Below are 57,134 nucleotides of genomic sequence, written 5' to 3' on the forward strand. Positions count from 1 at the left end.
TTATCTACCAGATGAGCCAGAATCAGTTCTCCGTTAAAGGGCATTTCTTTTAAATATTGCTTTATTGCTTCTTCTACAGGTTTGCCTCCCAAGGCAATACTACTTCCATCGGCATCCAGTAATAGGGGATCGCGGTAAATCCGCATCTTTAAATAAAGCTTGTCTGGTAAAAAGTTGATTACGGAGGTTCGTACTCCAGCATCCCTGATCTCTGCCAGGTAGCTTTCGAAACTTCCTTTTTGTGCAGCAGTAATTGGTTTTAAACTTCCGGCAATTTCAGTGGCGATTTTTACAATCAGGCGGCTGTCTGCTTCTGCTTCAGTTACTGCAGCATATTTAATAATTTTACTATTTTCAATTAAATCTGCAGGCATACCGGTATTGTTATAATAATCAGTATCCTTAACCAGTGGAGAACCATATTGAAAAGCCAGTGTTTTTTCTCGGTACCAACGTGCGGTATGTGGTTTTAATAACGATATTTTGGTATCTGTTTCTGCTTTGTGAAGGTCAAACAGTTTTTCGAGTGTGTAGATGGCATAAGCAATAACAAATGTTATCAACCGCCAGATGGCTACACTACTTGTACTGTTGAGTACATCCAATTCGGAATTGGTCTCTTTTGCCCGAATAATTTCTGCTTGTATTTGTTCTATGTCTCTTGCCATAATTAGCTTACTATAAAATCGTAACTGATTGCCCAATAGTCTATACCCTCGGGTCTGTTAATTGTTCCTTCTCCGGTCTTGCTGAATCCGGTAGAGGGGATGTTTTTCATGCTGATCAATACCAGCCTGTCGGGGTTGTAATCTGGCAGGGAAATCAGCGTGCCAGCCTGCAGATCCTCCGTATGACTGGAGTTATTAAATACAGCCAGGTCAATAGCATAAATGGCAGTACCATATACATGTACAGAAATATCCCACCAGGTCTGCTGTTCGTAAATTTTATACTGTTTCATATGCTCCGTTTAGATTTACTCCATCTTCATTGATATCCAGTTCTTTGACTGAAAATCCGTCAGCCTCAAGCTGTACACGGATGTCACGGTATAAAGAGCGGTCTATAGCTCCGTTTTGCGCCCTGCTGATATCGATTCCTACCTGCGGAGCTTCTTTCCATTCTCCCTGTTTGCTTTTTAAAATCAACTCTACCTGCTGGGCATCAGATTCTTCAACATAGAAGTCACCTCTGACGATTAATGCATCATCATCTTTAATTAGAATGTCTTTCATTTTTATTCTATTGTCATGTTTATAGTTCCTGTTACAGGGCCGTTAGGACTGACCAAACCGCTGATGTAATTCAACTTTAGCGACTTGATCTCGGTAATCACGGCCTGAGCTATGGCATCTGAAATTCTGTCTAAAGAGGTATTTGCATCTTGTTCTTCGCTTTGCTCAGCCTTGATGGCGTCTTTAATTTTCTGCTTTAATCTTTGCTGGTTTAAACTCATTTTAAAAAGCTTTTAAATCGGTTTTCAATAGAGGTGAACTGGGCTTCGTTGATTAATTTGATGGTTGGTCCCATATTGGTTGTGAAAGTCATTGCTTTAATGGCCGCAAATAAATCAAGCATCAGCTTTTTTAAGGTTTCCTGTTCCTTTTGAAGCAGGAAACCTTCTGGGGTCATTTCAAACCTGGTTTTTTCGACTTGAAAGCTGGCAGCGGTGATCTCACCTGTATTGGCTATAACAGCTGTCTCCTTGTTGATAAAAACCACGGCAACCAGGCTGTCTTTTTTAGGAAGAAGAAGAAAACCTCCGTGATCACTATCAGCCTGCAGATAAACTCCGAAAATCTCTGCACCGCCATCTATTGGCTTTACATCACAGGTCATTTCCTGATCGTCAACTGCAATTACCTGGCAGATTTTAGTATATATTTCGTCACCGGTCTGTGCAAGTGCCTGTATTAATTCTTTCATAGATTACGCTCCTGTTTTATTCATATTAATCTGTGGGCCCAATTCGATTTTTTGACGATAGCCGCTGATCCCGAATTTGACCTCATTCTTTTTAATCAGGTAGGTGCCTGCCGGGCCATCTGTGGGGTAGATCTCAATCATATCACAAGGATTGACCAGGGGCTCTCCAAAAGCCTCGAAACTGCCTTTCAATCCGTCTTCTTTATAAGTATCCAGAGATTGCTGTGCATACTTGGTCAGATCTTCCTCCTCCAGTCCGTCAATCCTCAGTTTAATAATGTCTTTTCCATCTTTATCACCTAACTCGACTCGTATTTCTTTGTGTTTCTTATTGAAGGAGACTGCAACAACTTTTGCTTTTACATTTGACCTGTCACGATATTCGAAGCTTTCTGTAATAATGGTTTTTCCCGATGCAAACCTTACCTTGCTGCGGTTGTCAAGAGGATACTTCAAACCTGCATAGAGAATGTTTTCTCCGTTAATTTTGCGGAAGTAAATATTCAGTTTACATTTTTCCTTTATTTCCTGCAGTTCTTCAGAAATAGTGTTCTTGGATACGCGGTAATCACCAATCTTTAATGTGTCATCGACGAGCTGAAAATTAATACCTGTATCTTTCATGATATGGTTCATGACTTCTTTGAGCAGGGCTGATTTGAAGCCTTTTTCAATAGGTTTTTGCTGTTTAAGCTGAAACATGTCATCTTCACAGGTTAATTTTACAGGATTTTTAGTGTCGATATTTTTGATGATCCCCGAAAAACGTAGCTTCAGGTCATCATCATAACCTAACCTGATACTGATTTTATCCCCTCTTTTGATAGGTAATCCACTGTAGGTATCTTTGTTGATCTGCCATTTGATTTTTTTGGGAAGCTCTATTTCGCAGGTGTCGGTTAAATTACTCACATCACTTACGATAGTACAATTCACCAGTGAATTAAATTCCCAGCTCAATTTTTCTCCTGTAATCTGAGTGATGGTGATTTTACTGCACAGTCTTAACATCTTGCTTTTCTTTTAATAGGATTTCATAAGTAGTATCAGATAACATGGTAATTGAAATACTCTGACGGTTACTGTGTGTTTCCTGGGTCAGCGAAAATTTTTGAATGACTGCCGAGTTGATTCCGAAGTAGGCTAAAAAATCACTGGTTACGGTGAGGGACTCTTTAATTTTCAGAAATTTATTTAGCCTTTTTATCTGGTCTGTAGGATATGCTTTAGAAGCGGCACTTAAATCACCTTCTTTGTAGTTAGTGATTCCGGCTGCGATACCAATAGTATAATCTCCCTGTGCTACATACTCCTTGATGGTCCCATCCCTGCCTTGTAAAGCTGTAGAAATGATGTTTTTCTCCAGGTTGACAGTGATGATACATTCTTCGAAAACGAAACTGCCAATTTCGGCATCATGGTGTTTCAATTCCAGGGAAGTAATCCAGGAAGTACCTGTTAATTCTTCTACTGATTTGAAGTCGGGCTTATCCTGGTCTTTGACTCTGAAAGGTTTGGCCTGACTGAAACGAAATAGCAGGTTTTGTGCAGTACCCACTGCGAGTTGTTGTGTATTGGGTAATTGAATAGGGCTCTCCATTTTATTGTGCTTTTACAAGTGAGAAATCTGCTACAGCGGTAAGTAGGGCTTCTTTAACCAGGGTGGTTATAGTTTCTTTACTCATGGTTGTACCATTTTGATTATAGATATTCAGGTTTTCGACAAGTTTGGTAATGTTCAGATTTCCTACGTTTTGAGTCGAGTTTGTTGTTTTACCCGATGTCTGTGTATTCATCACTTGTGTCGCAGCAACACCACCAATAGGACTCAACGCGGGCATTCCCGGTGTTTTTGGAAGTGCAAAACCTGTAGCCAGAGGCATATCTTTAGTGCCGGTTTTCTTTCCTTCACCTTTCTTTTCCTCCTCTTTTTTCCTTTGATCGCTATCAAAGCTTTCACCTCCTTTTTTACTGCCTTCCTGGGCTGCAACTTTGAGATCTTTCATCCCGTCAGTTGTGAAAATCTTGTTCCAGATTTCTTTGATTGGTTTGATCAGATTCATGACTTTATTCATGATCCGGTCAAATAAATCGGTAATCCAGTCCCAGATTCCACTGAACGCATTTCGGATTGGATCGATAAGTACCTCTTTGATCCAGCCTGCGAAAGAACTGAAAGTGCCTATGATCCAGTTCCAGACACCACTGGCGAAACCTAGAATACTGCCGAATACATTGCTGATTAAATCCCAGATGCCACTAAAGAATGATGTGAATATTCCCCAAAGCCACTGAATGCCATCACTAATAGTGGTCCATACACTCACAATCACATCTCTGACTATATTGAATGTACCGATGAAAAAATCACCGATAGCTTGTCCGATGGGTAGGAGTACGGAGTTCCATAACCACTGTAATCCATTACCAATTGCATTCCATACAACCTTGACAGTTTCCCAGATTTGGATGAATACACTGCTGTATAATTCCCAGATAAATCCAATGATGGGTTTAAGTGCGAATTCCCATAACCTGGAAACAAATAGGCCGATATTGTAAAAGACTGCTTTGGCAACCTCCCAGATGCTGAATAGAATCTCTCTGAAACGTCTGGAGTTATCCCACAATAATTTGACTGCAACAACAACGGCGACAATAGCGGCAATAATCCATCCAATACCTGGAATACTCATTATAGCTGTCCCAACTCCGGTTAAGGCCGGAATAATGTTCTTTATCCCTGAACCTATGGTGCTGATTACTCCACCTAATCCATTCATGCCTTTTCCGACATTATCTACAAGTCCGCCCAGGGTACCCATACCTTTGTGTATAGTCTCCATAACTTCTCCAACGCCACCCAGGTTCTCGCCAATACTGGTCATAGAACCACCGACGTTACCCACCACACGACCTATTGTTCCTGCTACGCCACCCATGCCTTCCATTGATGTGCCCAGGCGACCCATCAGGTCACCCACGTCACCCATGGTACTACCCAGATTGGTAGAGAGTTCGCCCATACTGCCGGATACCTGACCCATAGTGCCCATGACATTGCCTACATTGCTGGTTACTGTACCCATTTTATTTACAAAAAGGCCCAGGCGGTCAACTGAATTACCGACATAACCGGTAATGCCCTGACTTTGTGCTGCAATCTGGTTTACCCTGAAGCGCATGTCTGCAGTACCATCTGCTTTTAACGGCCCGGATTGAATCCTGGTTGCAGACAATATATCTTTTCCAGCTTTCATAGCATCGGAAAAGCTTTTGCCAAGAGTTTTAAATGAATCTGAAGCGGTGTTCAGGTTAGTGGTGAGTTTTGTTAAGGAGAAAGAATCCTGGAAATCGACCATAGCTTTAGTCGTTTTCTGAATTGTCTGTTCAATCGTATTCAGACCCTTTTTTATATTCTCAAAAACAGGGTCGCCATTGGTAGTGAAGTTAATAGGAAAGATTATGCCGCCGTCTGCCATGTTGGAATATTGTTTTGTTTATTTTGATATGATAATTGTTTTGTATTCAGGGTTATAGCTGATGTGAAAGCCGGGGTAAAGGCTTTGAGACGAATACCCCTAGGCTCCAAACATCACTTTAAATAATTCTGCCTGATTTTCGAGCCGCCAGCGCTCCAGCCATTGTGCCTGGGCATGTAATTTTGCCCATTCACTTAACTGGAGCCTTTCCGGATCGACACTGAAATTTGAGCGGATTAGTGCATCGCCCTGCCACCTTCCGGTGTCTGTTTTGCTATGTTCAGGCCCGCCATTAAGCGAGCCTACAAGTTTTTTACGGTAACATTGAAAGAGTTCATGTGCTGCGCCAGGCATTCTACTGCTTTTAACTTTAAGAAGTCGCGCTGACTTAACTCAGGATCTGAAGCAACTACGCAATTGTCAAACAAGGAAATTGTACCTTTAATGGCGTTCTTCTCACCAACTGCACCTGTAGCTTCCAGCGTCTTGAAATCTGGTTCTTTGAATACTGCCTGGTAGGTTGTTCCAGCCTGCTGTACTTCTCCTAAGATTAAGAAACCGTGTTTTTCTTTCAATTGCAGGATCTGAGCATCAGTAAGGCCGCAGATCAGTTTTTCATTGTTTTCCATAATTAGATGCTCTTGTTTACGATGTGTGAAAGGATTAATTCTAACTCGACTTCTTTGCTCATATCGCCTTCTTTCCAGTCAAACGCGTTCTTTTTGAATTCGCAGTTTTTTAAGACATGCGTAACCAATGGCCCTGCCTCTGGCTGATAGTTTACGGTAATGCTGAATGGTGAGATACCATGCAACTGACCTTTGGGTGCCTTCGCTTTTAAAGCGAAAACAGTTCCTGCCAGGAGGGTGATAGAGGCTGTGGTTGAAACCCGGCCATAACCACGGCTTACTGGATTTCTGCCTGCGCCATAGATGTTTTCTTTTTCCATGACTTCCTCATACTTGATGGCTCTGATACCTGTTAACGGTACTGCGTCAATATTGACAACGATATCTGCCCATCCGTATTCTCTACCGTTAATTAATGGCTCTAATGTGATTCCCATTTTTATTTTACTTTTGAAGTGTTAAACCAATTTTTACTGTTATTTCTCTTAAGGTGCCTACTGGAACCAGTTTTAATACGACCTCTAGATTTGAAGTCTTCAGGATTTGTTGTGCAGGATTGATATATACCTTATAACCACTAACTTCACCATCTCTGACCATCTGGTCTAAAGCCTCATCACAGATAGATTCTAATGCTGATGCAGTTGTGGCTTGTATCATTCCGGTATCAGGATCAACATATGCCGGGCCCGAAACCTTAGGTAAAAGGACTCTGTTAACTTCTCTGATCGCCTTATCAATGGTTCTGTTATTCTCGATAAAGGCAAAATCACTGGTTAGTGGTTCTGCGGCGAAACTATCGTTTAAGTAAGAACCTGTAATCCCGGTATATTTAGTACCGAACAGGTAACCTTTATCATGAATTGAATCCAGTTGTGAAGGAGTATAATCTTCGATTTTTGACCCATCTGCGAAACCAAGGATATCTAATTCTCTGGCTACTTCTTTGTTATCGGTTTCTGCCTTAGGATAGGCTGTAGATACCAGGTTTTGTTTTTCAACCCAGGCGATTGATTCCTGTACTTTTGCTTTAGATACACAACCTAATACAGCTCCGATACAAGAAACCGAAGGGTTTGTCTGAGCTAAGAATTTACCTTTCCCGCCAGCATCCTGACCCAGTACTACACTGACGCGATCCGCATTAAACAGATGCAGGTTTGGCAATGCCGGAATGTCAATTGCCTTTATGCCTACAGAAAGTAACAAACTCAAAGGAATGTTTCTTTTGCCCAGGTCCAGCGCAATTTGCTGTAATGTTGCGACCGAAGCTGTTAGGGTATTTGCACCTGATTCGAAATCGCAAACAGCTAATTGTCTGATATTGCCTTCGGCAAAATTTTGTAAGTTTTTAACCTCTGTAAATTTGCCGTCTGTATTTAATACACCCTGGATGTATAATTTGGCACCTTCATTGATTCTGAAAAACTCCTGTACATGATAAAAAAGTACTGGATTGGAAGCGGATATTGCATCTGCTTCTTTTACGCTCAGAACTAATTTTTTCTCTACATCCGGTTCGCCGTAGACGATAAGTCCGCTAATGTGGTCGTTGCCTGAAAGCTGTCTCGCAAGCCCGCCGTTTTCTCTGATGAATTTTACACCGTTCATTTAGTTGTTCTTTATTGTTTTTTGAATTGTTTTGTTTTTTAATCCCTGAGCATGATTTTGGGCAAATTTTTCCAGGTAGAACTGGTTGCCGTCACTGGTTTGGTAATAGACATCCAGTTTAGGATGAAGAGCGAATAGCTCCTCCGATGTCTCTTCTACCTTGTCGGCAGGAGTTCCTTTGTTTCGTTTTGCCATGTTGACTGTTTAATTATTGTTTAAAATTCTATGAAGTTGTAAGACAAGCCAAGGCCCAGTGCAGGTGAAAACTGTCCCTTTGAGAAATTATAGTAATAGCCGGCGGTTAAACTCAATCCCAGACGCGAAGGTTTAGGTGAGGCAATGCTTAATGACTGCATTCCGTTAATGGAAATCCTTTTGTCCGGACTCAGGATATCGGTGTACTGTACATAAGGAGAAAACCAGTTCTTGCGTTTCTTATAGTCCTGACGTAATAATTTGATCTGGTAGCTGATGTCAAATGTGCCACCAAGCGTATCAGGATTGAAACTGGCTGTTAAATAGTCATCATGATAGACATAGTGTTTGTTCTGGAGGCTATCAATGATACGTGTGGCTCTTAGGGCAGTAGTTTTTAATTCTGCATTCACCAAAGACGCCTGTTGCAGTTTTTTTGTTTTATCCAGATTATCCAGCCTTAAACTGTCCAGTACTGACTGGCTGACTGGTAATTTACTAATGTCGCCGTCACCTATAATAGCAGCTCTTCTTTCCATAGTGACAACTGCATAACCCTTTTGGTCAACTGCTCTGGCTAATACTTTGGCCGCAGTTTTAGCTTCATCAATCAATGCGAGTGGTTTAATTTCAATGGCTGGTTTCGGTAGGTCTACCTGTTTCCATAGTCTGAAACCAAGCCAGGCGATCAGGATGACTGCTATGGTTAATGCCAGTTGTAAGCCGTTTATCTTCATTTTTTTATTAATTGATGGTTTATCTGTTTTTATACCTGCTGATAGCAGTACTGTCTACCTTCTTTTGTATCTGGAGGTTAGCTGATCTTTCTATTAAATAGGCATTGAAAACCTCATCTTTTTCTTTCCGCTCTGCTTTGACCATGTTTTCAAGCTGTTCAATCTTTTTTGAGCAATCTTCCTTTGCTGTATTGGCATCAAATCGCTCGGTCATAATTACGCTCACCAATACCAGCGTAATTACATATAGTGCATAAGCAAATGGTGTTTGGGCAATCTCTGTTAAAGAGATTTTTTCCAGACTTTCTTGTATATTTTCCAAGGGCTTTGTGATTTTTAAACTTCATTTTCTGAGAATGTTCCGGTAGTTGTAAGTCTTATTTTTTTTACAGTTTCCGGTCTGTTTTTAAAGGCCAGTCTCCGGCAGGCTACCAGTCTGGCCTTGTCTATCCATGCCAGGCCAACTGCATTACTCTGGTTGCCTCCGTATACCAGGAAGGCCTGATCGTTTTCACCACAGTAAAAGCCAACATGACCGCCTCCGGGACGTTTGAATACCAGGATGTCATTGAATGCTTCTTTTCCAGGATTAATGCCGACTCCCCAATTAGACCATTCCAGGGCAGCCAGTAGTTTACTACCTACGGTTTGATATCCCGCCCGCTGAACACAGATTCCAACAAACAGGCCACACCAGGGAATATCATCATTGGTGTACCAGCCCGAAACACCTACTTCTTTAGCCCATTTTAAGATGTCCGGATTACTATCTTTTCCAGGGATCTCGAGCAGACCGTAATGTTTGCGGGCCTCCATCCATATCAGTGGAGATTTGAAACTGTCAAGCCAGTTGAATTTTTGTGGTAATGCTTTCATATCTCTTTTTTATCTTTTCCATTTGAACAGGGTAGGGTTAAGCGGGCGGCACGAAGCCTTCCCGCCATTTTGAACCTGTTTAATTAACCCTATTTACCGGAGGCTGTCAGCAGCTCCCCTTAATCTCGAAGTACTTTATTTTAATGACAGATGATGGCACCAAAACATTGTTCAGAATGCACAGATGTTTTGAATTCATTCGCATTTTGCAGATGAATTTTTAGGTCGGTAAACCTTTGCAGAATTTGTGCGGCATCTGTTATTTTGTCGTACTTATAAGGACAAAGGTGAAGCATTTTTTGAGGCTAAAAAAATCGGGAATCAGTCATTGTTTTTGTTGTAACAATTTTTGTATCAAATAGATACAGTCATTGATCGACGTTTTTTTTTAACCTTATTTTTCGTTGAGATTTGAGCTTATAAACTATTTGATATGAAGGATTTGATCTTAAAAAACAACGAAAAAAAACAGGCAAATAACACAGTTAGAGCTTCAGTTTTAAAGCAGGTGAAAAGGGAGGCAGCAGATAAGCCTTTACAGGTCGCTGAAAAGGAAACAGGAAGCTCCGTTCCGGAGGTCTATGATTTACTCGAAGCAGAGGATATTGCAGGATCACTGACTGAAGCCAGACGCTATTTTGAAAGTGATCGTGCCAGGGTGAAAGAATCTCGTTTTACAGAAGAAAATACACTGATGGAAGAGGGATTCGAAGATTGGTTCTTTTAAAAAAAGAAAGCCTGTTTTGCAACATAGGAGGGATGCTGTAAAACAGGCTTGTCATGGAGACTGGTTGATATCAGGAAGCGTAATTGCCTTCACCTTTTAATATCGCCCTGACTGTACGCGGACTGATATAAAATTTGGTCGCTGTTTTTTCCTCCAGCGCATCCAGGCGCCATTCAGGTTTTTGCTTTGCAAGCTCTTCAAAATACATTTTAACAGCTTGATTTCTGGGTTTGAATTGTTGTTTTGCCATCTCTACAAAAGTACATCAGACAGGGGGCTGAAGGATGGAAAAGTTATTCAACAAAAAAGCCCCAGGTTGATGGAGCTTTTTGGTGAAACAGAGAATTTAATTGGCTTTTAAGGCAGATAAAATGCATTTTGAATATTTTTTGAATTCATTTATTCAATTATTTTATTTCATATTTCTGGTTTTAAAGGTCGGTTTCTAGTGTATTTCTACTTTTTCACTCATTAAAAGAATAAAATTTAAAGGCTGGAAAAGTTCAATTCCAGCCGGTCCCATTTTCCAGCTTCATTCTTCACCTTAAAATCGTAAGCAAAACCTTTCAGGGTAATGCTGTAACTCTCTCTTAAGAGATGTAAGCCTTCTGTCCAGCGGATATCATCAAATTTGTTTTCGTGCTGCATCAAACTGAAGACTTTGGCATATTCGAGGTCTCCGTTCTGATTACGCTCCAGGAAACTCAGCAGGATTTCAAATAGTTTTACATCACGTTTTTTAACTGCATCTCCAAGAAAATCTTTGATGAGCCCTATGGCTTTACCAGCTCGCTCATCCCATACCGGATCGGTATCCCTTCTCCTGGTAATTCGTTTATCTCCGGCTTTAGAGGTTAAACTGAAACCACCTTTGCTGGTTGCCGGGATTAAACCATAACTGGCTGTTTTTTGTGCCTGTTTGGCCATTATCTGATGAACTTTTGTCTTAAAGCGCTGAATCACGGACTGTATAACGAGTGCTTCATTGATTAAGTCTGTAATGTCAGTGTCGCGCTCTGTTTCGTAATGAACCCTGGCTCTGGCTCGTACCGCTGCATCCTGCTTTTTACGTGCAGCAAGTAGGGTTTCTAACTGATGAATACTTAAGTCTGTGGTGTGTATTGCCATTATTTCCATCTTATTTCCTTTTAGTGATTCTTAAATGTTGTGTGTCATATACAAAAAATTGCTCCTGCGTATCAAAACGTTTAATCTTAAGGCCTGGGCCTGCTGTTGTTTCTTCGCCTCCGGTAACCTCACCAATAGCCAGGAAATGAGGGTGATGTTCATTGATTATCTTTACTTCGCTTCCTGCGTAATAAGCAATCATTTTATCCAGTTTAGTATGCATAGTTCAGGTGTTAATAATTACTAGTTCAGGCAGTTCTTTTTTTACTTTTTCTATTTTTCTCAGAAATGCGCGGTCGCGGCTTTCTGTGAGTTCCTTGAAGGTTTCCAGACCATAATGTACAGTCGTGAAATTTCGTCCGCCTATCAGTGGACCTATTTGTTTGAGGGTTAAAAGCGCGTGATATTTTAACAGGTAAAAGATGATGAACCTGGCCTCCGAATATTCCCGGTTACGGTTTTTACTGATTACATTACGCGGTTTTACTTCCAGTGCTTTGCAAACCGATTGGATGATGATAGGAATGGGGCGGGTGTCTGTTTTAAAGTCTCTTTGTGTTTTCATGATATTATGTTATGGTTGTCAGGTTAATTTTAATGCTGCATTTCTAACCCCTTTTTCCCAGATTGTGAAAGGATGATTTCCTCCGAAGCGGCTTCTTACCTGACCGGTAAAGCTTTTCACAAGGATTTTGATGTCAGCATCGTAACGGATTTCATCTGCTACTGCCCCTTTTGGTAAATCGCCTTTGGCATGGCTGATAAAGACAAAGAGCACTTTTGGGAATTGATTACGCAAACTGATATATTGATTAACTGTAATCCTGAAGTACTGGAGACTATCAATAATGACGATCTTTGGACTTCTTTTCCTTGACAGTCTGGCACAGAGTTCTTCATAACCTTCTGTTTCAAAACCAAACTTAGAACCTACGGCCTCCATATGGTTGTCTTCCAGTGCCTGACGGAAACTTAAGCGGCTTCTTTCTTCAAGCGTATTGTAAAACACTTTGCCAAAGCGGCACAGATATTTGGCTAACTGAAGGGCAAAGCGGGTTTTCCCATTACCGCTATCACCCCATATGAGCCAGGTGCCATTGGTTTCGGGGATGCCGAAACTATCTTTAAATTCTGCTTCAAAAGCAAATGTTTTGAAGCGCTGATTCCTCAGATCGGTCAGGTTTTTAGCTTTTTTTATAATGATTTCGTTTGTGTTCATATCAGGCCATTCGTTTACGGATTAAAAAATATTTATCTATTTCGCGTCTGATTTTTCTTAAATCACCTTCACAGAGATGAAAGGAATGGTTGATGAAATCCTGGTCATCGACACCATTAGCCAGGCAAATCATGGCGACATCTTTTTCTGCTACATCATCGAGGTAGATAAAAGTCTTTCCTATACGGGAGTAGAATTCCTTGTAACCTGTTTTATCAAACTGACAACCCCGCAGGATTCGTTTTTTTAATGCAGGAACACCTGAAACGAGGAAACCACAATACCGGTCCAGATCATTATAGAAATCCATAAATAAATCCAGTGCGGCATCATTCAGTTTGTCTAGCTGATCAATGATTACCAGTGGCTTGTGAAGGCTTCTTAAGTGAGTAATGAAACGCTCAACAAGTTCATCCACAGCTCCTTTATCTTCCAGCCCTGAGGCCTTGCACAGGCTTTTCAGGTAAATTTTTCGGGTCCAATAGCTTTTACACTCCAGGTACACGACATTATCCATGCTACGTTCATAGTATTTGTAGCTATGACTTTTTCCGGCACCTGCGTTGTGAGATATAGCCACGCTGATACTTTGTTCCTGTGCATTTTTCATCAGGTTCTGAAGCATCTTAAAGTTTTTGGTGTCAGCAGTGTTCCATCCAAAGTCGATACGAAGATTAACCTGCAGTTTACGCCACATATCATCGGCGATCATTTCCCATTTGTGGTTGATGATCTGGCTAATGGTTCCCGGAGAGATCCCCAGTCTTTTAGCTACTTTGTATTGACTAGCCTTTTTACAGATTTCGTTCAATTCTGCTGCAATACTTTGTTTTTGTTCATTTTTCATAGGTATGGGTTTTCTGATCTTACATTCTGAGTAAAACTTCATCTTCTTCGGCATCAACTTTTTGCTGCTGTTTTTTGGGCATGCTGCCTTTGAATTTTATATTGAGCTCCTGTGATTCAATGAATGCGGAAGGGCTGTAACCTGATCTGGCTATTAATGCTTCGAACGCAGTTTTATCACGCTTGTACTCGATATCTCTGACCGCATAATCCCTGGCCCAGCTCATTTTGTCATCTGCCTGCATCAGTACCGGGATATCTATATGTTTTCGTTTGGGTTCTGCAAAGGCAACAAATACTTTTTCCTGATGAGCATTAAGCTCACAGAGCTGGATATATACGTCCATTGCATCCGGATCATAACGCACGATGAATTTTTTACCAACGTATTTGCGACGGAATTCTATGTCTATATTGCCATCTCCATCGTATACTTCATATTGATACTGGGTATGGCTAAGCCATAAGGTTAGTCCTTCTTTTTTATAAGTAATAGGTTTCTGGCTTTCTGTTACCCATAGATGTTGCATAATCTCCTGCAGGGATAGCTGTTCTCTCAGTGACATTGGATGCTGGTACATCTCGTCACGGCTTTCTTCGAAATGCGGGTGTTTTCCTGAGTTCCATTGGTTTACTGCCATCTCCCAGGCCGGGGAGAGCTCTTCTTTACTTTTTAAATGATGTTTGTGAGCGGTGATAAAATCTGTATTTGGTTGATGATCTTCTTTTTTTACCCGGATTCCCTGCCCGTCTGAGAACCAGAATTTAGTGATCACCTGCTGCTGAAAACGATTGAACAGTTGTTCAGCAGGGTTGTTCTTTGCACCAGCACGGTGTGCATGATGGCATCCTCCTTTGAGCGCTACCAGGTCGTTATAGAATTCCTGCATCCGGGTCATTTTATGCCCACTCTGGTTGTCATACGTTAATAAATATGGCCGGCATTCAGCTTGTTTAACAGCCATTTTAATAGCTTTGAAGTGATCAGTATGATCCTCTGTCTCACTCAGGCTCCATCCAATGATCTTTTCTGAGTACACATCAAAAAGAACATTTATTCTGAGTTTAGAAGCCATTTTATGACCAGTAGTATGGTCAAAATGAATCCAGTCTAGTTTAGTTCCGTCAATTGCCCAGTAAACATTAGGGAACCAGTTTGATTTATCACGACTGAGGGTATGCTGGAATTTATTTTGCCAGGCTTGTTTTCCATGACGGGCAAGTGTCCATATCCTTTCTTGTTCGGGTTCGTAAAGCCAGTGATAAAGGCCACTCTCAGCAAGTTCAGGCCAGTTTTGTTCCAGACGACGGAGATTATATTTAGCCAGTACCATGGGAATGGTCAATTTTATAGGTAAAGCATAGTGGGATAAGATAAAATCTGCCACTTCCCCACGGATCTTTGCTGTATTCTGATTGCCTTCACCTTTATGGATGAATATTCCGTAACCCTCTTTTAAGTAATTTTCGTATTTTTCTTTCAGGCGTTTTGCTGCTCCTGGAAGGGTATGGTTCCACTTGTTTGTATCCAGTTTGTTTACGGCCTCACTGATATTCTGCCAGATCCTGGTTTTGCGTTTTCCAAACATTTTTCCGGTCATTCCACGATCTTCAAATACGAGTTGAACAGCATTTAAAATCCAGCAGTTGATAGATTTCTGTCTTTGTTTCGGTTCTGCTAAAGGTCTGCCTTCTGGTGTCCGGTGATTGCTGAAAAAAGCAGAAGCCTTGCTATCGGGAATTATAAAAGGCTCTAGTAGATTAATGACCACAGTTTCTTCGGGCCGGCCAATTTTGTCCAGACAAACAGATTTGATTTCATGCGGCAAATCAGCATAACTTAAAAAGGCTTCATTTCCCAGGCCTTTTCCCTGCTGTGTTCTGATCAGTTGTTTTCTGTCACACTTTTTTTTATAAGTATCATAAGACATGAGACTCCAGTCCTGATAAAGTAACCTGGCAGGTATCGAAAGGATGTTGTTTTTGTACTGATACATGGTTTTTTGTGGGTGATTTGTTTACTGATTGAGTGCGTGTGTTAAGGTTTCTTTCAATTTGTGATCGATTGCTTTATATTCGTTCATAATCTTGTCTGAGAACAGGCTTTTCCGGTCTCCGCAAAGACACATACGCACATACCGGATTGTTATTCCATGTTTTAATGCCAGCTCATTTATAACCTGATGATTGTATTTGTTCCTTTTTTCTTTACTTTTGTTCATTGTGGCAGTTGTTCGTTTAGGTGGAACAAATATGCACACGTATCGTGTTCAAATGCAAATAAATATTCACAAAATGAAGATAAATTCTGATAAGTCATTCATCCTTAGTCAAATAAAATCTCACTATAATTTTAAAAATGATGCTGATTTCGCCAGATATCTGGAAATAAAGCCAAATACTTTGTCCAACTGGCATAGCCGTAACACAATGGATTATGAATTGATAGTCACAAAATGTGTTGATATTGATGCCAACTGGTTACTAACTGGCCAGGGGGATATGCTGAAAAGGGAAGGACAGGAAGTTACAGTTAGAAAATTACATACAGATCGTTTAATGGATACACAAAATATCCCGCTTTACGATGTGCAGGCAAGTGCTGGTGTAATTGAGCTTTTTGGACAAAACAGACTGAAGCAAATTCCAATAGATTATATCAGAATTCCAAAGCTGCCTAAATGTGATGGAGCTTTGTATATTACAGGTGACAGTATGTATCCGTTGCTTAAATCTGGTGATATTGTGATGTATAAAGAAATCAAAGATATTGCTCATAATATCATCTGGGGAGAGATGTATCTTACTTATCTGGAATACAATGGGGATGAGTTCTTTTTTACAAAGTATCTTCAGAAATCTGAAAAGGAGGGGTATGTGCGGTTTGTTTCCCAAAATCAGCACCATCAGCCTATTGAATTTCCACTCCATGCGATTAAATCATTGGCTATGGTCAAGGCATCAATCAGAATAAATTCACAGTTGTAGAGGTTGTTTTGGTTTAATAGTCTGTCTATTAGTTGTTTGTGTTTGTTTTGATGCCATTTCGTACTGTCTTTACGCCTGTGTTATAAGTGTTTTTTCGGTATTTAAAGCAGGTAATTGAGCTGTTTTGGTGGGGTTTAACGGGATGTTTTTTTTAGTTTTTTGTCTCTCTAATAGTCTCCCTTTGTGGTACTTTAAACATGAAAAATGAGAGTCTTGTTGAATGGTGATCAGATCTCTGAACTATTGCAGGACATTTTGTTTGTTTGCTCTGAAGTATTGAAAGTAATTCAAGCCATTGAATGATAATGATTTATTGTGTTTTTGTGAATCACTGGAATTGAACATTTCGTTTTGGGGTTTATAATAGCTAAGGATTATGATTACTGACCCTTGTCATTTACGCTGTAGCGTCGTACCTTCATCATTTAAACGGAGAGATATATGAATACAGAAAAAGCCATTCTTGCCGGCGGTTGCTTTTGGGGAGTAGAGGAACTTATCCGCCATCAGCATGGTGTAATTTCAACGATTGTTGGATATACAGGAGGGGATGTTCCTCATGCTACATACCGGAATCATGGAACACATGCCGAAGCCATTGAAATCACATTTGATCCTGCAAAATTAGCATATCGTACATTACTCGAGTATTTTTTTCAGATTCACGACCCAACTACACGGAACAGGCAGGGGAACGATATAGGTACTTCTTATCGCTCTGCCATCTTCTTTATGGATGAAACACAACGTGAAACCGCAGAGAAATTAATTGAGGAAATGAATGCTTCTGGTAAGTGGCCAGGGAAGGTTATTACAGAAGTAGTTCCTACAGCTGATTTCTGGAATGCAGAGGAAGAACACAGGGATTATCTGCAGAAACATCCATATGGATATACCTGCCACTTCGAAAGACCAGACTGGAAGTTAGACTAGTTTTACTGGTTATTGTAAACTTATCGTAGTAAAGGACAAATGTAGTTCTAGTCGCTTTTTGTTCTATGTTGAGACGGGTTTGAGCTGGGTTTGAAGTGGGGTTGAACTGCCTATACCTAGATCAACCCCACTTCAACCCCAGTTCAAACCCGCTAGAACAGAGATTAGAAACTAAACTTGCTTATAACCTGTCCTATATGGATAGCTTTTAGGCGTTAATTACAAATTACAGACTATTAATAGCTTAACTGGCATGAAAGTGGTACAGCACCTGATGAATTTAACCATTTGGTATGGCGTTGATAAAACTAAAGAAGCTAAGTCTGAAAAAAATTGGACTGGACATTAGAGAAGGGTTTAAAGAGCTTTCGAAAGGTGGGTTCCGGCAGATCTTTAACCAGATTGATCAGTTGGGAATCAAGAAAGGTGTAGATAGTATGGGGATTGATAAATTCATCAATCAGTGTGCTTTAATGGCTGCAGGTTCGGGGATAATTACTGGCGTAGGAGGAATAAGTACAATGGCAATAGGTGTACCCCTGGACCTTGCCAATCTGATCACCCAGCAATTCAGGGTTACACTAGCTATTTCTTATTATAATACTGGCAGATACCAGATCCGCTTTGACGATTTTTTCAAAATTGTGGCCTCCTCTTTGAAGGCCGATACGGGGATGGTCGTTTCCAAAAATGTGATGGAAGAAGTTGCTGAAAAAGTCCTGCTAAATCTGGGTTCAAGAACTGCAGAACGCTTAATCCCCGTATTCGGTGCTGTAATTGGTGGTACAGTTAATTATTTGTTTATTAAACGTGTTGCAGACAACTTAAAAATCGTCTGATAACTCAATGTTCTCCCAGGTCTGTTTTTTATAATGTCTGAACATAATCCAGTTAATCAATAGTGCAGGAAGAATGGCAATCCATATTACTAATTCCCATTTCATTAAAAAATAATGTCCAAATCCCAATCCGGCTATCAGTATAAGGATCATCATTGAGGTTAGCATTTTACCACCTCCTTGTTTAGTAATTACAGGTTTTGAGAAGGGCAGACCTTTTACCATAAACAACGCCATTAAAATGCCATATATAAGACTTACAAGAAAAGCGAGGATAATATCATTTATCGCCTGTGGCCCCCATATCAGCACGATCCCAATGCTTAAAACTAAACAGTATGGAAAAAAGTAAAGTGTCACAATCGCTTTATACATACCAGACAGTATTTTTCCTGGTTCACCAATTGGCAATGCGTAATAAACCCAAGCCGATTTATACTTTTCTGACATAGATACATTCATCAGGATTGCAGACATGATGATGGTGCTCAGATAGATGATAAATACGTAGGTATGACCACTCTGAAGTTTGTCCCATTTATCGGCCATGTTGTTGCCCTTAGCGTTCAGTGCAAAATATAAAAAATAGATAGGTACATAAGCAAAGGCCGGATATACTTTCATTTTAAACTCACGCGTACGGGCTGCCAGTTTCCAGGTTATCCTGAATCCTGCATTCTCTACCGGATCAGCTGCAACCAGGTTCGAAATTTTATCTGTTAAACTAAATTTACCTTCTTTTTTTACCTGATTTGGCGTAGAAGAATTACCATCCGAAGTTGCAATTATTGCCAGTCTCCTATTGAAACCCGGGGCAAGTACTTTGGCCATAAACCATAGACCGGCTACTGGTAAAGTTATTCCAATAATAGCTAGCAGTCCGGTTAAAGGGGTTGAACGGGACGAATGGATAAGCAGTTCGTTTAATGCTGCAATCCATACCGGAGGCAACAGATAGGCCCACCAATGGCTTAGCAGATTGACTTTATCCAGAAAAGACGCGCCAATAAGTCTGGGAAAGAGATAATAGGCGGCGAATATCAGCACCGAAAACCCGATCTGGAAATAACTGATAATGTCTTTAAACCGTTGTGGGCTCACGGATTTCATCATTAACAGGTAAATTATATTAACGATAAAAATGGTCAGGAATGTAGCTTCCAGTAGTTGTATCAGTAAAATTGGAATGGCGAATATCCCATCTACAAATCCGACGATGACTAATGCAGGGAGACCCTGAAGTAAAGCCAGTCTTAAAACATAAATGCTAATATGTAAGATGCGGGACATCGCTATTGTACGGTCATTAACAGGTCGGGGCAGGAGGATAAACTGATCTCGGGTATCAATCAGCACTGTAGTGAAATCTGAAATTAAGGTCAGGGCCATCATCACCATAAAGACAGTGAAATATAAAGCTTGTCCAATATAGGGTGTATCATTGATAAAGAGTAGGAATCCCATTAAAAGCCCCATCAATAAAGTGAAGAAATTCATCAGCCAGGGTGATTGCGTAGTGGCCTTTGCATTTCTGCGTGCGGTAAACAAGGCTTTAGGGCGGCGATCATCCATGATTAGTTTGATACGCAGAATTTCGTGTAGTTGTTCGGTATCTACACCTGTTTTTTCAAGGACAGGATAAAAGAAGGAAACGAAGCGTAAAAATATTTTATCCATAGAAAGAAACAGTAAAAGGATATTTGTCATGGCTTTTGGGTGTTATTTTATTCAAAAGCATGTATAATGGCATCGGTTTCAGTTGTGGAATCTTCCCTGCCGGTTAATTTTGAGAAAATACGCTCAAGGGTATCACTGTGATTCTGTTTCAGCGACTCAAATGTACCATCGGCAATGATTTCTCCTTTGTTGATCAGTAATATTCTGTCTGATACTTTTTCTACTACATCCATCATATGTGAACAGTAAAAGATAGTTTTTCCTTCTTTTGATAACCGAAGAATCAGTTCTTTGATCATGATCACGGCATTGGCATCCAGGCCGGATAAAGGTTCGTCAAGAATGATAATCTTGGGGTTATGAATGATACCGGATATAAGTAATACCTTTTGTTTCATTCCTTTGGAGAAGGTATCCATGCGATCATCTTTATTGGCCGCAAGTCCAAATGCTGCCAAAAGTTTTTTTGCCCTGTCCTGTAACATGGCTTCTTCCATGCCGTATAGTTTACCTATAAAATCAAGGTATTCCATAGGAGTGAGTACATCATAGATTTCTGCATTCTCAGGGACATAACCAATCAGTTTTTTGATTTCCTGCGGATTGTCTGCCATGCTCATGCCATCGATGATGACTTCGCCTTCGAAATCGGGGATCAGACCAGTAAGTATTTTTACCGTAGTAGATTTTCCGGCACCGTTAGGGCCGATATAACCGATTACCTGGCCTGGAAGTATATCAAGAGAAATGTTTTTTAAAACTAATTTGGAACCGTATGACTTAGAGAGGTTCCGGATTTGAATGAGCGGTGTTTCGGACATAAATTGTAGCTTACAATAGCGCTACAAGATATAAAATAATATGAGTTGTTTTTGTAATAAATCTATGAAGAAAGATCTTGATAAAAGGTTATGGGTTAATTATATAGTGATTAAAACACTGCCAGTATTTGTCTTTAAAAATCTCATAGGAGATTTTAATCTGATTGATATATTTCTGCTGGATCTTATAGGCTATTTTAGACGAGTTTCTGAATTCTTTACAGGCAAAATAAATCTCACGTGTGCCTCCGGCAGTTTCTCTTCCGATGTTCAGGTATCCTTCAAAACTTTTGAGTTCATTTATTAAGTCATCTTCTATTTCATCTATCAATTTATAAGTTTGACGATCTGGCAGTCCGATAGTATCTTCTGCGCCGTATTGAAGAATAAAATTCAATATCCAGGGATGTGATGCTTTGCGGTCCCAGGTTAATAGTTCTGTATTGATTACGGCAATCAGCGGGTTTCCGTTAGTTAATTTAGCTTCTAGTATAGAATAGGTGTCATTATCGGTATGACTCCTGGTTCCTTCGTATTTTTCAATAAACTCTTTTTCGCGCCAGATCAGAAATGATTTTAACTTTTCAATTGGAATAAGTTCTTTCCGGGCCTGGTCTTTTCTGATTACTTTTAAGTGATCAATGATCGTTGCAGAATGCAATTCACCCAGATAATTATCAAGGAAAATCTGGACGCCAATAGTTATCGTATGATTATTTTGTTCATTCGCATCCTGGTGGATAATAGTGATATCAATTTCATCCGGATAGTTGTTATGGTCATTAGGATAGAAATACATATTCTTACTATTGTATTCGTATTCACCCATTTTGATGGTGGTCTGCTCAATATTCATCTCCTCCTTTAATGCAGTAAATTTCCAGCCTGGCAAGGATGGGGCAGAAGCAACAAGTTCTTCTGCAAATACGATATTTTTGATAGTTCCATCAGCAGTAATGATCAGTTCTGCCATATCATTACTGAGCATTCCGGTAAGGAAAAAATACCCGGGCTTAAGCCCGTCAAGTTTTTGGGAGAGTTGATCAAAGAAATCCTTTTCGATGTTTGTACCAGTCTTCACAGCGTTGAAAAATATTCGTTGTTGTGTTTTAAACCACGACCAGAATTCTTCGTTGGAAGAGATGGTTTTTTGTTTGGAACTGAATATTTTTTTAAAAAAGCTCATTGATGAGATAGCATTTAGAGGCGATCTTGTTTGTGGGTAATTTAGTTATAGAATGGCCTGGTCAACAGAAGAAGAATTACTTGAAATTTTTCCGCGTTGGCTGATATTTTGGAATCTCGATTTCAAAATCAAGAATCTTTGAAGGCTGTACTTCCAAAGCTTTACATACTGCTATAAAGCCACTGACAGACATATTATTTTCGCCCCTTACAATCCGGTAAACCTGGCTGTAACTGAAACCTGTTCTGTCCTGAATGTCTTCTAATGTTATCTTTTTTTCATTAGAAACTGCCCATAATTTTTCTCTTATAATATTTAAAGAATCTATGTCAATATATTGCTCAGCCATACAGACAAATGGACTTTAATTTATTAAATATTATTATTCCAAATTTGGTATAATTATACTTATTGTTTATATTTGATGTATACAAATAAAACTACTAACAATGAATTGATAATTTAATAATATTACTTAATAAATACGAGCCTCGCGAAAGAAATCTGGTAAATTTTAATCGTGCGAGTGTAAGTTGAGCGTCAAAATTCTATATTTGCAAGCCCTATTATAAGGTGGGGCTGGCGCTCGCTTATTTTTTTGCACGATAGCCGTTTCGAAAGAGATGGTAAAGCTGAAGTTTTAATTCATTTTAAAACCGAGGCGGGTCCACCAGAACCTCTTTTGCAATTAAACAGCGAGTTGTCAGCCCCCTTTTGGGGTATGCTCTCTGGTTATATGGCTCATTTTAGATCTAAAAAAATGAGTATGAAAAAAACAACCCAACCTCTCTCCCCCAAATTGCAAAGCGCAATTGATGCTGTCAATGCTAAATACACTTACAATCAGGTTTGTGTATTTCATGAAACTATCCTGCTGATCCTTGGAAACAGTGATTTGTCCTGCCTGAAAAAAGCTGAACTCAAAGGTATCGAACAATTCGTCCTGACTATTGCTGGTTTGCTCAGTTCTTCGTCCATATCAGCTAACTTAAACAGGGCGTGTCAATCCCGGAGTTTTGGTAGCATCCCTGAAATCCGTAAACCAATACCCCGGCAGGAAAATAACTATTATGCAAAACGGAATCTTTATGATCTTGTGTACTGGATCGATTTCATCAATCATAAAGAAAGCCTGACTATCGAGATGATCCTCGATGATTATTATAATCATTTTCCATTTTCCCAGAGCGCAATGATTATGGAAGAGTACCTCCTCAGAAAAACCACTTCCTCTTAAACTAACCAAAATCAAATAAACCAATCCACATGAAAAAAACGATCTCAGTAATCGCCATGGCCACGCTTTGCCTTTTTTTTAGCGCCAAAAGCCAGAACAATCCGGCAGAAAATCCAACTTCCGAACCTGTCAAAATAGGGGACAGAATCCCGGATGTAACTTTAACTAACCTCTACAATTACAAAACCACTAAAACCAACCTCTCAGATTTCAAAGCCAAGCTGATCATTATTGATTTCTGGGCTACGTGGTGTGGAAGTTGCGTCAAAAACTTCCCGAAAATGGAAGAACTCCAAAAACAGTACGCAGGAGAAGTCCAGTTTCTGAAGGTCACGAATCAGCCAAAAGAACTGGTATTGCCTTTTCTGGAAAAGTTCCACAAAGGTTGGCTGTCTGCTATTCCGGTAGTTACAGATGATCAGAAATTGCATCAGCTTTTTCCTCATCACAGTATACCGTATTATGTCTGGTTAGATCAGACAGGCAAGCTTGTCGCAACTACATCTGCCCAACAGGTGACGGCAAAAAATATTGACGGGTTTCTGCATAATGATCGTAAGGATTCGGTACCTGTCAAGATAGATCCCGATCCAAATAGGGCGCTTTTTTTAACGAATAGGCTTTTAAACGACAATTTGGTTAAACACTATAGTGTATTTATTAAAGGTAAGTATGATGTCTTACCTAATTCGGCAAGTGTGATGAAAAATAAAATGGGTTTGCAAACAGGTCTGACCATAAGTAATAGAAACCTTCTTAGCATTTATGATCTTATCATGTATTCCTTGTATAGTCAGCGGGGGCAACAGTATGGTGAAAGTAAAAGGATCATCCAGATTAAAGATACAACGAGGATAACACTCAATAAGGATCTGGACAAGACTGATTTTTATACCTATGTCTGTAATGCACCAGATCTCAAAGATTCTTCCTTATATGAGTATGTTCTGGAAGATCTGAACCGCTATACGGATTATATCGCAAAGGTTGAAAAGAGGAGGGTTAAATGTCTGGTACTGAAACGGACCAGTAAAATTGATAAGATCAAAACCAGCGGTGGAAAAAGGGCTAATTCTCTGTTTAATACTTCCGATTCTAAACTGGTTAATTGTTCATTGGATTTACTCCTGATGCGGATCAGCGAGCTGCCTTTTATCAGGATCCCTCTGGTAAATGAAACAGGTTATACTGCGAATGCAGATCTCCACCTTTCCAGGCAACAGGACCTTCCAACCTTAAGCAAAGAGCTGAAGGCCTATGACCTGGAATTAGTTGAAGGACTACGGGAGCTGGACATGTTCGTATTAAAAGACAAAAAATAACCTGATAGTGTATGAAGAATCTAATCATAATAGCAATATTGCTTGTTTTTGCAGTTAATGTGGTTGCACAACACAGAGTTACAGGTAAAGTCGTGTCCGTTGATGCACAAGCTCTGGCAGGTGTAACGATTAAAGTCGCTGGTACGAAGCTGAGCGTACATACAGATCTGAATGGTTTATTTACTCTGGTGGTCAAAACAGGGCTGGATACCCTTGAGTTTTCCCACCTCGGCTATAGAAAAAAACAGATCATAGTTAATCAGTCCAGGTTGTACAAAGATTTACTGGTTAAGCTGGAACCGCTGGAGCAGACCCTGGAAGAGATAACCATAGTCTCTTCCGGTTATCAGAAACTTTCCAAAGAAAGAGCCACGGGGTCTTTTGACTACATTAGTCAGAAAACCTTTAACCAGCAGGTAGGTACTAAGGTACTGAGCCGGTTGGAGGCTGTAGCCAATGGATTGTTTGTGGACAGGGCTACTTCATCAACCGGTAATCTGATGGTCAGGGGACTGAGTACGGTAACAGGACCAAAGGCTGCATTAATTGTGGTCGATGATTTTCCTTATGAAGGAAATCTGGATAATCTGAACCCTAATGATGTAGAGAATATTACGGTATTAAAAGATGCTGCGGCAACTTCTATCTGGGGTGCAAGAGCGGGGAATGGAGTTATTGTGATCACAACTAAAAAGGGGAAATTTAATCAGCCGCTGTCTATTGATTTGAATGTGAACAGTACTATCATTGCTAAACCGGATCTAAGTTATCTGAAGCCGATGTCTATTGCCGATTTTATCAACCTGGAAGAGTTCTTATATGCCAAAGGAAGATATACGAGTGATATTAATTCGAGCCGTAAAGCGGGACTGACACCCATAGTTGAACTGTTGATCAGGAAAGACAAAGGTGAATTGTCGCAGTCTGCTTATGATGCCGCAAAAGCAGATTTAAGTACTATAGATGTCAGGGATCAGTTTAATAAATATATTTATCAGCGGGGTTTAAACCAGCAATATGCGTTAAGTCTGAAAGGTGGATCATCTACGCACTCCTGGATTTTGTCTACAGGTTATGACCGTAACTCTTCTGTGCTGGACGAAAAATATGATCGCTTTAATGCGCGTTTGCAAAATACCATCAAACCTGTCAAAAATTTAGAATTAACTGCGGGTATATTCTATACGCAAAGTAAAAGCAGTTCTGGTAGACCAGCGTATGGGGGGATCAGGTCTGGTTCCGACTTGTATCCCTATGCGCGTTTTGCAGATGATCAGGGAAGATCTTTAGCTATTGTAAAAGATATCCGGCTGGGATATCTGGATACAGCTGGTCGCGGAAGGCTGTTGGATTGGAAGTATTATCCGCTGGAAGATTATAAGCATGTAGTGAATACATTATCTATCAGTGACCTGGTCATGAGTGCAGGAGCGAGCTACCGGCTAGCCAAAGGTTTATCTGCTATGATTAAGTACCAGTATGAAAGGCAGCAAACCGGAGGGAATAACCTGAGTGATCGGGACAGTTATTTTGCAAGGAATCTCGTCAATTCCTTTACACAGCTTGCAACCGGAAAAGCACAGGTTTATAAGGTGCCTCTGGGAGGAATACTGGATTTGTCAAATAGCCTGCTGCAATTGCATAATGTACGGGGGCAGTTGAATTTTAGCCAGACCTGGGGCAAACATGAGCTGAACGCGATAACAGGCGGAGAACTCAGGAACTCAAGGATGACTTCAGACAGGAGCAGGACTTATGGTTATGATGATTTACTGATGAACTATGGGAATGTAGATTACCTGACCCCTTTTCCTGATTTTAAGACTGGTGTGCTCAATTATATTCCCAATAGTAAGAGTCTGGATGAAACTCTGAACCGTTTTGTTTCGGCTTATGCCAATGGTTCTTATACCTATAACGGGAAGTATACCGTTTCGGCCAGCGCCCGGAGTGATGCGTCTAATCTTTTTGGCCTGAAAGCAAATGACCGGTGGAACCCTTTATGGTCTGCGGGGGTATCATGGGAAGCCAGTAAGGAAAGCTTCTGTCAGTTGTCTTTCCTGCCTTATTTAAGATTAAGAGCAACTTATGGAGTAAGTGGAAATATAAACCCGGCGATGAGCGCCGTGACTACGATCAGTTATGCTGGTGGAAACTCAATTTCTACAGGTTTGCCGCAAGCTAGTTTCAAGAATTTTTATAATCCTGATTTAACCTGGGAGCGTGCGGCAATGACAAATCTGGGACTGGATTTCAGAACCAGGGGGAACAGGCTAACTGGTAGTCTGGAGTATTTTAATAAAAGAGGGACCAGGCTTTTTGGTCAGGCCTTGATTGATTATACGGGCGGCACAGGCCCTACAATTGTTAAAAATGTAGCAGCGACCAAAGGTTATGGCTTTGATCTGGTACTGAACAGTCTTAATGTTTCTATAGCTAATTTCAAATGGTCAAGTAATTTGAATGCCAGTTTTTACCAGGATCAGGTAGTGAATTATTATATGCCGTCACAGGACGTAAGTTCTTATACGAATACTGGATTTATACTTTCCGGAATAAGCGGAAAACCAGTTTACAGCATATTTTCTTTTAAATGGGCAGGTCTTAATCCCGTAAATGGTAATCCAAGAGGTTATGCCAATGGAGTGATAAGTGAAAATTATAAATTGATTACCGGAAGTACGGCAAAGGTTGAGGATTTGAAATATCACGGCTCTGCTTTACCTACTTTCTATGGTTCACTAGGTAATCAGTTTACTTATAAAGGCATTAGCCTGGATGTGAGACTGACTTATAAACTTGGCTATTATTTCAGAAAGGCATCAGTCAATTATGGAAATCTGATTGCCTCGGGAAGCGGACATGCTGATTACGCTAAACGCTGGCAGCATCCTGGTGACGAACTACATACAAACGTCCCTTCCTTTTCTTATCCCGATAATAGTGCAAGGAACATTTTTTACAATGGTTCTGAAGTACTGGTAGACAGGGCAGATCATATTCGCCTGGCTTATGTGAATTTAGCTTACGAGGTGAACAGGGAAAAAATCAGTTTTCTTCCCTTCAAAAGTATGTCGGTATATGTCAACGCGGCCAATATGGGATTGATCTGGGCTGCCAATAAGGATCATCTTGATCCGGACTATCAAGGCTTAAATATGATTAAACCTTCTTCAACTTTTTCTCTGGGTATCAGAGCTAACTTAAATTAAATACTGATGAAAAATAGATTATATATAACTGTCGCTCTGTTGACCGGTTGTTTGATCAGCTTTTGGGGATGTAAAAAATTCCTGGACGAAAAAACAGATAAAAAGCTGGCCGTACCTACAACACTGGGCGACTTTCAGGCATTGATGGATAATACCACAAAGATTAATTATTCCGGTCCAGTTGCCGCGGAGCTAAGTGCTGATAGTTATGAAGTAAGTGAAGCTATATGGGCTGGATTGACTGCTGAAGAAGAAAGAAGAATATATACCTGGGAGAAGGATCATCTTTTTGCCGAGGGTTTTAACAGCTGGAAAAGTCTTTATGATGCTGTTTATTATTGTAATACCGTATTGTCAGGTATGGATAAGGTTTCCAGAAACGAAGCCAATGCTGTCCAGTGGGATAATATAAAAGGACAGGCCTTGTTTTGTCGGGGGAATAATTATCTGGATGCAGCAATTGTATGGTGTCTGGCTTATGATCAGGGAACAGCTGGTTCTGATTTGGGGCTTCCGTTGCGTTTTAGTACCGATTTTAACGCGGTTTCAGTACGGTCAAACCTGCAGCAGACTTATGAGTCGGTTATCCGGGATTTAAAAGCAGCAGTGAATTTATTGCCAGTGACTCCATTAAACAAATTCAGACCCTCAAGGGCAGCGGCTTATGGTTTACTGGCAAGAACTTACCTGTCTATGCGTGATTATGAGAATGCAAATAAATATGCTGAGCTGTGTTTGTCTTTACACCCTGATGTGCTGGACTTTAATACGCTGGTTCCCACTGCGCGTTCTCCGCTCACCCTTGCCAATAATACAGAAGTGATCTATGTCAGATCAACAGGTTACACGGAAATTATGGATGTTTCAAATGCAAGCATAAGTCAGGAGATTTATGATTCATTTAATGCTGCGGACTGGAGGAAAAAGATTTTTTTTAAAATGAGACCCGATAATACTTATTGGTTTAGTGGAGATTATGTTGAGAATCTGAATACCTTCACCGGGTTAGCTACCGATGAGATGATTTTGATCAAAGCAGAGTTTCTTGCCAGAAATGGCCGGATTGCTGAAAGTATGAGTGCGTTGAACGGTTTGATTGCTAAACGCTGGAACAAAAAGGAGGTTTATGTTCCTTATACGGCTGGAGAAAGTAGTGAAGCCTTAAAGATTGTGCTGTTGGAACGGAAAAAAGAATTGATGTTCAGAGGTTTAAGGTGGATGGATATTAAGCGGTTGAATAAGGAGGGGGCAAATATTACTTTAACCAGAAAATTGAACAACAAGGTGTATCAGCTTTTGCCAAATGATTTGCGTTATGCACTGCCAATCCCGGAAGATGTGATTGCTTTATCTGGAATGGTACAGAATAGGAGATAGGTATTGGAAACTTCTGGATAACATATTGTTATCCAGAAGTTTTACTGATTAAGGTACTACAGTTATTCTTGATCCCGCTTCAGCAAGAATCTGAGCATTGCTATGACTGATCAGGTAGTCATCTAACGTCTGGTCTGCCGGGACTTCAATATGGCAAGGCAACGTGGTAAGTTTATTCGTGCAGGCATATTCAGGATTCTGGTTAGGCCCCCAGGCAGCTGCCTCCTTCATTTCACTGGTGCTGTTTCCATTAAAATAATAAGTAACAACATCTGATTTGTGATTTTTAAAGGCACTTTGTGTGAAAATCAATCCGCTCATAAGCAGAAGTACAGCAATAAAGCTGAGTACTTTTACATTCTTTAAAAACTTATTCATGGTTAGAGGAATTAGGATAGGATTTACAGTCTATCCGGTTACCGTTCAGCACCCCAAAGCTCGTTCTGTCCGGCTAATTAAATTCTGTTTATTGCAGCTGAGCTTTATGCTGCATCATCGATTCCTTCAATTTTTGGCAATGCTCCTTTCTTTTTGATATTGATAACATGTATGTTAAAGGTAGCCTTGGTTTAAAGAAATAGCTGTAGCTTTTAGATAGCTTCGTACCTACCCATTGTTGCTTTTTGACTTACCATTTGGTAAATTATTCCCTATCAATTGTTCTTCTTAATCTGGACAGGGAATTAGGGCTCAACCCTAAAAAGTAGGCAATATCTTTTTGTTTAGCATAGTTAAAGAGCTCGGGATGTACTTTAAATAATTGCAGATATTTTTCTTTGCCACTTAAATGTGATTTACTGATATAGTATTGTTGCCTTAATGATTCGTAATGATCCCGAATTTTATCAAATAGCAATGCCGTTCCATTTTTCAAATGAACATAATCTTCGATTTTCAGATAAACCAGCTGGCTGTCTTCTAATAGTTCAACCGAACTTAAGACGGGGTCCTGACTGAAAAAACCAGGAACAGTATAAATCAGATCCCCATCGAACCAGAACCAGGTGGTCTGTTCCTGGGGATGGTTATTCTGATCTTCTTTGAATTCTCTTGCCGATCCTTTGATGATAAACCATGCCCTTTTTTGTACCTCTCTCTGGTAAAGAATCTTTGTGCCTTTTTTGAACGATTCTTCAGACATTATATCCATTAATGTTTTTTGTAGAAGAATAGAAAGTGGCATTAGCCTCTCTAAAACTCTAATCAATTGTTGAAATGTTTCGGGACTCAGAGCCATTATCTTTCTTTAGTTTTTTATTGGAAACCGAGAAGTTGAATGCTGGCAGAGAGAGCGGTAATAACTTCAGGAGCTTACTACAATATAATTAATTTATTGATCAATAAGTTATATGTGTGTCTTAAAGTTTACTTTTTATGTTAATATGAAATTTTCGATGTAAAAACCGTGTTTAGCTGTAATCGATCAGGATAGTTTGCCCGCCTGTAGCGCGCTATTGATTTTATCCATGATTGCCTTAATTACTTTTGATTTGAAGAACCATTTGACTATCGTGGTCATAAACCAATTGACTTTAAATTCGGTCAGGGCTACGTCAATGACCTTCCCAACTCTTTGATTGACATCGGCCTTGATTTCATCTTCATTGTATTTTCCCTTTGGCCATACCGGATTATAAAGTGCTGCTACGGTTGAACCAAACAAGGGGATGATGCAGAAAGATTCTATAACCTGCGTTTGGTTCGTTATTTTGTCCGTTACCTGCTCGCTGATGATAAAATCCTTGAATTTTTCTTTATTGTGTTCAATATCAAGAGACTTGAAAATCGGGTTGTTGACGATTTCACTGAGCGGGATAGCAAAGTTCCGGCGAAGAAACTGCTGGGCATTACGTCTCCCCAGGAAATAATCATGCTCCCGGAAATCTCTGGAAAGGAACGCACCGAAATTGCCCAATGAAGTTCCTGTTATAGCCGGAACTACTGTCTGAGTACCAGTTTCATCGTAACGGACCGGTGCGATAATAAAACGGCTGTAAACATTATCCTCGATGGCCAGTCTGATCTGTTCATCAGTAAATTCAGCTTCATTCCGGATCGCGTCAAAGGTAGAAGTCAGTGCAGAGATGATACTGTCATTCTTTAAGTCGTAAGTATCCTTAGTTACCATATCAGTATCCAGCGGAGCAACAATAATAATACAGCGGTTTACATTACTCCCTTCCCGTGGATTGTGTGCGACCCCCGGAGGCAACATGTCCTGATGTAATAATTCGAAAGGGTTGGTATTACAAATACCACCGTCTCCATTCAGGAAAGCATAGTCCTGACCCTTTGGGATGGCTAATGCCTGTGCATTTTCCCTTTGGGCATATATAGTTTCGTTTTGTGTTATGGGCTGTGTTTTGAAAGCGGCAGGAAATGCACAGGTAGCCAGACAGGCTGCCTGCAGTTGATTATAACTTTGTTGAAAAAGGGGATCAGTAGTGTTATAAGGGATGACATTAGTATCCTTATAAAATGGTTTATTGTTTCTGGCCAGCTCAAATTTTACATAATCTGCATTCCGGTAATAGATCAGCTCATTGGCTCCAATTCCTTGTGTTTTTAAAAGATAGGGAATGCCACGCAGATTGGTAACTGTGAGAATAGCTTTCAGATTATCGGAGATATATTTTTTATACAACTCATTACCGAAATTCTCTTTGACAAATGTTTTTCTGGCAATATTGGGAATTGCTTCGCCAAAAAGGAGGCTTTTGAGCTGGACGGAACCTGTCAGGTCATCTACCTTCGTTAGTTCATTGATACCGAGCATCTCTACCCAGATATTATAGAAATCATTTTTTGTTTCCCCTGCAGGTGGCTCACTAACGGGATCAATCTGTTTGCCTATAGTATTCAGGATCAGTCCACAGTTCACACCTCCGCCGGATGCACCAGAAAGTCCTGTAATGACTACCTCATGCCATGGAACGTCCCATTTTTGGTAATCATCCTGGTATTTATTCCGGTTGTCTGTTTTTTTCTGTTCCCAGTTTTCGAGGGCCTCTAACAGGAAATCAATTACTCCTGCAGTATATGCACCAGCAGAAACGGTTCCCGTTAAGGTAAGACCAATTTCAAACGGTTGTGGGGTTGGGAGAATGGGTGTCATCATCTCTTTTATAGGTGAATACTAAAGTAATTAATTGGTCTTTAATTCAAATAGTCAAATGAGACATATTACTAATTAGCTAAAATGCCAATAAGTTTGAATTTCAATTCAAATACAGTGCCTTCTCCTACTGTGCTGATTACTCTCAGGCCTACGGCGTTGCTTTCACATATCTGCCTGGTGATATGCAAGCCCATTCCTGTAGTTGCTTCTCCACTTGTACCAACCCTTCTTGCCGAGGTGAATTTCTCAAAAAGGAAAGGTTTCATCTCATCAGGTATACCTATGCCGTTATCTGCGATGCGGATAAAACAATGCTCTGCCTTTAGTTCCGATGTTATTTCAACACTGCCCCCTGGTTTAGTGAATTTAATGGCGTTATTCAAGATATTATCAATGGCTCTTTTGATTGATAAGCTATGTCCTGAGCTGAAAATATTGGATTCAGGCAGGTTAACAAAGATCTGGATGTTTTTATTTCTACCTATATCCTGTACCTGCAGGACACTTTCTTCCAGTATTTTTCTGAGTTCAAAAGGGGTTACCTGGATGGCAAAAGCAGGATGTATTGTTGGTTTAAGTATCTCACTGATTAAATTATTCGCATTCTTATAAGCAATTTTTGCAGCTGAAAACAACTCCTCATTCTCAGAATCAATAAAGCTTTCTTCCATTAACTGAATGATACCCATTAAATTGGCAACAGGCGTTCTTAAATCATGTGCAACTTCCTGTAAGTTTGAATGATGAGTTTCAATGGTGGTCATCAGATGATTAGCAATATCACCTTTAAATAAAGTACCGACAAGTTCATCGTCATGATAAACCGCCAGTATTTCCGACCTGGATTCGTCCATTATCTTTAGGGCATCTTTTATTTTACTCCCATACAGAAGCTTTGGCTTTTTTGATAAACAATCTACAATCAGGTTATGTGGACTTGCGGCCAGGTCGCGGGGGGTAATCAGTCCGATGGGTTCATCATCCATAAAAACAACAGCACAACCTTTTTCAATGATCTTGTTTTTAACCAGCGAAACACCATCAAAAGCATCTACAGTAAGGTATTCGCGGTTTACGAAAGGATTAATCATAACTCACTGCTCGTTACTTCAAGGTTCTCAATAGAGATGTTAATTTTAAAATCTACACGAATCAATTCTCCATCCGAAATGAACGGGAAAACATTTTTATTTAATATTTCCAGTACTTTTTCGGCTGGCATTTTTTTTAGAATATGCTTATTGACAAAGACAGTTTCAACTCGTTCATCAATGATGTCGATAGTTTCAAAACCATTTGGAATTAACATCTCAAAAGACTTGGTTAAGCCTATTTTTCCCTGAGTACTGTTTTTTCCTACGATTAGGATGTCTTGAAATGGAGGGAGTTTGATCTCCTCAAAATTAAGATTAATCGAGTACTTTATACTTCTTTCATTCATAGTGTTTTTGAGATAAGTTTAAATTGCACCGATGTGTTTTTGGTTTTTAATGGATAGGTTACTATTAACCAAATGTACAGATTTACTAAGTAAGAATAGAAATAGTGATTATCTAATAACTTGAAATGACAAATTACTGAAAGTGAAATATACTTTTTGTATGATAAAATATCATAATTTTTAATTGTTTTACAGATAATTTTATGTTTTTTGCTCTATTGTGCTCATACAATGCTGTTTAATGATTTAGTAAATGTTTTTGTAATTTATTCTAACATAAACGCAGAATTCGGATAGAAATTTTCCTGTTAATGAATAAGAGAATCAGGAGTTCATATTTGGTGGTCTGTTCAAAGGTTAATCAGTAAAATACAATCTAAATTAGCTATGAAAATAAATAATTAACTTTTGGATTTTTGTTTTTCTTTTTAATATGGTGATTGTTGATTTATTAATTTTAATCGTTATTTTATATGAAAACAAAAACTCTACTTGCGGTTATTTTATTGACTTTTAGCTATCCTGGTGTTTAGGAAAAAGAACAATCTATAAGAGGATAGAGGTAGGATGTGTCTGGTTTTCAGAAGGATGTGTTACTTTTCGATGTGCGGAAACAGACCCGCAAATAAAAAAGCGGCTTAAATTTCTTTAAGCCGCTTTAAATCTGATGTATATAATTATTTTACACGTTCGATATATTCTCCGGTACGTGTATCTACTTTTACTTTATCACCTACGTTTACAAATAAAGGTACTTTTATTTCAACGCCGATTTCTGTAGTCGCATATTTTTGTGCCCCTGAAGAAGTATCACCTTTAACTGCTGGTTCAGCATAAGTAATTTCCAGGTCTACAAAGTTTGGTGCCTGTGCCATGATAGGCTCTTCGCTCTCGAAAGAAACAATCACATCCATTCCTTCTTTAAGGAATTTTGCAGCTGGTCCGAATAATGCTTTTGCTACATTGAATTGTTCAAAAGAAACGTTATCCATCACTACAAAATAATCACCTTCTTCATATAAATATTGGTAGTCACTAGTTTCTACACGGCAAATTTCAACCTGCTCGTCAGTTCCTAAACGTGCCTCTACAATTCTGCCAGTTTTGATATTACGAAATTTACCTAAGTAGAAAGCCCCACCTTTACCTGGTGTACGATGTAAGAATTCTGTAACCGTTACCAGTTCGCCGTTGTAACGTAAAATATTTCCTACTTTAGTTTCGGATGCCTTTGCCATAAAAATATAATTGTAAAATTTGAGCTCAAAGATAGAAGCTTTTTTGTGAATTTAAACAGGCCTTGATTGATCGAACAAGATATTATTCTTTTGTTGCCGGAAGATGGCTGAAAGAGGGGCTCATTAACCCAATCAGCCAAAAGGGGATGTCAGCTCTTTTTTCAAAGCCCATAAATTCATATAAACGGATTGCCCGTTCATTGGTATTTACGACGTGTAAAAATGGAGATTCGCCTCTTTTTTGTATCTCATTGCATATATAGGAGATGAGATATTGAGCCAGTCCTTTACCTGTATATTCTGGTGCTGTGCAAATGGCGCTGACTTCAGAGTATCCAGGCATTTTTAATCTCTCACCCGCCATAGCAATCAATTGGCCATTTATTCTTATCCCATAGTAATTACCTAACAAAGGGGTATCTCTTTTGAAATACCCGGGCTGAATACGATTGATAAATGCGACCATTTCATCTGCACATTCTGGGGTAAGTGGTGTAATTTCATATTCTTCGGACCGGATAAAACTAACCGGCTTTTGGCAGACCATCTGATTACAAACCATTTCTGAAAATATAGTCCAGTTAGGAGGGAATGAAGGCAGTTTTCCTACTACAAATACTTTTTCATTGACTTCCATCTGGTTTTCAATTTTGTCCAATGGAGATTGGTCTGCATGATCAAAACCCATAAAAGGCAAAACAGAAGAGGGATAACGAAGAATAGTTTTTCCACCCAGGGCAAATTTTTGATGAACACTATTTAAGGAGTGCCAGATAGGGTTATCCAGCGCGTGAGTATTTTTCATACGGGTTCAGGATCTGATCAGTAATTAGTTGAACTTTTGATATCTTTTATAATAGGACGTTTCTTCGAGAGCCTGTTCAATTGCAGCCATTGTTTGCAACAGGGGATGGATTTCCGCAAACAGTTGCTGATTTAAGGAATCAAGTTTATTCCAGACTTTTTCAAATTCAGGTAAACACTTTTTCCCTTTCTTTGAAAGCTGCAGGATTCTTTTGCGGTTATCATTTGGTGAACGTACCGATTCGATATAACCTTTTTTCTCTAAACCTTTAGCCAGATGAATGATAGCAGGATGGGTAAGGCTCAGTTCCTGTGCGATATCTACAATACCGATCTGTTTTCTTCTGCTAATGATATAAAAAAGCGTGAAATATTTAATCTCGAATTCCAGTTCATGATCAGCATAGATTCTGGCTGTATCACTGGATAAATTATCGTAAAGTCTGCGCATTCTGGAACCGATTGCAAGCACACCTAATTCATTAATAATGTTTGGTTTCATTTATGTAAGTGTTTATGTAAATACTTACCAAGTATAAGGAGAAATATCGATTTTACAAGAAAAACTTTTTAAGAACCTGCAGCCGTGATATTGTTCTGTGCTTTAATCTCTGTCTTTAAATTTAGAATCCTTTCTTTAAAGCCCTGCAGAATATCAACATCATCTCTTTCAATTGATCTGGCAAAATCCATAAATTCAGGATCATGATTTTCGCGTCTGCCGGTTTTTACATTTACAGGGATAAAAGTTGTCCAGAGTAAAGATTTTATATGAGTCAGTTTGTTATCGAACATCACCATTTCAACAAGTAACAGATCGTCAGCAGCCTTTAGTAATGAAGTCTGAATACTGACAACTTCACCATAGACTGCCGGTCGTAAATAACTTATTTCATGACCCCCAACAACCCAGCTTGTGCTGCGTGCATAGAAATTACTTAATTCTATATTATAGAAATCTTTTAAATGATCTTCCCTGGCATTCAGGAAGTAATCAATATATCTCGCATTGTTGAGATGACCAAACAGGTCGCAATCACTAAAACGAATGGTATAGGGAGTAACAGGTGTCTTTTTCATAATTAATATTTGATTAGTCGTTCTTTTAATAAACCGTTCGGTCTTTTTATAGTGAAAAAAAAATTAAGCCTTGTATCTGTTCTCAATTTGTTCTTTTAAGTTCTTTAAGATATTATTCAGTACATCCGGTTTGTCCGTTAATTTACTCATCATGATTCCACCTTCTATAGTTGCATAAAATAATAGGGCTTCATGGGCAGCATTGATGGTTAGTTTAAACTCAGCCGAATCTATTCCTTTCTGGATTATATAGGTTAGTGAACCGAGCATCTCATTTAAGGCCTGGGCTGCTCTTTGTTTCATAAACGGAATATTGTCGTCCGCGTCGATTGCTGTATTTAATACCGGGCATCCGCCTTCTACAGCAGGGGTTATGGTAAAATTATGATAGAATTCGAGGATTGAAATTAATTTGCCGGTAGCTGTCTTTTCTTGTTTTATGCTGTAAAGCAGAGCTTCTTTAATTTTTGTATAAGAATAGTCAAAAGCCTCAACCGCAATGTCATCTTTGCTGTTAAAGTTTCCATATATTCCACCTTTGGTCAGTCCGGTGGCTTTCAGGATATCCGTCATAGAAGTTGCAGCATATCCTTTTGTATTAAAAATAGGTGCTGATTTTTCTACAATGAATTGTTTTGTCCTATCTGATTTTGATAACATTATATAAATATAAACCGTTCGGTCTAAATATTCAAATTATAATTAAAAAAAGATCAGAGAAGCATAACTAGTGCAATTTTGATTATGGGTCAAGTGGCTCATCAAAATCTATCTGCAAAGACATTGTGTTCGGATAAAATTCCATTTCAGTATCAGATAGTCTTTTTCCATTTTTATAAGGATAATAACCAAGTTCTTTTTTTGACCGTTCTGTAACGACATCACTGATGTAATAACTCTGAGATTTGGAAGTCGAGGTAATAGCGGGTTTATCCATTGGTATTCCGTATCTGAAAATCAACCTGGCACAATTACGCATATTGGTGGTTGTGTGGCGGGCATGGGGCTCCAGGAGGATAGCAGTTTCGGGGATATGAAGTGTATTGATGAGAAATTTTTTCATTTCAAAGGCTTCGCTGTATTTGGTTTTGAATGGATGTACCCTGCCTCCTGATACCATAATGAAAGGGGCCAGGCCTTTCTGATATTGTAATGCTGCGAGCCTGCACCGGAGCATCCCGCCGGCACTTAATTCCGTCTCTTTTTCTTCAGGTCCTTCACCTGGAACAAGAATTACCGAATACCGGTAGTTGTTCCAGTTTGTTTTACTGATCTGGGCAATTGCCAGTTTATTTACCGTAGAAATCATGGGTTCATAATCTGCTGCATCATTTCTTTCGTTAATCTCTAAACTGAGTAGTGCGAAGGTCAGAGTTGGTTCAAAGAACAAGGTGTTTTCTGGGACTACAGAGAGTTTAACACTCGTAGCAACCAGTTCGGCATAAGCCTTATCTTTTACGTTGAAACTAATAGAGTCTATCATGGGATAGTTGGGTTTCTGTCCTTCAGCATAGACCTCAATAGTATGATTAAGAGCTTTAGCATCCTGCTCCCAGGCTTTGATTAATATTTCTTTTGGACTTAAAGCCGAATAAAGTCCGTAACAGCCCGAAGGGATCAAATGATCCTTTACCAGTTTTTCGAGTTCTTGTCCAGATTTAAATAACCTGGATAGCCGGTTACTCACCTCATGTATTTCATCATCACTTAGTTTGATTGATCTGGTATAACATAAGAGATCGGATCCGCAATTTTTTAAGGCTGCTGAACTTCGTTCAATCTTGCGTTTTAAAATTTTATTCAAAACAGCGTCATTTTCCAGTGTTTTCTTTAGCTCTGGTAATTCTTTAAACAGCGTTAACAGATAGTAGTTTTTGGATTGAACAAATCCATTCTGAGAGCTGAGCAGTTGATAAGATTGTCCCGGAAGTTTTTTCTGTGCGAAGGTCAGACTGGAAATTCCCAGTACTACTAAAACTAAGAATACACGTTTTATAAAATACATTTTACAAATTAAGTAAAAGAGGTTTAAAGAGAGGTTAACAGCGGGTTATTTTTAAATATTTTTTGGTATCCTGAAAGATCAGGTTATGAAAAAGCCGCTGAACATTGTCCAGCGGCTTTTTCAATATTATTTTTGACGGTCAGAATATTTATAATCTGAATCCAACTCTTAATGCAGCATAAGAAGTACCTGCATCTTCAATTCTTAAACCAGCATCAATGCGGTTATTGAATTTGTAGCCCATTCCTCCGCCAACTAAAAAGTTTGTTCCGTAACCGTTAAATCCAACGGCAGCCCCTAAATTGAAATTTAAGTAGAATTTTCTGTCTACGTAATACTTGATACCACCTTTTAATGGTAAAAACGTGTAATTTTCATACCAGTCATTCTTTGGAAATAAGGTTTCTACCCCGGTTGCTAAAGTTAATCCCAGTTTCTTTTCTGCTGGCCATTCAGCTTCTAAAATGCCTCCGATACCAACACTGTACGCTCTGCTGAACGGAATTAATAATTCTGGGGAGAGCGTTACTTTTGCTGACTGAGCATGTAATTGTGTTGTAAAACAAGTAGATGCAATTCCAATCAGTGCAATGGTGAAGTAGTTTTTAAGTTTCATGTTGTATATAAATATTTTTTTTTTGCAGTGAACAAAAATCAAACCAGTTTTGTTTAAAATATTTTTTTCTATCAGATGCCTGGATCCTTTAGGAGTAAACTGATAAAAATAGTCGTGCGGTTTTTAGCGTATTTAATAATTTATGTTGCAATAATGTGCAATTGTGTCTATATTACCAATCGTTAAGAACCTAAAAACCTGAAACTTATGTCGCCAATTATACTATTGTCCTTTATTGTCGGCTATTTTGCCTTATTGATCAGTATTTCCTATTTTACATCCAGGGGGGTAGCTGATAATTCTACTTTTTTTATAGCTAACCGGAATTCCAAATGGTACCTGGTCGCATTTGGAATGATTGGAACAGCTTTAAGCGGAGTAACTTTTATTTCTGTACCAGGTAAGGTAGGGGCGGTTACGGGGGATGCCTTTAGTTATTTTCAGTTTGTTCTGGGGAATGCAGTAGGGTTCATCATTATTGCTGCAGTATTGCTACCACTTTATTACCGTTTAAAACTAACCTCAATTTATAGTTATATCGAAGAAACATTAGGTTTCTGGAGTTATAAAACTGCTGCAGGTATATTTCTGATTAGCCGGACTATTGGTTCTGCTTTCAGGTTATACCTGGTGGTCATTGTTTTGCAAAAGTTTATCTTCGATTTTTATCATATCCCATTCGCTGTTACTGTATTTATATGTTTGCTGTTGATCTGGGCTTATACCCATAAAGGCGGGTTGAAAACAATTATCATTACAGACAGTTTACAGACTTTGTTCCTGGTATCCTCTGTGTTTTTGTCCATATTTTTTATTTGCAGGAGCCTGCACCTGAATATCTTTGAAGCTACCGAAGCGATCAAAAACAGTAGTTATTCAAAGATTTTCTTCTTCAATGATTTGTTGAGTAGTAAATTACATTTTGGCAAACAGTTTCTGGGCGGAGTATTTATTACCATTGCTATGGTCGGCCTGGATCAGGACCTGATGCAAAAGAACCTCAGCTGTAAAAATATTAAGGAGGCTCAGAAAAACATGTTCAGTTTTGTCTCCGTATTTGTTTTGATCAATATCTTTTTTTTATGTGTAGGCGCTTTGTTATATATTTACGCAACACGTAATGGAATAACAGTCACCAGGACCGATTATTTATATCCGACCATTGCACTCAACTATCTTGGGCTGGTACCGGCTATTGTGTTTATGCTGGGTTTAACCGCTGCAACATTTGCAACAACAGATTCCGCGTTAACGGCTTTAACTACCTCGTTCTGCATTGATTTCCTGAATTTCAATAAGAGTGAAAACCTGAATAGCAAAAAGATGATTCTGGCCAGAAATTACGTCCATATCTTTTTTTCGGGATTAATGTGCCTGACAATTATAGTCTTTAATGCTATTAACAATGAAGCCGTTGTCAATGCAATTTTTAAAGTAGCCTCTTATACCTACGGCCCGCTGCTGGGTTTATATTCATTTGGTCTTTTGATGAAAAGGCGAAAGGTTAATGACAGGTTAGTCCCCTTTATCTGCGTCCTTTCGCCTCTGATCTGCTATTTTGTAAGTGTCAATTCTCAAAAAATACTATCCGGTTATATTTTTGATAATGAACTGATCATCGTTAACGGGCTCATTACATTTCTGCTTTTATTAAGCACAAGCAAAAAGAGTTCTGATGATTATGAAATTGCTAAGGCTTAGCAGAACGGATGGCTTCAATTGCTAGGCGAACTCTGCCATATTTGTTTAATAAATCCGTAGCCGTTTTTTCATCAGTTCCCGTTTCTTTCATAATCATATCTATGCCCCGGTGATACAATTTGTTGTTGGTTAATTGCATGTCGACCATTTTATTACCTTCCACTTTTCCCAGCGAGATCATTACTGAGGTAGTCAGCATATTCAGTACCAGTTTTTGAGCAGTACCCGCTTTCATACGGGTAGAGCCAGTCAGGAATTCTGGTCCGACCACTACAGCCACCGGAAATTTCGCTTCTTCAGCAATCGGGCTATGCGCATTACACACGATACATCCTGTCATTATACCAGCTGTATTTGCCGCTTTTAACCCACCTAAAACATAAGGTGTAATCCCGGATGCTGCAATGCCAACTACGACATCATGGTCGTTTATTTGATGGGCAAGTAAATCCTTCCAGGCCTGCTCCGAATCATCCTCTGCATTTTCGACAGCTTTGCGTATGGCGGTGTCCCCACCAGCAATGATACCGATGACCAGCTCATGTGGTACACCAAATGTCGGTGGACATTCAGAAGCATCCAGTATACCTAAACGTCCACTGGTGCCTGCGCCGATGTAAAACAGACGTCCGCCGAGACGTAACTGAGCAGTAATAACTGTCGCTAATGCTTCTATCTGACCAAGACTTTTTCTGACAGCTTTTGGAACCGTCTGATCTTCCTGATTGATATTATCCAGTATATCATGAAGCGGGAGCTGATGTAGATTAGTATAGGCAGAGTCTTTTTCTGTAGTTAATTCCATTTTCAATTGATAGATGATGATTAGTTTTTATTTAAAATAGCCTTATAAAATAAGTCGAGCACACCGGCCCGGATATTCACTTTCGGAGGGCCGTAGGTCTTATTGTCGTCAGGATATACCCGATTTGTTAAACAGATATATACCAGATGATATACCGGATCTACCCATACGTAGGTTCCTGTATAACCGCTGTGACCAAAGGCCTGCTGCGAAGGATATTGGTCATTTGCCTGTTTATCATTTACCCGGTCAAAACCCAGGCCCCGCCACGAAGTCTCAGATTGACGGGAAGTAAACAAATCTACAGTGGTTTTATCGTAATATTGGCGGCCACCATATGAACCTTTATTCAGCAGCATCTGGTAAAATATAGCCAGATCATTTGCATTGGCAAACAAACCTGCATGACCTTCAACTCCGCCGGCCATTGCTGCTCCCGGGTCATTCACATAACCCTGAACCAGCATGTTTCTAAACCAGTTGTCATTCTCAGTGGTGGGTACAATTCTCGATTGATTAAACCTGCCTCTGGGCAAAAAACCTGCGGTCTGCATGCCCAGAGGCAGATAAAACTCATTCAGTACATAATCATTCAGTTTCTGATGTGTAACTTCTTCTGCTACTTCTTTCATCATATACATACTGATATCACTATAAACGAACTTACCCCTTGTCCCTCCTGTTGATTTTAAAGTAGCCGGCCACATCACCTCATTAAAATAATTCGCCCGCAGAAAATAATGATCCGCAACTTTGGTTGGGTACGCAGCAGAAGAGTCTTTATTTAGATCCGCCGGTTTAAGCTTTTCATAAAATTTGATATAGGGGGTGAAGCCAGCCTCATGTAGTAAAGCTTCTTTGATCCTGACATCCTTTTTATCACCGATAGTCCTCAGCATGGCTACATATTGACTGATTGGTGTATTCAGGTTAATCAGTTTCTGATCATATAATTGCATGATTGCAGGGACAGTAGCTGTAACCTTAGTCACTGAAGCTAGATCAAAAATATCATCCGTTCTGGTTGGCTCGTTTCCTTTATAAGTATGTTTCCCATAAGCTTTATTAAAAATAACCTGACCATCTTTAGCCAGCAAGACCACCACTGCCGGGGCCGAATGACTGGCTATTCCCGCATTTACCAGTGAATCTACTTTTTTCAGGAAATTACTATTGAGCGATACCCTTTCAGGAATAGCATATCCTAAACGGATTTTTGCTGAAGGATATCCAGAATTTGCGGAGAAGGCCTTGCTGTAATTGACTGCTAAATGATTACTGGCAGCAACTCCACCAAAAACCAGCTGTGCTGCTACCGAGGCACTTTCCTGGTTTTGAGTTTCAGACCAGATCACCGGCGATTTTATTTTGTCCAGAAATGCCAGGTTTTTACCTTCACCAACCAGGACTATGATAACCCTGTTTTCCCTTTCCAGATCCAATATGAAACGCTCCAGAACAGGATTAAAATGTGTTTCTGCTGATAGTTCAAGGATAACCGCATTAAAGACCTTAAGCCGGTCATGTAATTCATTAAAACCTTGCTGATGCAGGATTGTATCAGCATTAAAACCGATAACCGCACTGTATTTATTAGCTATACTGTCAAAGACAGCGGCGTCTTTAAAATTAAAATGAACACTGGCAGTTTTCAGGGTTTTGATATCGGTCAGAGGCACCATGCCAGAAGCATTGTTTAGTAAGACTATATTTTTTTCTGCCTCTTTGAGTTTATCTGCTGTTTTAAGATTTTCAGCATGGTTTTGCGCATAGGCAGCATGGATGCTAAAGACAAACAGAATACTGAGTATTTTTTTCATTCTTATGGAGATAAGGGGAGCTGCTTAAGCTCCCCATTAAGATAGAAATTATATAGCCGGATCGTTAGGAGTGTTTGGATTATTAATCCTTTCCTGGTCTGGATAAGGGTAAAATATCCTGTTCCGTTCTGTGGTATTGGCAGGAGGCGCAGGGCGATTAAAACGCCTGGTATCTTCCCATTTTAACCCACTTAAATAAAGCTCAGCACAGCGTTGCTTATAAACTTCCAGTAATAAGGCATCTGTTGTTACCGCGCCGCTGTAAGCTGGCAGGCCTGCGTTCACGCCGAATGGATCTCCACTGGTTTGCGTACGTACCGCATTAATTAAAGTCAGTGCATCATTTAATGAACCTCCCAGACGTAAAATAGCTTCTGCTTTGATCAATTTGATTTCGTCCGGTAAATAAACAGGGATAGCTGTAGTTTGGCTGGATGAAAAACCAGCAAGTGTAGTGATCGGATCAGCGTTGTACACTGCGTTCGGTGTAGTGAAGTAAAAATTATAACGCTGATCACCAGCTTCATATAGGCCTGCAGGTAATCCGAAATTGTCCCGAGGGCGATAAGATTTGGTAATCCCGAAGATCGTATAAAGTGGGTTCGGACTTAGCGTTGTGTAAGTGAACTTTGAGGTTTTGTTGGGATCTACCAGGTTGGCATTGTCTATTGCTTTCTGATAGTTTCCGGCGATCAGACTGATCCGGGCCTGATAAGCATACAATGTGTTTTTCAAGTCAAAATCTGTCCCCGAAACCAGAGAGATGAAAGATGTTGATGAAGGCGTTGCATTCAGCGTTCCAATGGCAAGGTCAAGTAATCTGATGGCTTCGGTAAAAGCCTGTGCGCGGGGAACAAAAGTTACTGGTGCATTGGCATCCGAGTTCAGGTTGACCTGTTCAAAAGCCATCGCCAGTTCGGCCAGGCTCGTAGCTTTAAATAGATAAGCCTGTGCCATGATCCCGCTTAATAAACCTGGTTCCAGTGTGCTGATTGCCGGCGCACTTTTAATTACGCTTTCGCACATACCCATTTCACGTTGCATGGCAGACCAGTAGGCCAGTACATTTGCATTGGCTGTCGGTAGTGAGGTTCCGCCTGTTTCAAGTTCTGTTGTACTGGTAAAGGTGGCGATCCCTTTGACTTCTCTGCTGGTGACAGAGGGCATAAGTAATGTATTACTCAAACCTGTAGTAGAGTAAAACTGACGCAGACCAATGCTCAGGGCGATGATCCCGTCGCGGGTAGTTAATGCATCTTTATCTGTGGCGCTGTTGGGATTGATCTGATCCAGCTTACAGGAGGAAGTGATCAGGGTGAAAACGACCACTAAATATTTATAATTTATTCTTCTTTTCATGACGTTAAGATTGAAAGGTTATAGTGTATAGTTAAGTCCTAAAGCAATTGTTCTCGGTATCGGAACTTCTGCAAAGTCAAAACCACGTACAGCTGTGCTTTGACCAGCTGCATTAGTTTCAGGGTCATAACCACTGTATTTATCGATAGAGAACAGATTTCTACCTGACAGGCTGATACGCAGCGGTTTATTCTTTAAAAACTTGAGTCTCAGATCGTAGGTCGCAGATAACTCTCTTAGTTTTACATAAGAACCATCTTCTATCCAGTTTTCCATAATAGGGTAGAGTGCTGCGGACGTTCCTTTAGGTACTTCCCCTTTCAGCTCAGCTTCATAACCAGCTAATCCGCCATATAAATCCCTGTCTCCAACCCTTTTAGTGAAATTGAATACTTTGCCGCCGATAGAGGCATCCCATTGCATTCTGAATGACCAGCTTTTACCAATAGAGAATTCATTGGTAAATGAACCTGTCCATTTTGGATTCGGATCACCAATGACCTTACTCAATGCTGCTCCGGTAGGTTGTCCGCTAGCATCACGTCCTGCTTTTTCAGTTTGTGGTAAACCTCCCGGAGTTAAAAGAAGTGATCCATCCGGATTACGGGCAAAATAAGTCGCATAGAAGGCACCTAAAGCATAGCCATTCACTGCTGCTACCTGGCCAAAACCTCCAGGGAAAGTCACTACACCACCAGGAATATTAAAGACCTTGTTTTTGTTTTTCGAAAAGATGATGACAGAAGTCCATTTGAAATTGGAGGTTTGAATAGGATTACCCCTTATCAATAATTCAATCCCTTTATTGGTCATATCTCCAATGTTTTGGTATTGAGTAAGATAACCGCTTGAAGGTCTTAAGGTAACCGGTAATAAAAGATCTTTTACAGCTTTGTTATAGTAAGAAACTTCAAAACCCAGACGGTCATTCAGGAAAGAGGCATCCATACCAATTTCTTTTTCTGTCTGACGTTCAGGTTTTACATCGGCATTGCCCAGTTGTGATGGAGCAATGATGCCTGGGAGTCCAGCCAGAGAAACAGAACTGTAATTACTAAAGCGGTCATAGGCTCCGATAGCAGTTAAGTTACCAGACTGACCATAAGATGCTCTTAGCTTAAGCGTTGGGATAATATTAGCCAGTGAAGAATTCTTCCAGAAGTTTTCTTCCGAAAGCAAATAACTGGCACTTAACTTAGGATAGTATTGCCATCTGTTATTGACCCCAAAAGAAGAAGATACATCATTTCTGATTGCCCCGGTCAGGTACAGCCGATTCTTGAAGCCTAAAGTTTCCTGCAAATAAAAGCCCAGGATATTGAGGGTAGAACGGCTCTCTATCGAGTTAACAGTCGCACCACTGGAAGCAACCTGACTTACGGGGCTGAGTTGCGTACCGGTGATGGAAGAAGAATTAATCCTTTCGGTCTGGGCAGTTGCACCCGCACCTGTTGAAGACTCTAACCACGGACTTAACTGTGCTTTATAGGCAACGTTTAAGTCATTATTCAGTAACAGGTCCAGTCTGTCTGCCCTTCTTGAATAACCCGTATTATAGGTTGGCGTCGTATTGTTAACCGGAATGAAACCATTGGCCAGTTGTGTAGAGTTGTCATAACCTAAAGTATAGTTAATCGTCAGGTTCTTGGCCGGAGTCATATTCACCTGGAAATCACCAATAAAACGGCTTGTCTTTTGCGTAAAATTAAACCTGTTGATCGCTTCCAAAGGATTTGTTCGTAATAAAATATTGGAAGGTGCAACAGAAGGATAAACCCCTGTTACCGGGTCAGGTGCAGGATTAATGAAGTTATTGGCAAAAGCGAAACCAGTTAAAGCACCATAAGCCTCATTGATTCCTCCATTTGGGATTTCACGGCTGCCACTCAGTACATAATTCATACCCAGACTTACTTTAATCCAGTTATTAAAGCGCTGATCGATTCTTAAACGACCGCCGCCTCTTTGAAAATCTGTATTTTTAACAATACCCTGATTGGTTAAGAATGAACCACTCATATAATACTGTGTATTGTCGCTGCCTCCGGAAACTGAGATATTGTTTTCAGAGCCAATCGCATTTTGGAAGATCATGCTTTGCAGGTCATACCGTTGTACAGGAACCTGAGTCAGATCGGTTACATTGGTGTTTGCGAAACGGGCAGGGTAGGTATTGTAAGCTAGTTTTTTGCGGATTGAATTGTCACGGAACTGCGTTGAGATAGTTACTTCTGGTGCACCTGATTTCCCTTTTTTGGTGAAAATCTGCACGACACCATTACTGGCTCTTGAGCCATAGATAGCTGAAGCGGCGGCACCCTTAATAATCTCAATCCGGTCTATATCCGAAGGATTGATATCTACCATCCTGTTTTGAGAATAGCCTCCCAGGTCGATCAGCTGATCCGAACTGTTGTTGACAATTACCCCGTCAATAATATACAGAGGATCACTTGAACCTGCGATAGTACTATTTCCGCGGAGCCTTACACTGATACCACCAGCCGGGTTACCAGAATTCTGAGAAATCTGCGCACCAGATACTTTACCTGCTAATGCCTGATCGACCGAAGTTGCTGCGCCTTTTTGCAGATCTTTACCTGATACCGTAGATATCGCATTACCCAGTTGTTTTTTACTTGTTGCAACTGCAGTACCAGTTACAACAACCTCGTTCAGACCGAGAGCATCTTCTGATAAACTGGTGTTTAAAGTAACCTCAGTCTGGTTTAAGGTCACTGTTTTGGTGAAAGGTTTATAACCGGTAAAAGTAATGGTAACTGTATAGGTGCCATCCTTAACGACCGGATTAAGCACATAAGCACCATTTAAATTGGTAGCTGTTGCTGCGTTGGTTGTGCCCACCAGCCTGATTACTGCCCCGGGTATAGGTTGTTTATCACGGGCATCCAGCACAACGCCTTTAATGGTTTGTTTATGGCTTTGTGCCCATGCAGATTGCCAACAACACGACAGGGTGAGTATCATGAACAGATACAGCCTGTTTTTAAACATTAGTAACATTTTTTTCATACATCGAGTTTTAAATGAATTATTGGTGGTTAGATTTGTTTGCTATTTAATAGGGGAAACTGACTTTTCCCATGGATACTGAGGGTACATTTTTTAGTGTACCAAAATTTGTTTTTCCTCCCGTCAGGGCTTCGTTAGCCAGCAGGGCAAATAAAACAGCTTCTTTTGCATCCGGATATATACCTAGTGTTTCAGTTGACCGGAGCTCAATTCCGAGTCTTTCTTCAAGGTGTCTGACCAATACAGGATTATACATACCGCCTCCGCTTAAATAGATCTGATAGGGTTTCTGATTGCTGATACATTTAGTAATTGCGTGAATAATACCCTGTGCAGAGAATAAGGCCAGGGTTGCCATTACATCCTGATCGCTGATATCTGGTTGTCCTGATTTGCTGATAGCATTTAGTAGATAGGCCATGCTAAAAAGTTCCGGACCAGTAGTTTTTGGGAATGGAGCGTCGAAAAATGGATGATCCAGCAATGCCTTAAGAAGAGCTTCGTTAACAGTTCCTGCCGAAGAGATCTCTGCATTTTTATCATAGTACCTGCCTGGGAATTTCAATTGTACGTATTGGTCCATGAGGGTGTTTCCCGGTCCGACATCCGTCGAGAAACAACCGCCTTGCTGGCCAGCCGGAAGAAAAGTAAAATTGGCTATACCACCTATATTGAGCATAATCCTGTTTTCGACAGGATCTGAGAAGATCAGGTAATCGCCATACAATGCTAAAGGGGCACCTTCTCCGCCTGCGGCAATGTGTTTCTGGCGGAAATCACTTAATGTTATAATCCCTGTTTTGACAGCAAGATGATCTGCATCGCCTATTTGTAATGTTGCATTAGGATATCCGGCTACACTGTGTAAATGTTTGGGGGCATGAAAAATAGTTTGACCGTGACTGGCGATAATATCGACATCAGTGGCTTCAATTTTCCAGTCCCGGAGACATTGGAGAATTAGTTCTCCATAATAGGTTCCTATAAAAGCATTTAATAATGTGATCCGTTCGAGATCGGCAGTTTTTTTAGCGAAAACAAATTTTAACTCTTCCTTGAAATCAGAGGTGTATTGCATGGTCACAAAATGCCGCAATTTGATTTTTGTATCTGTGCCGCTGCCGCTAAATTCACAGAGTGCAATATCCAGTCCGTCAAAAGAGGTTCCGGACATTAATCCGATAATGGTTTTAGCTGATTTACTTGAGATTTGGTAAAGGTTTTGTATGTTTTGGTTCATAGATTAATTTTGCAGTTAACTAATTGATAAATCCGCAAGAAAACGCATTTGTAACTAACTCATTTTCTGGTTGATAATATGTAATTATACAAATAATCTTTCATGTAAAGAATTTTTATGCGTTATTTTATTTGTTTTACGCATAAAACCGCAAACTATAATTTGATGAAATACTTATCGGACCTAAATTGAGTTTTAGCCGGGATAGGTTACGGGTTCGGGAAAAAGGAGGGAAAGAATAAGAAATGATCAGATCAGTTTGATCCTTTTATCATATTTCTTAAGCAGCTCGTCATTTGGGTCCAGATCAGTAATCATGTATTTAATATCATCCAAAGGGCAAACCTTCATTTTTTGAGTTGATTCAAGTTTTTCTGCAATACTTAAGATAGCAGTTTCCGTCGCAGATTTGATCATTGCTTTTTTCACCTGCACGACTTCCCAGTCTGAATCTGTAATCCCGCTTTTGACTGATACGCTATTCGTACCCAGAAGGCATAAGTCAACCTGGATTTCTGAAAGCTGATGAATCACCTGTGAACCGATCAGGATCTGCGAATCAGGAGAGAGTTTTCCGGCAATAATATGGACGTCCAGATCCGGTTTTTCGGCAAGTTCAAGGGCCAGTAGCGGGCTGATTGTGAAAAATGTACAGTGCAGTCCATCCGGGATCATTCTGGCTAGTTCTGTCATTGTAGTACCCCCGCCAACCAGTACAATCATGCCGTCTTCAATCAGCTCAAGTGCTTTCCTGGCGATTTCTTTTTTTGCATCTTTTTTATAGACTTCCCGTTCTGCAAATGGGTAATGGAAAGATTTTGAAATAGCGCCTCCATGTACTTTTATAATCTGTCCGCTTTCTGTAAGCTCATTAAGGTCTCTTCTGACTGTATCTTCTGATACATCCAGCTGAACACTCAGATCTGCAGACAGTACTTTGTTATGGATGTTTATTTGACTAATGATGTAATTTAAGCGTTCTTCTTTAAGCATAATCAGTTTATAATCCAGATAGAAATCACAAATTAACTTATAATTACGCATTAAACAATAGTACCACGTTTAAATATTGGATTTCGTCAATAATGCATCGATGCTCCATTTATAGTGCTGTACTGTGGCCAGCAAAAATGAACCAGCACTTACAGTAAATACAGAATAGGCCAGGGGTTTGATTATACCAAATGAGATAGCCATCGAAAGGGCAAAAAGTAAGGCCAGTAAGCCACTGCCAAAAGCCGCAAGCCTGGTTTTGAAACCCAGAATCAGTAATATTCCAAAGACTATTTCAGCGGCCGTAGCCAGGATAGCAAAAATGTTTGCCAGGCTATAAGGTAAAAAGGACATGACTGATGAAGCGTATTCCATAAAGTGTTTCCAGTCACCCCAGGAGACGCCATTAGCCCCATTACTTCCCCAGACACCGAGTCGGTCAAGGCCAAACACCAGATAACCGGTACCAATAGCTAAACGAAGATAAAGTTGAAAAAGGTTAGTTGATTTTATCATTGGATTAAAATTTAAACAAAGCTACTTTTTGTGCCATAGTATATGTAGACCAGTTCGAAAATAAAGGTAGTCCAATTAAATCTGCTAACCATAATAAGCATTTATCTGAATACATTTGCAGTATGAGCCAAACGAATGCAGTTATTGTGCCTGACGAGGTAGTCATGAGTAAGATCTACATGGTCAGAGATCAAAAAGTAATGCTGGATTTTGAGCTGGCAGAGTTGTATGGAGTTGAAACCAAAGTGTTAAAACAGGCTGTAAGACGTAATATAAACCGATTTCCAGAAGACTTCATGTTTGAAATGAACAAAGAAGAGCTTGATGGTTTGAGGTCACAAATTGTGACCTCAAATGAAAGACGTGGTGGAACGCGCTATATGCCCTTTTGCTTTACTGAACAGGGCGTAACTATGTTGTCCTGTGTGTTAAACAGCGAAAGAGCTATCCGGGTCAATATCCAGATCATTCGTATCTACACTCGTATACGTGAAATGCTGATGGCGCATAAAGATGTCTTCATCAGGGTAGAGCAGGTTGAAAAACAGTTAATGAAACATGATCAGAAAATTGAGTTGTTGTTTGCTTATCTGAGTAAATTCATTGAAAAGGAAGAACAGCCAAGAACAGAAATTGGTTTTAAACGAAAAGGTAAATAATTCCCGCTGCACCATCTCTTACCCTCCAATTCCCTCTTTCCTCAAAAAACCTTATTTTTGAAAAAACACTATCATTTGCCTATGACGCTGACCCAATATATCTCTGAAATGTTAAGTACAAATGAAGGCCTGCCTTTTCTAACTGTTACAGCAGAGTATTCCAAAAAGTCGGTCATTACAAGCATAGGTCAGCTCGAAAGAAACATCTACTTTATCCAGGATGGAATTATAGAAATCGGGATGGAAACCGATGCAGGAAATAAAATTGTAGAATTTTGTTTTTCCAATGATTTTGTTTCCTCTTACACTTCAGTTTTATCACAGGAACCATCCGATGTCTATCTCTACTGTTTAACAGATTGTATCGTAGAAATCATCCCCTATGATAAATTAAGAGTAGCCTATGAAACGTCTTTGCTGGCCAATCAGTTTGGAAGACTGGCCACTGAGGGGCTTTATATGAAAAGAGTGAGAAAAGAAAAAGATACCCTCATTAAAAATGCCGAGCAAAGATACCTTGAGCTGATTAAATACAGGCCTGAAGTGATTAAAGAAATCCCAGTTCACCGGATTGCCAGATATCTGGGCATTCATCCCGAAAGTCTGAGCAGGCTCCGGAAATCAATTTCCTAACATAGGTCAGTATATTAAAAAGGCCATTTACAGTACCTTTGCCACTATCAATAAACAAAAAGGCTATGGTACAATTTCAGAAAAAACTATCATTACGCTGGTCAGATATGGATCCTAATTTCCATCTCAGACACAGCAGTTATTATGATCTGGCTGCGCAGTCCCGTCTGGAGATTTTGGGTGAATTGGGACTAACCATGTCCCTGATGCAGGAACAGCATTTTGGCCCTGTAATTTTCAAAGAGTCATGCACATTTATCAGAGAAATCAAGTCTTCGGATAGTATCTCTATCAATATTAAAGTCGAGAAAATGAGCGCAGACGGAGCCAAATGGTCTATTTTGCAGGAATTTACTGATGATACAAACCGCGTAAGAGCTATTCTCACCGTAGAAGGATCCTGGATAGATACCAAATTGCGTAAACTGGCCAGACCCGTTCCCCAGGCTGCACAGGATGCTTTTAACCTTTTGCCTAAAATCGAAAAAACTTTAAACGAGAGTTTCTAGTTCAGAAGCATTAAACCTATTGAATTAGGTAAATAAAAATGTAAATTAGGATATAACAGGAAATTTAAAGCTGGTATCGGGATAAGATACCCCGCGATTGCTGTTAAGCACCAGTTAAGAAGATTATATGAGGAACTACCCCAAAACTATACTAATATCACTGGCTTTTTCATTACCATGGCTCTCTCCGGTTTTTGCCCAGCAGGCTCCGGATCTGCCTGCGCTGATGCAGCGTGCAGTTAACAAAGACATGGAGCTGGCCAATAAACAGCTTGATATAGAACAAACCAAAAACTCGAAACAATCCCTTTCAGATGCTTACCTGCCAAGGGTAAGTGGTATGGCAAGTTATGCTTATCTGAATAGCAGTGTCAATGCAAGTTTACCCGCGTCCACGTTTCCTATTTTAAATATCCCGATCCCGGCGCTGGATGGAAATTTCAACATGCATAACAATACATGGTTGGCCAATGTAGGAGTGAAAGCACTACTTTTTGACGGACTCAAAATCGGGAATTATAAAAAAGCACTGACCGAAAAGATCAAGGCACAAACCGTCATCCTGGAGAACGACCGTCAGGATATTATCAGTAAGGTTAGTGAAACTTATGACATGCTCGCTTTACTCAAACAAAGTAGAATAGTGCTTGACCGAAGTGACAAACAGCTGGAAGCCCAGACCAAAATTGCTGATAAAGCCTTTTCTTATGGTTTAATAACCAAATACGAACGTAAAAAAATTGAAGTAGCCAGGGCCCAGTTACAGGCCAGACTCGCTGAGTATGACGGCAAACGGAACCTGGTACTGAAACGTCTGGAGCAGCTGACAGGAGTGGGTATCGATACCCTTAAACTGATTGATAACAGCCTGACCCCTTATCTGAATATAACCCCTGGTCTGGATGTCCAAAACAGGCCCGAATTTGCTGCACTCGATGCGACAGATAAAGCCTACAACTACCAGTTGAAGGCTAAAAGAAATCACCTGATCCCTGCGGTTGGCGCTTTCGGTTCTGCTTCCTATATGAGCCTGAACAATCTTGTCTTTCAGAATAAGGCAGGTACTTTAAGCCCGAATACCGGAGATGTTAAACTTCAGATGAACAAATTAGAGCTATTCCCTACATTTATTGTGGGCGTAGGTGTGAAGTGGGATATATTCGACGGATTTGAAAGCAAACACGAGATCAAGAAAATAAAAATCGAATTACAGCAGGTAAGGAATAAAAAGGAAGAGGCTAAAGAACTCCTGTCACTGGGATTGATCAAAGCCAATACTGAATATAGCATTGCCAGTGCTCAGATTACTGCGAAAGCCAAAGAAAAAGAGGTTTCCAATGACGCTTTAACTATAGCCGCTAAAGAGTACAGGAACGGACTGATTAAACCAGCTGATCTGATCACTGCCATTGCTGATAGTGAAAAGGCAGAACTCGGTTATTTAGAAACCGTATTTAATCAGAGAAGGGCTGCTGTTGAAGTAAATAAAGCCGCTGGTAACCTGACCATAGACAAGTTCAAATAAGAAGAATTAAACATTTTACCCAGATGAATAACCCTACAAAAATTCTATTGCCGCTGAGTATGATTTTCTTTTGTGTTACTTCCTGTAGCCAGAAAAAATTAGATAACGCATTTGAAGGAAAGATAAAAAGAGAAACGATTGCCTTTACTACCAAGATGGCAGGGCGGATTCTGAAAATATATGTCAAAGAAGGCGACCTGGTACATCGTGGAGATACACTGGCTATGCTCAGTTTACCCGAAGTAACCGCTAAGGTAGCCCAGGCCCATGGTGTAGTGAAAGCTGCATCTGCCCAGCATACTATGGCTGACAATGGGGCCACTAAAAATCAGCTGAAGCAATTACAGGCAAAATACCATGCCAGCTCGGAACAATTTGCATTTGCGCAGAAGTCCTTTAAACGTGCCAGCGCTATGTATGCAGACAGTATGATGGCACCTCAGGCATATGATGAGGCGTATGCGAAATTTCAGGGTGCCAAAGCACAGCTGGATGCAACCACAGCTGAACTGAACGAAGCTAAAAAAGGTGTACGTTATGAAACTAAGGATGCAACTCTTGGACAGCAGCAACAGGCTGCGGGTGTATTGCAGGAGGCAGAAGTAGCCTATTCGGAGCGGTATATCATTGCAACCAATGACATGGCAGTAGAAACCATCACCCTGCATGAAGGAGAGCTGGCGACACCGGGATATGCTATATTCAGTGGTTATATTCCAAACAGTACCTGGTTTAGGTTCACTGTTCCGGAAAGCCAGATTGCTCAGGTGAAAAAGGGGAGTAGCGTGACTGTTAAAGTTCCTTATAGTGAGGAAGCTTTTAATGGTAAAATCGTAACCATTAAACAAATGCCTAAATACGCTGACATTACTACAGCCTATCCCGAATATAAAATGGACGAAGCTGTTTATGAAATCAAAATCATTCCGGAGGATACTAAAAAAGCTGAAGGGCTGCTGTACAACGCTGCCGTTTTATTGCCAAGATCTGTTGGGACATCAAAATAAAATTTACAGGCTATTAATTGATCAGACCGATGCACCAGCGGATAAATAATTTCTTCTTTTTGGTTAAACGTGAGTTCGGCCTGTTCTGGAGCAACAAAATATTTGTGGTTGCCTTCCTGATTATGCCCGTTATCCTGGCTTTTTTATTAGGTAATGTCTACATGGATGGTGCCGTAAAAAACCTGAAGATAGTGGTGGTGGACAAAGACAATACATCGATGAGTAATAAGCTGATCGATATGTTGTCCGGGCACCCAACGCTGCATGTACTGATGGTCAAACATGAAATAGTAGACCTGGATCAGACCATGCTGGATACCCGTGCTATTGCTATTGTCGTGATACCAGAACGATTTGAATCAGACATCCTGAATAAACGCAGGCCAGAAGTGAACTCTTATCTGAATATGAGTAATACAATGGCTGCGGGTGCTGTAGGAACTGCTATAGCCCAATGTAACGGGACATTAAATGCAGGTATCGGAATTGAGGCGATGAAGAAAGCCGGATTACCTGAAAAGGTAGCTGCACAAAACATTCAGCCTTTTCAGCTGAACATCTTTCAGTTATACAATCCCGGACAGAGCTATCTGGTGTTTTTGTGGCCCGCGCTTATTTTTTCCATCCTGCATCAATTGCTCTTACTGGCTATGGCTGTAAGTTTTTCGCAAGAAATAGAAAATAACCAGTTTAACCAGGCGGGGCTTCTGGGGCGTACGACTTCAGCTTTTCAGCTGATCATCGTCAAAATGTTTCCATACCTGATTTTATCAATGGTTACGCTGTTAGTTTTCTACTTATTCAGCTTACATTTTAAATTACCGCATCCCGTACATCCTGAGGTGCTGTTTTTATCACAAATCCTGATGGTCATCAGCACCTGTCTGTTAGGTGGTTTATACAGTCTGATCTTCCCCTCCCAGCTCAAGGCTACCGAATTATTGTTATGTATAGCTTCTCCGGCATTTACGGTGTCGGGGTTTACCTGGCCGGCCGATCAGGCACCTGTTATACTGGAAGGCTTTGGTAAAATTATCCCTTTGACACCATATTTAAAGAGCTTGAGGGCTTTATTGCTGGAAGGTGCTACCTTTCATGATGTCGTACCTTTTATGCAGCATCAGCTGATCTTAATTGCTGTATATTTTTTACTAAGTTTTGTACTTCTGAAATTAAAGATCAGAAAAAGCCTCCGGGCACCGAAAGAGGTTAAGGCTGAAGAATAATTATCATGAACAGATTTAAAAGATTTTTATCATTAACCGGACGCGAATTCAGATTGTTTAAAAACAATCCGATCATGGTGATGCTGTTTATAGGCGGCCCGGTTTTATATGGGATTATATTTGGGGCGATGTACCAGAAGGGGAAGTTTACAGATTTACCTGTTATGGTAGTCGATAAGGATAATTCGCCGATGAGTGCCAGGTTTATAGACATGCTCGATGATATGGATGTACTGAAAGTGGTAGCTGTCAGGCATGAGAGTATAGAAATGCGTACGGTATTAATGAACGATAAAGCGATGGCTGCTGTAATTATACCAGAAGGTTTTGAGGCGGATATTTTACAGAACAGACACCCTGAAATCAATGCTTATGTCAATAATGCCAATCTGATGACCTCAAGTTATGTCAGCCGTGCTCTACTTACTGCCGGAGGGACCTTAAACGCAGGGATTACAATAGGGGCAATGGAAAAAAAAGGCTTACCAGCAGCAGTAGCATCAAACCAGTATGAGGCATTCCATTCGAATATCTTCCGGCTGTATAATCCGGCTTCCAATTATATGATTTATTCATGGCCTTCTTATCTGGCTATTATATTGCAGACAGTGACCATGGTAGTCATGGCTCTAAGTTTTACTTCGGAATATGAAGCCGGTACTTTTAAAGAGTTATGTCAGCAAAGTAAATCAGTCTCCATGATGATGGCTATAAAGGCCATTCCTTACTGGATTATTTCTATAGGTCTGGCTGGTATTTTGGCCTGTTTTTATGTCTTTTTCAGAGAGCCGTTCCCAAAACATATCGGAGATGCAGCACTGATCTTCATGTTATTTAT

The 57,134-nt window shown here is 40.0% G+C and carries 63 protein-coding genes (2 of these 63 only partly in view); 16 read left to right on the plus strand and 47 right to left on the minus strand.

Annotated elements, in window-relative coordinates; translation table 11 throughout:
* The 16 genes from HDF25_RS06135 to HDF25_RS06210 all read right to left on the minus strand — a co-directional run.
* Positions 1-668, minus strand: the 5' portion of a protein-coding gene (locus HDF25_RS06135) for a nucleotidyltransferase (RefSeq protein ID WP_184623848.1). 172 nt of this gene lie to the left of the window's left edge; 668 of the gene's 840 nt are visible here — the first part of the coding sequence; it begins with the start codon at positions 666-668; its stop codon lies off the left edge, out of view.
* A 2-nt stretch (positions 669-670) separates the two neighbouring features.
* Positions 671-961 (minus strand): hypothetical protein, encoded by a 291-nt coding sequence (locus HDF25_RS06140; protein ID WP_184623850.1) that lies wholly within the window; start codon positions 959-961, stop codon positions 671-673.
* Complete coding sequence (locus HDF25_RS06145; RefSeq protein WP_184623852.1) at positions 948-1,235, minus strand: hypothetical protein; 288 nt, start codon at positions 1,233-1,235, stop codon at positions 948-950. The genes HDF25_RS06140 and HDF25_RS06145 overlap by 14 nt, the downstream gene beginning before the upstream one ends.
* 2 nt (positions 1,236-1,237) lie before the next feature.
* Positions 1,238-1,456 (minus strand): hypothetical protein, encoded by a 219-nt coding sequence (locus HDF25_RS06150; protein ID WP_184623854.1) that lies wholly within the window; start codon positions 1,454-1,456, stop codon positions 1,238-1,240.
* Positions 1,453-1,926 (minus strand): hypothetical protein, encoded by a 474-nt coding sequence (locus HDF25_RS06155; RefSeq protein ID WP_184623856.1) that lies wholly within the window; start codon positions 1,924-1,926, stop codon positions 1,453-1,455. Before HDF25_RS06155 ends, HDF25_RS06150 begins: the two co-directional genes overlap by 4 nt.
* Positions 1,927-1,929: 3 nt before the next feature.
* Positions 1,930-2,937: a hypothetical protein gene (locus tag HDF25_RS06160; protein ID WP_184623858.1), complete on the minus strand. Its 1,008-nt coding sequence runs from the start codon at positions 2,935-2,937 to the stop codon at positions 1,930-1,932.
* On the minus strand, positions 2,918-3,526 hold the full coding sequence (locus tag HDF25_RS06165; protein ID WP_184623859.1) for a DUF6046 domain-containing protein: 609 nt from the start codon (positions 3,524-3,526) through the stop codon (positions 2,918-2,920). Before HDF25_RS06165 ends, HDF25_RS06160 begins: the two co-directional genes overlap by 20 nt.
* 1 nt (position 3,527) lies before the next feature.
* Positions 3,528-5,408, minus strand: a complete 1,881-nt coding sequence (locus tag HDF25_RS06170) for a hypothetical protein (protein ID WP_184623860.1) — start codon at positions 5,406-5,408, stop codon at positions 3,528-3,530.
* Positions 5,409-5,507: 99 nt separating this feature from the next.
* On the minus strand, positions 5,508-5,762 hold the full coding sequence (locus tag HDF25_RS06175; RefSeq protein ID WP_184623861.1) for a hypothetical protein: 255 nt from the start codon (positions 5,760-5,762) through the stop codon (positions 5,508-5,510).
* Positions 5,711-6,037, minus strand: a complete 327-nt coding sequence (locus tag HDF25_RS06180; protein WP_184623862.1) for a hypothetical protein — start codon at positions 6,035-6,037, stop codon at positions 5,711-5,713. The genes HDF25_RS06175 and HDF25_RS06180 overlap by 52 nt, the downstream gene beginning before the upstream one ends.
* Positions 6,038-6,039: 2 nt before the next feature.
* Positions 6,040-6,474 carry a hypothetical protein gene (locus HDF25_RS06185; RefSeq protein ID WP_184623863.1) on the minus strand — a complete coding sequence of 145 codons (435 nt, stop codon included), beginning with the start codon at positions 6,472-6,474 and terminating at the stop codon, positions 6,040-6,042.
* A 7-nt stretch (positions 6,475-6,481) separates the two neighbouring features.
* Positions 6,482-7,648 carry a DUF2586 family protein gene (locus HDF25_RS06190; protein WP_184623864.1) on the minus strand — a complete coding sequence of 389 codons (1,167 nt, stop codon included), beginning with the start codon at positions 7,646-7,648 and terminating at the stop codon, positions 6,482-6,484.
* Positions 7,649-7,843: a hypothetical protein gene (locus HDF25_RS06195; protein WP_184623865.1), complete on the minus strand. Its 195-nt coding sequence runs from the start codon at positions 7,841-7,843 to the stop codon at positions 7,649-7,651. It lies immediately after the preceding gene.
* A gap of 20 nt (positions 7,844-7,863) precedes the next feature.
* Positions 7,864-8,580: a hypothetical protein gene (locus HDF25_RS06200; protein ID WP_184623866.1), complete on the minus strand. Its 717-nt coding sequence runs from the start codon at positions 8,578-8,580 to the stop codon at positions 7,864-7,866.
* 19 nt (positions 8,581-8,599) lie between these two features.
* Positions 8,600-8,902 carry a hypothetical protein gene (locus tag HDF25_RS06205; protein WP_184623867.1) on the minus strand — a complete coding sequence of 101 codons (303 nt, stop codon included), beginning with the start codon at positions 8,900-8,902 and terminating at the stop codon, positions 8,600-8,602.
* A 14-nt stretch (positions 8,903-8,916) separates the two neighbouring features.
* Positions 8,917-9,456 (minus strand): TIGR02594 family protein, encoded by a 540-nt coding sequence (locus HDF25_RS06210; RefSeq protein ID WP_184623868.1) that lies wholly within the window; start codon positions 9,454-9,456, stop codon positions 8,917-8,919.
* A gap of 433 nt (positions 9,457-9,889) precedes the next feature.
* On the opposite strand from HDF25_RS06210, the gene HDF25_RS06215 reads away from it, so the two are divergent.
* Positions 9,890-10,183 (plus strand): hypothetical protein, encoded by a 294-nt coding sequence (locus tag HDF25_RS06215; protein WP_184623869.1) that lies wholly within the window; start codon positions 9,890-9,892, stop codon positions 10,181-10,183.
* Positions 10,184-10,253: 70 nt separating this feature from the next.
* On the opposite strand, the gene HDF25_RS06220 is transcribed toward HDF25_RS06215, so the two are convergent.
* From HDF25_RS06220 to HDF25_RS06255, 8 genes are all read right to left on the minus strand, one after another.
* Entirely contained in the window at positions 10,254-10,433 is a 180-nt protein-coding gene (locus tag HDF25_RS06220; RefSeq protein WP_184623870.1) for a hypothetical protein, read from the minus strand.
* Positions 10,434-10,669: 236 nt separating this feature from the next.
* Positions 10,670-11,311: a DUF3164 family protein gene (locus HDF25_RS06225; RefSeq protein ID WP_184623871.1), complete on the minus strand. Its 642-nt coding sequence runs from the start codon at positions 11,309-11,311 to the stop codon at positions 10,670-10,672.
* A gap of 10 nt (positions 11,312-11,321) precedes the next feature.
* The gene (locus tag HDF25_RS06230; protein WP_184623872.1) at positions 11,322-11,534 is read right to left on the minus strand and encodes a hypothetical protein; all 213 of its coding nucleotides are present in this window, start codon (positions 11,532-11,534) and stop codon (positions 11,322-11,324) included.
* A gap of 3 nt (positions 11,535-11,537) precedes the next feature.
* A complete protein-coding gene (locus HDF25_RS06235) occupies positions 11,538-11,876 on the minus strand; it encodes a helix-turn-helix domain-containing protein (RefSeq protein ID WP_184623873.1) in 339 nt (112 codons plus the stop codon).
* An 18-nt stretch (positions 11,877-11,894) separates the two neighbouring features.
* Positions 11,895-12,530, minus strand: coding sequence for an ATP-binding protein (locus HDF25_RS06240; protein ID WP_184623874.1), 636 nt, complete (start codon positions 12,528-12,530; stop codon positions 11,895-11,897).
* A gap of 1 nt (position 12,531) precedes the next feature.
* The gene (locus tag HDF25_RS06245; protein WP_184623875.1) at positions 12,532-13,377 is read right to left on the minus strand and encodes an AAA family ATPase; all 846 of its coding nucleotides are present in this window, start codon (positions 13,375-13,377) and stop codon (positions 12,532-12,534) included.
* 19 nt (positions 13,378-13,396) lie between these two features.
* Positions 13,397-15,373, minus strand: a complete 1,977-nt coding sequence (locus HDF25_RS06250; protein ID WP_184623876.1) for an integrase catalytic domain-containing protein — start codon at positions 15,371-15,373, stop codon at positions 13,397-13,399.
* Positions 15,374-15,394: 21 nt separating this feature from the next.
* Entirely contained in the window at positions 15,395-15,598 is a 204-nt protein-coding gene (locus tag HDF25_RS06255; protein ID WP_184623877.1) for a hypothetical protein, read from the minus strand.
* 73 nt (positions 15,599-15,671) lie between these two features.
* On the opposite strand from HDF25_RS06255, the gene HDF25_RS06260 reads away from it, so the two are divergent.
* The 3 genes from HDF25_RS06260 to HDF25_RS06270 all read left to right on the plus strand — a co-directional run bounded on the left by HDF25_RS06260 (position 15,672) and on the right by HDF25_RS06270 (position 18,136).
* Positions 15,672-16,364, plus strand: coding sequence for a S24 family peptidase (locus HDF25_RS06260; RefSeq protein WP_184623878.1), 693 nt, complete (start codon positions 15,672-15,674; stop codon positions 16,362-16,364).
* 441 nt (positions 16,365-16,805) lie between these two features.
* The gene (msrA, locus tag HDF25_RS06265; protein ID WP_184623879.1) at positions 16,806-17,297 is read left to right on the plus strand and encodes a peptide-methionine (S)-S-oxide reductase MsrA; all 492 of its coding nucleotides are present in this window, start codon (positions 16,806-16,808) and stop codon (positions 17,295-17,297) included.
* A gap of 293 nt (positions 17,298-17,590) precedes the next feature.
* Entirely contained in the window at positions 17,591-18,136 is a 546-nt protein-coding gene (locus tag HDF25_RS06270) for a hypothetical protein (RefSeq protein ID WP_184623880.1), read from the plus strand.
* Here the strand turns inward: HDF25_RS06270 and HDF25_RS06275 are convergent.
* The 4 genes from HDF25_RS06275 to HDF25_RS06290 form a co-directional block, all read right to left on the minus strand.
* Positions 18,122-19,813, minus strand: coding sequence for a hypothetical protein (locus HDF25_RS06275; protein WP_184623881.1), 1,692 nt, complete (start codon positions 19,811-19,813; stop codon positions 18,122-18,124). The genes HDF25_RS06270 and HDF25_RS06275 overlap by 15 nt on opposite strands.
* Positions 19,814-19,860: 47 nt before the next feature.
* Positions 19,861-20,634 carry an ABC transporter ATP-binding protein gene (locus tag HDF25_RS06280; RefSeq protein WP_184623882.1) on the minus strand — a complete coding sequence of 258 codons (774 nt, stop codon included), beginning with the start codon at positions 20,632-20,634 and terminating at the stop codon, positions 19,861-19,863.
* A gap of 88 nt (positions 20,635-20,722) precedes the next feature.
* On the minus strand, positions 20,723-21,820 hold the full coding sequence (locus HDF25_RS06285) for a DUF695 domain-containing protein (protein ID WP_184623883.1): 1,098 nt from the start codon (positions 21,818-21,820) through the stop codon (positions 20,723-20,725).
* Between the two features lie 76 nt (positions 21,821-21,896).
* Positions 21,897-22,169 carry a helix-turn-helix domain-containing protein gene (locus HDF25_RS06290; protein WP_184623884.1) on the minus strand — a complete coding sequence of 91 codons (273 nt, stop codon included), beginning with the start codon at positions 22,167-22,169 and terminating at the stop codon, positions 21,897-21,899.
* A gap of 417 nt (positions 22,170-22,586) precedes the next feature.
* On the opposite strand from HDF25_RS06290, the gene HDF25_RS06295 reads away from it, so the two are divergent.
* Genes HDF25_RS06295 through HDF25_RS06310 form a run of 4 tightly spaced genes read left to right on the plus strand, consistent with a single transcriptional unit; the run spans position 22,587 to position 28,968 of the window.
* Positions 22,587-23,057 (plus strand): hypothetical protein, encoded by a 471-nt coding sequence (locus HDF25_RS06295; RefSeq protein WP_184623885.1) that lies wholly within the window; start codon positions 22,587-22,589, stop codon positions 23,055-23,057.
* Positions 23,058-23,086: 29 nt separating this feature from the next.
* Complete coding sequence (locus HDF25_RS06300) at positions 23,087-24,379, plus strand: TlpA family protein disulfide reductase (protein WP_184623886.1); 1,293 nt, start codon at positions 23,087-23,089, stop codon at positions 24,377-24,379.
* An 11-nt stretch (positions 24,380-24,390) separates the two neighbouring features.
* Positions 24,391-27,591: a SusC/RagA family TonB-linked outer membrane protein gene (locus HDF25_RS06305; RefSeq protein ID WP_184623887.1), complete on the plus strand. Its 3,201-nt coding sequence runs from the start codon at positions 24,391-24,393 to the stop codon at positions 27,589-27,591.
* Positions 27,592-27,597: 6 nt separating this feature from the next.
* The gene (locus HDF25_RS06310; protein ID WP_184623888.1) at positions 27,598-28,968 is read left to right on the plus strand and encodes a RagB/SusD family nutrient uptake outer membrane protein; all 1,371 of its coding nucleotides are present in this window, start codon (positions 27,598-27,600) and stop codon (positions 28,966-28,968) included.
* A 48-nt stretch (positions 28,969-29,016) separates the two neighbouring features.
* Here the strand turns inward: HDF25_RS06310 and HDF25_RS06315 are convergent, their stop codons facing one another.
* The 12 genes from HDF25_RS06315 to HDF25_RS06370 all read right to left on the minus strand — a co-directional run bounded on the left by HDF25_RS06315 (position 29,017) and on the right by HDF25_RS06370 (position 39,270).
* Positions 29,017-29,346 carry a hypothetical protein gene (locus HDF25_RS06315; RefSeq protein ID WP_184623889.1) on the minus strand — a complete coding sequence of 110 codons (330 nt, stop codon included), beginning with the start codon at positions 29,344-29,346 and terminating at the stop codon, positions 29,017-29,019.
* Between the two features lie 265 nt (positions 29,347-29,611).
* Entirely contained in the window at positions 29,612-30,109 is a 498-nt protein-coding gene (locus HDF25_RS06320; protein ID WP_184623890.1) for a Crp/Fnr family transcriptional regulator, read from the minus strand.
* A gap of 282 nt (positions 30,110-30,391) precedes the next feature.
* Positions 30,392-32,086, minus strand: a complete 1,695-nt coding sequence (locus HDF25_RS06325; protein ID WP_184623891.1) for a patatin-like phospholipase family protein — start codon at positions 32,084-32,086, stop codon at positions 30,392-30,394.
* Between the two features lie 68 nt (positions 32,087-32,154).
* The gene (locus tag HDF25_RS06330) at positions 32,155-33,177 is read right to left on the minus strand and encodes a sensor histidine kinase (RefSeq protein WP_184623892.1); all 1,023 of its coding nucleotides are present in this window, start codon (positions 33,175-33,177) and stop codon (positions 32,155-32,157) included.
* Positions 33,174-33,527 (minus strand): hypothetical protein, encoded by a 354-nt coding sequence (locus HDF25_RS06335; RefSeq protein WP_184623893.1) that lies wholly within the window; start codon positions 33,525-33,527, stop codon positions 33,174-33,176. Before HDF25_RS06335 ends, HDF25_RS06330 begins: the two co-directional genes overlap by 4 nt.
* 677 nt (positions 33,528-34,204) lie before the next feature.
* Positions 34,205-34,765 (minus strand): elongation factor P, encoded by a 561-nt coding sequence (gene efp / locus HDF25_RS06340; RefSeq protein WP_184623894.1) that lies wholly within the window; start codon positions 34,763-34,765, stop codon positions 34,205-34,207.
* Positions 34,766-34,847: 82 nt separating this feature from the next.
* On the minus strand, positions 34,848-35,570 hold the full coding sequence (locus HDF25_RS06345) for a GNAT family N-acetyltransferase (protein WP_184623895.1): 723 nt from the start codon (positions 35,568-35,570) through the stop codon (positions 34,848-34,850).
* 24 nt (positions 35,571-35,594) lie between these two features.
* Positions 35,595-36,071, minus strand: coding sequence for a MarR family winged helix-turn-helix transcriptional regulator (locus HDF25_RS06350; protein WP_184623896.1), 477 nt, complete (start codon positions 36,069-36,071; stop codon positions 35,595-35,597).
* Between the two features lie 68 nt (positions 36,072-36,139).
* On the minus strand, positions 36,140-36,649 hold the full coding sequence (locus tag HDF25_RS06355) for an acyl-CoA thioesterase (protein WP_184623897.1): 510 nt from the start codon (positions 36,647-36,649) through the stop codon (positions 36,140-36,142).
* 63 nt (positions 36,650-36,712) lie between these two features.
* Positions 36,713-37,309 (minus strand): TetR/AcrR family transcriptional regulator, encoded by a 597-nt coding sequence (locus tag HDF25_RS06360; protein ID WP_184623898.1) that lies wholly within the window; start codon positions 37,307-37,309, stop codon positions 36,713-36,715.
* A gap of 82 nt (positions 37,310-37,391) precedes the next feature.
* Entirely contained in the window at positions 37,392-38,654 is a 1,263-nt protein-coding gene (locus HDF25_RS06365) for a YdcF family protein (RefSeq protein ID WP_221450866.1), read from the minus strand.
* Between the two features lie 148 nt (positions 38,655-38,802).
* Complete coding sequence (locus tag HDF25_RS06370; RefSeq protein WP_184623899.1) at positions 38,803-39,270, minus strand: hypothetical protein; 468 nt, start codon at positions 39,268-39,270, stop codon at positions 38,803-38,805.
* Positions 39,271-39,477: 207 nt separating this feature from the next.
* Between HDF25_RS06370 and HDF25_RS06375 the strand changes: the two genes are divergently transcribed.
* Entirely contained in the window at positions 39,478-40,971 is a 1,494-nt protein-coding gene (locus HDF25_RS06375; RefSeq protein ID WP_184623900.1) for a sodium:solute symporter, read from the plus strand.
* Here the strand turns inward: HDF25_RS06375 and murQ are convergent.
* From murQ to HDF25_RS06410, 7 genes are all read right to left on the minus strand, one after another.
* Positions 40,961-41,776 (minus strand): N-acetylmuramic acid 6-phosphate etherase, encoded by an 816-nt coding sequence (murQ, locus tag HDF25_RS06380; protein WP_184623901.1) that lies wholly within the window; start codon positions 41,774-41,776, stop codon positions 40,961-40,963. The two genes, HDF25_RS06375 and murQ, sit on opposite strands and share 11 nt — an antisense overlap.
* A gap of 20 nt (positions 41,777-41,796) precedes the next feature.
* On the minus strand, positions 41,797-43,596 hold the full coding sequence (locus tag HDF25_RS06385; protein WP_184623902.1) for a serine hydrolase domain-containing protein: 1,800 nt from the start codon (positions 43,594-43,596) through the stop codon (positions 41,797-41,799).
* 48 nt (positions 43,597-43,644) lie between these two features.
* Positions 43,645-44,955: a RagB/SusD family nutrient uptake outer membrane protein gene (locus HDF25_RS06390; RefSeq protein WP_184623903.1), complete on the minus strand. Its 1,311-nt coding sequence runs from the start codon at positions 44,953-44,955 to the stop codon at positions 43,645-43,647.
* A gap of 18 nt (positions 44,956-44,973) precedes the next feature.
* Complete coding sequence (locus tag HDF25_RS06395; protein ID WP_184623904.1) at positions 44,974-47,988, minus strand: SusC/RagA family TonB-linked outer membrane protein; 3,015 nt, start codon at positions 47,986-47,988, stop codon at positions 44,974-44,976.
* Positions 47,989-48,034: 46 nt separating this feature from the next.
* Positions 48,035-49,228, minus strand: a complete 1,194-nt coding sequence (locus HDF25_RS06400) for an anhydro-N-acetylmuramic acid kinase (protein WP_184623905.1) — start codon at positions 49,226-49,228, stop codon at positions 48,035-48,037.
* A gap of 249 nt (positions 49,229-49,477) precedes the next feature.
* Complete coding sequence (locus tag HDF25_RS06405; protein WP_184624140.1) at positions 49,478-50,221, minus strand: DeoR/GlpR family DNA-binding transcription regulator; 744 nt, start codon at positions 50,219-50,221, stop codon at positions 49,478-49,480.
* A gap of 69 nt (positions 50,222-50,290) precedes the next feature.
* Positions 50,291-50,737, minus strand: a complete 447-nt coding sequence (locus HDF25_RS06410; protein WP_184623906.1) for a DoxX family protein — start codon at positions 50,735-50,737, stop codon at positions 50,291-50,293.
* A gap of 122 nt (positions 50,738-50,859) precedes the next feature.
* Here HDF25_RS06410 and HDF25_RS06415 point away from each other — a divergent pair, with 122 nt between their 5' ends.
* The 7 genes from HDF25_RS06415 to HDF25_RS06445 form a co-directional block, all read left to right on the plus strand.
* Positions 50,860-51,396, plus strand: coding sequence for an ORF6N domain-containing protein (locus HDF25_RS06415; protein ID WP_260409330.1), 537 nt, complete (start codon positions 50,860-50,862; stop codon positions 51,394-51,396).
* A gap of 57 nt (positions 51,397-51,453) precedes the next feature.
* Complete coding sequence (locus tag HDF25_RS06420) at positions 51,454-52,029, plus strand: Crp/Fnr family transcriptional regulator (protein WP_184623907.1); 576 nt, start codon at positions 51,454-51,456, stop codon at positions 52,027-52,029.
* A 65-nt stretch (positions 52,030-52,094) separates the two neighbouring features.
* A complete protein-coding gene (locus HDF25_RS06425; protein ID WP_184623908.1) occupies positions 52,095-52,538 on the plus strand; it encodes an acyl-CoA thioesterase in 444 nt (147 codons plus the stop codon).
* A gap of 127 nt (positions 52,539-52,665) precedes the next feature.
* Positions 52,666-54,063, plus strand: a complete 1,398-nt coding sequence (locus HDF25_RS06430) for a TolC family protein (protein WP_184623909.1) — start codon at positions 52,666-52,668, stop codon at positions 54,061-54,063.
* Between the two features lie 23 nt (positions 54,064-54,086).
* Positions 54,087-55,070: an HlyD family secretion protein gene (locus tag HDF25_RS06435; RefSeq protein WP_221450867.1), complete on the plus strand. Its 984-nt coding sequence runs from the start codon at positions 54,087-54,089 to the stop codon at positions 55,068-55,070.
* 29 nt (positions 55,071-55,099) lie between these two features.
* Positions 55,100-56,296 (plus strand): ABC transporter permease, encoded by a 1,197-nt coding sequence (locus HDF25_RS06440; protein ID WP_184623910.1) that lies wholly within the window; start codon positions 55,100-55,102, stop codon positions 56,294-56,296.
* A 5-nt stretch (positions 56,297-56,301) separates the two neighbouring features.
* On the plus strand, positions 56,302-57,134 hold the 5' portion of the coding sequence (locus tag HDF25_RS06445) for an ABC transporter permease (RefSeq protein ID WP_184623911.1). Its footprint extends 334 nt past the window's final position; 833 of the gene's 1,167 nt are visible here — the first part of the coding sequence; the start codon lies at positions 56,302-56,304; the stop codon falls past the right edge of the window.

It is taken from the genome of Pedobacter cryoconitis (assembly GCF_014207135.1).
GTDB classification, from domain to species: domain Bacteria; phylum Bacteroidota; class Bacteroidia; order Sphingobacteriales; family Sphingobacteriaceae; genus Pedobacter; species Pedobacter cryoconitis_D.

Excerpts from the sequence above, each read along its gene's own strand:
- HDF25_RS06175 (WP_184623861.1), bottom strand. The coding sequence starts at position 5,762 with ATGCCTGGCGCAGCACATGAACTCTTTCAATGTTACCGTAAAAAACTT.
- HDF25_RS06385 (WP_184623902.1), bottom strand. The coding sequence starts at position 43,596 with ATGAAAAAAATACTCAGTATTCTGTTTGTCTTTAGCATCCATGCTGCC.
- HDF25_RS06165 (WP_184623859.1), bottom strand. The coding sequence starts at position 3,526 with ATGGAGAGCCCTATTCAATTACCCAATACACAACAACTCGCAGTGGGT.
- HDF25_RS06290 (WP_184623884.1), bottom strand. The coding sequence starts at position 22,169 with ATGGCTGAGCAATATATTGACATAGATTCTTTAAATATTATAAGAGAA.
- HDF25_RS06260 (WP_184623878.1), top strand. The coding sequence starts at position 15,672 with ATGAAGATAAATTCTGATAAGTCATTCATCCTTAGTCAAATAAAATCT.
- HDF25_RS06230 (WP_184623872.1), bottom strand. The coding sequence starts at position 11,534 with ATGCATACTAAACTGGATAAAATGATTGCTTATTACGCAGGAAGCGAA.
- HDF25_RS06435 (WP_221450867.1), top strand. The coding sequence starts at position 54,087 with ATGAATAACCCTACAAAAATTCTATTGCCGCTGAGTATGATTTTCTTT.
- HDF25_RS06365 (WP_221450866.1), bottom strand. The coding sequence starts at position 38,654 with ATGTATTTTATAAAACGTGTATTCTTAGTTTTAGTAGTACTGGGAATT.
- HDF25_RS06440 (WP_184623910.1), top strand. The coding sequence starts at position 55,100 with ATGCACCAGCGGATAAATAATTTCTTCTTTTTGGTTAAACGTGAGTTC.
- HDF25_RS06185 (WP_184623863.1), bottom strand. The coding sequence starts at position 6,474 with ATGGGAATCACATTAGAGCCATTAATTAACGGTAGAGAATACGGATGG.
- HDF25_RS06310 (WP_184623888.1), top strand. The coding sequence starts at position 27,598 with ATGAAAAATAGATTATATATAACTGTCGCTCTGTTGACCGGTTGTTTG.
- HDF25_RS06400 (WP_184623905.1), bottom strand. The coding sequence starts at position 49,228 with ATGAACCAAAACATACAAAACCTTTACCAAATCTCAAGTAAATCAGCT.
- HDF25_RS06180 (WP_184623862.1), bottom strand. The coding sequence starts at position 6,037 with ATGGAAAACAATGAAAAACTGATCTGCGGCCTTACTGATGCTCAGATC.
- HDF25_RS06300 (WP_184623886.1), top strand. The coding sequence starts at position 23,087 with ATGAAAAAAACGATCTCAGTAATCGCCATGGCCACGCTTTGCCTTTTT.
- HDF25_RS06270 (WP_184623880.1), top strand. The coding sequence starts at position 17,591 with ATGGCGTTGATAAAACTAAAGAAGCTAAGTCTGAAAAAAATTGGACTG.
- HDF25_RS06425 (WP_184623908.1), top strand. The coding sequence starts at position 52,095 with ATGGTACAATTTCAGAAAAAACTATCATTACGCTGGTCAGATATGGAT.
- HDF25_RS06315 (WP_184623889.1), bottom strand. The coding sequence starts at position 29,346 with ATGAATAAGTTTTTAAAGAATGTAAAAGTACTCAGCTTTATTGCTGTA.
- HDF25_RS06145 (WP_184623852.1), bottom strand. The coding sequence starts at position 1,235 with ATGAAAGACATTCTAATTAAAGATGATGATGCATTAATCGTCAGAGGT.
- HDF25_RS06285 (WP_184623883.1), bottom strand. The coding sequence starts at position 21,820 with ATGAGCTTTTTTAAAAAAATATTCAGTTCCAAACAAAAAACCATCTCT.
- HDF25_RS06405 (WP_184624140.1), bottom strand. The coding sequence starts at position 50,221 with ATGCTTAAAGAAGAACGCTTAAATTACATCATTAGTCAAATAAACATC.
- HDF25_RS06255 (WP_184623877.1), bottom strand. The coding sequence starts at position 15,598 with ATGAACAAAAGTAAAGAAAAAAGGAACAAATACAATCATCAGGTTATA.
- murQ (WP_184623901.1), bottom strand. The coding sequence starts at position 41,776 with ATGGAATTAACTACAGAAAAAGACTCTGCCTATACTAATCTACATCAG.
- HDF25_RS06280 (WP_184623882.1), bottom strand. The coding sequence starts at position 20,634 with ATGTCCGAAACACCGCTCATTCAAATCCGGAACCTCTCTAAGTCATAC.
- HDF25_RS06190 (WP_184623864.1), bottom strand. The coding sequence starts at position 7,648 with ATGAACGGTGTAAAATTCATCAGAGAAAACGGCGGGCTTGCGAGACAG.
- HDF25_RS06140 (WP_184623850.1), bottom strand. The coding sequence starts at position 961 with ATGAAACAGTATAAAATTTACGAACAGCAGACCTGGTGGGATATTTCT.
- HDF25_RS06160 (WP_184623858.1), bottom strand. The coding sequence starts at position 2,937 with ATGTTAAGACTGTGCAGTAAAATCACCATCACTCAGATTACAGGAGAA.
- HDF25_RS06360 (WP_184623898.1), bottom strand. The coding sequence starts at position 37,309 with ATGTTATCAAAATCAGATAGGACAAAACAATTCATTGTAGAAAAATCA.
- HDF25_RS06155 (WP_184623856.1), bottom strand. The coding sequence starts at position 1,926 with ATGAAAGAATTAATACAGGCACTTGCACAGACCGGTGACGAAATATAT.
- HDF25_RS06305 (WP_184623887.1), top strand. The coding sequence starts at position 24,391 with ATGAAGAATCTAATCATAATAGCAATATTGCTTGTTTTTGCAGTTAAT.
- HDF25_RS06430 (WP_184623909.1), top strand. The coding sequence starts at position 52,666 with ATGAGGAACTACCCCAAAACTATACTAATATCACTGGCTTTTTCATTA.
- HDF25_RS06235 (WP_184623873.1), bottom strand. The coding sequence starts at position 11,876 with ATGAAAACACAAAGAGACTTTAAAACAGACACCCGCCCCATTCCTATC.
- HDF25_RS06215 (WP_184623869.1), top strand. The coding sequence starts at position 9,890 with ATGAAGGATTTGATCTTAAAAAACAACGAAAAAAAACAGGCAAATAAC.
- HDF25_RS06195 (WP_184623865.1), bottom strand. The coding sequence starts at position 7,843 with ATGGCAAAACGAAACAAAGGAACTCCTGCCGACAAGGTAGAAGAGACA.
- HDF25_RS06330 (WP_184623892.1), bottom strand. The coding sequence starts at position 33,177 with ATGATTAATCCTTTCGTAAACCGCGAATACCTTACTGTAGATGCTTTT.
- HDF25_RS06275 (WP_184623881.1), bottom strand. The coding sequence starts at position 19,813 with ATGGATAAAATATTTTTACGCTTCGTTTCCTTCTTTTATCCTGTCCTT.
- HDF25_RS06295 (WP_184623885.1), top strand. The coding sequence starts at position 22,587 with ATGAAAAAAACAACCCAACCTCTCTCCCCCAAATTGCAAAGCGCAATT.
- HDF25_RS06410 (WP_184623906.1), bottom strand. The coding sequence starts at position 50,737 with ATGATAAAATCAACTAACCTTTTTCAACTTTATCTTCGTTTAGCTATT.
- HDF25_RS06350 (WP_184623896.1), bottom strand. The coding sequence starts at position 36,071 with ATGAAACCAAACATTATTAATGAATTAGGTGTGCTTGCAATCGGTTCC.
- HDF25_RS06415 (WP_260409330.1), top strand. The coding sequence starts at position 50,860 with ATGAGCCAAACGAATGCAGTTATTGTGCCTGACGAGGTAGTCATGAGT.
- msrA (WP_184623879.1), top strand. The coding sequence starts at position 16,806 with ATGAATACAGAAAAAGCCATTCTTGCCGGCGGTTGCTTTTGGGGAGTA.
- HDF25_RS06225 (WP_184623871.1), bottom strand. The coding sequence starts at position 11,311 with ATGGCAATACACACCACAGACTTAAGTATTCATCAGTTAGAAACCCTA.
- efp (WP_184623894.1), bottom strand. The coding sequence starts at position 34,765 with ATGGCAAAGGCATCCGAAACTAAAGTAGGAAATATTTTACGTTACAAC.
- HDF25_RS06245 (WP_184623875.1), bottom strand. The coding sequence starts at position 13,377 with ATGAAAAATGAACAAAAACAAAGTATTGCAGCAGAATTGAACGAAATC.
- HDF25_RS06240 (WP_184623874.1), bottom strand. The coding sequence starts at position 12,530 with ATGAACACAAACGAAATCATTATAAAAAAAGCTAAAAACCTGACCGAT.
- HDF25_RS06355 (WP_184623897.1), bottom strand. The coding sequence starts at position 36,649 with ATGAAAAAGACACCTGTTACTCCCTATACCATTCGTTTTAGTGATTGC.
- HDF25_RS06335 (WP_184623893.1), bottom strand. The coding sequence starts at position 33,527 with ATGAATGAAAGAAGTATAAAGTACTCGATTAATCTTAATTTTGAGGAG.
- HDF25_RS06210 (WP_184623868.1), bottom strand. The coding sequence starts at position 9,456 with ATGAAAGCATTACCACAAAAATTCAACTGGCTTGACAGTTTCAAATCT.
- HDF25_RS06395 (WP_184623904.1), bottom strand. The coding sequence starts at position 47,988 with ATGAAAAAAATGTTACTAATGTTTAAAAACAGGCTGTATCTGTTCATG.
- HDF25_RS06375 (WP_184623900.1), top strand. The coding sequence starts at position 39,478 with ATGTCGCCAATTATACTATTGTCCTTTATTGTCGGCTATTTTGCCTTA.
- HDF25_RS06390 (WP_184623903.1), bottom strand. The coding sequence starts at position 44,955 with ATGAAAAGAAGAATAAATTATAAATATTTAGTGGTCGTTTTCACCCTG.
- HDF25_RS06200 (WP_184623866.1), bottom strand. The coding sequence starts at position 8,580 with ATGAAGATAAACGGCTTACAACTGGCATTAACCATAGCAGTCATCCTG.
- HDF25_RS06320 (WP_184623890.1), bottom strand. The coding sequence starts at position 30,109 with ATGTCTGAAGAATCGTTCAAAAAAGGCACAAAGATTCTTTACCAGAGA.
- HDF25_RS06150 (WP_184623854.1), bottom strand. The coding sequence starts at position 1,456 with ATGAGTTTAAACCAGCAAAGATTAAAGCAGAAAATTAAAGACGCCATC.
- HDF25_RS06220 (WP_184623870.1), bottom strand. The coding sequence starts at position 10,433 with ATGGCAAAACAACAATTCAAACCCAGAAATCAAGCTGTTAAAATGTAT.
- HDF25_RS06170 (WP_184623860.1), bottom strand. The coding sequence starts at position 5,408 with ATGGCAGACGGCGGCATAATCTTTCCTATTAACTTCACTACCAATGGC.
- HDF25_RS06250 (WP_184623876.1), bottom strand. The coding sequence starts at position 15,373 with ATGTATCAGTACAAAAACAACATCCTTTCGATACCTGCCAGGTTACTT.
- HDF25_RS06325 (WP_184623891.1), bottom strand. The coding sequence starts at position 32,086 with ATGATGACACCCATTCTCCCAACCCCACAACCGTTTGAAATTGGTCTT.
- HDF25_RS06345 (WP_184623895.1), bottom strand. The coding sequence starts at position 35,570 with ATGAAAAATACTCACGCGCTGGATAACCCTATCTGGCACTCCTTAAAT.
- HDF25_RS06370 (WP_184623899.1), bottom strand. The coding sequence starts at position 39,270 with ATGAAACTTAAAAACTACTTCACCATTGCACTGATTGGAATTGCATCT.